Source organism: Nitrososphaera sp. (assembly GCA_039938515.1).
Lineage (GTDB): Archaea > Thermoproteota > Nitrososphaeria > Nitrososphaerales > Nitrososphaeraceae > Nitrososphaera.
In genome coordinates, this window is sequence record JBDUUL010000021.1 from 1 (window position 1) to 53079 (window position 53079).

The window sequence follows — 53079 nt, forward strand, 5'->3', positions numbered from 1 at the left end:
CGTAGCGATTGCCGAAGGCCTGAAAGGCACTTCAATTTTATCTACAAACTTGCCTGTCGACCCATCTATAACGGAAATGATGTTTGGTTTGCAAGTGCAGGCATAGGAAAAGTAGATCTTATTTGTATCAGAGTTTACGGCCAAGTAAGTAGGCGGGGAGTTTACCGCCAATGTTGAATTGGTATCAGTCCAAGTGATTGTTTGCTTGACCTTTTGTGTTTCATCGTCAATGGCAAGAATTGAGAATTGTTGAAAGTTTGCTACATACATGGTGTTCGTAACTGTATTAACAGCAATGCTCCTAGAAATTACTCCGGTCGTTACGGGCTGAGGCAGTCCGAATGCAAGGACGGGCATGGGAATGAAATAAAGGCCCCACAGAATTGTTGCAATCGATCCCATCACCTTAGTATAAGTGGATTTTTCTAGATTCAATTCTAGTTCAGATGCCCAAGCGCCTACGAATCATCATGTTGTTACCGATACGCTCATCTTAAACTAATCAGAGAAGGTACCATTGGCAAGCAAATATCGTTCTAATGATGCTTTACCTTCGGTTTCTGGAAGTAATTCAAACTCTCTTTCCACCACTTTTGTTAGCTTTGGATCGTATTTTCCGCTTTTGGCGTCTTCAATATTCTTCCGCGAGGTACTCACATTTTCAGGATAAAGATCTATTCCTGTAAAATTTCGTTGTATTATCGCGCACACAATTCCAGTGGTGCCTCGTCCCATAAAGGGATCAAGGATCCAATCCCCTTTTTCCGATGCAAAGTTTACTATCCGGGCCACAAGGTCCTCGGGGAAGATTGCAAAGTGCTCGTTTCCATAGTGTGCCTTTGTCGAGATCTCCCAGACGTTGCCGGGGTTCTTGCCCGCCGGATTGCAGACCGCAAATATCGGGTAGTGTTTGTGGTTTCCAATTCTCTTGCGAGTAGCATGCCGCTTAAATTTTCGGAAGCAGGTGGGACAGTACTTCTCTGGATCGTATCCAAACGCCAAGGATATCTCGCTCGTAGTCGGTAAGTCGTCAAACGGAGTCTCGCGGCTTGCATTATGGATTATCTCCTCCAACTCGGCAATCCTAACTTTACTTGCATTTATCGGTTCAAATTGCAAGAGGTGTTTTGGTGGGACCTTGTTTCTTCCTTCTCGGGCCTCATTTCCACTCGTTCTCAAAAGGTCAAGATTGGTAAAGGATTTAGAGTTCTTTGAAAGGAACAAGATATACTCGTATGCTTGCGAAAAGTTTTGCCTTGCGCTAGATGACATATTGTTTTTCTTATACCAAATTACATCTTCTCGAAAGGTATAGCCCTGTTCTACCAGCTTTAGTGCAAGCCTGTGAGGAACCATCAGCTTCTGATTGTTGCGCCTAGTATCGCCGATTACTATCCAAAGAGATCCGTCCTCGGTCAACAAAGGCTTACACAGACTGAATATTTGCGAAAGCTTGTCGATAAATTCCTGCTCGCCTTTTTCTCTGCCTACTTCATCAAGATTTTGACCATATCGCCTATGACCGAAGTATGGAGGAGATGTAATAATTAGACGGTACTTTGAAACTTCTCGAGGGTCATCGCCGAGATTCTTTAGTACCTTAAGCGAGTCGCCCTCATAAAGATCATAGCTAATCAATCTAATTGAGCTTCTCTGGCTTGTCAACTCTTGGCAAAGGATTTATTCTTTTTGTACGAGTTGTGAGAGGCTGCATAAAAGTACAGACAGTCGGCCAGAGCCTCGTCCTTTAAGACGCCGATTGCAGAGTTTGCATGAGTCTGGTAAAATGCGCTTTTCTTCAATAGATTGATACATACTTCAATGCTTTCGGTGTCCTCGGGATTCGAAGCAAGTATCTCATAATTCCTGACAAAATTCGAATCAGTCCCTTCCTCAAGGTATCTCCTTAACTCATTAATGATGCTGTTGCCAGTTCTCAAAAGCAGGGCTCTTTGGGAGATGGCAGATTCCAAGGCTAGCCAAACATCGTCCCACTTGCGTCGGAAAACCCTATCTAGCACACTTTGAAGCCCCAACCCCTGGCGAGTAAAATGCCTCGTGACTTCACTACCATACACCAAATCAATAACTACGGAAAGACCGTCCTTTTCGAAGCTTAGTCTCTGTGAGTGTGCATCATATTTCAGCTTGACAGAAAAACGATTGTTGTGGCGCTTAAAATAGTCCTCAAGCAATCGCTTGCTCTGAGTGTAAAATCCTTGTGACTTGTCATCTTCTATCGACGCCTCGCTGCCATTCACGTTAAACAAAAAACCTGCGTGCATTTCCAACTTCTTTATGCCAAGACTTAGAAAAGCTTGAGCAAAATCCATTTCCACATCGTCATGTACATAAACGGAAACGCTGTTTTGAATCAGCTCTGCCAATTTCAAATATTTTTTCGCCAATGCTTCTTCTCTTGCAGCAGTTCCACCGCTATCGACCCGGTTCTTTATTTCTAGAAATACTAGTCTGTCATCGATTATGTTCAAGAGATCAAATTTGAGCTTGGGGGCGGTACCTGTGGTCCTCCACTCAGAATCACTCGTTATATTCTTCACTTGTGAAATCAGCTTGGGTATATTTGACAAATTGATTCCGTTTGCGGCGGAGTCTCCTCCCGCAGACGCTAGGACCTTCTCCAACAGAGCTCCTCTGCCCCCCTTCGAGCCCCAAAAGTATGAGGTGACTTCCATGATAGCTCTATAGCTGTGGTTATTAGCAGCTGAATTAAGGCCCATGAAGTTTGCAGAAAAAGGGTCGAACTTATCGCCAGGAAGGCTTGCATATTCCATAAGATTGGAGACGATATTTGAGTAGGCCTTGCGCAGCCACGTTTCCTCACGACTTAGAAGAGATGGGTCCTGAAGCAATAGCATCCTGCGAGGGACGATACCCACGCTGCAACTGAAACAGGAGCAATGTTAAAGATTTTTCGCCTATAAGAAAAGTCACGATAATCGTCTCTCGCGCCGATACAATAGGCAGCAGCAAGTTATTCCGCCCGCCGCACTTTGATTTCTCGTTTTCGACAAAAACTTTCAATTCTCCATTTTGTTAAGAAAATGGCCTCTTTGTTAAATAAATCGACCTCTAAATCGCATTATTTAACAAAGCTGTCCCATTCGAGTAAGATGACCTAGACAGCAGGCAGTCTGATTATGGCCTCGTCCTGCAAGAGTGCAACGTATTCCCACCCTTGCATGATGTACTGTTTAACTTCTAGTATGGGTACGACCTTCTGCGTATTGCCGTTTAATCCGAGCGCCTTCTTTTGCTTGTCTTGAACGAGCTTACTGATGTCTGCAGGTGTAAGCTGCGATAGGTCGCCTAATGCGTCTGCTTCTTGCTCTGAAAAGCCTGCAATTAGTAAGAACTGGCGGTTGAACTGAGCCTTTACAGCATCAATGGCAGTGTCGCGCTTTGTGCTAGTGACCAAGTATTTGTCGCTGGCTTTGGCAAACGCTTCTCGCATCTTTTCGACTAGATCATCTGAAAGTTTACCCTTGTTCGTAGTATAGCGAGCCTCGATGTCGCCCTTGTGACCCATCCAGAAAACCCGCCAGTCTCTAATTATCAGGCCGTCGGCCTCAGCCATCATCATTCTAGTGTCAAAATAGGTCCGGAGGATATACGGACGCCAGTCAAAATTCGCCTTCCTTATTGCTTGCCGTATAGAATCACCAATGTTAGACGTTCTGATAAAGCCATAATGCTTGTTGAACCTGATTGAATTGACGATTGGAGTGTCAGCATTCAAAGTCTCTTTGCGGTCCTTGATTCGAAACTCAAGGAGAATCTTGATGTATTCGCAGCCTTCCGCAGGCATGAAGGTAAAATATCGATGTCCTGCCTTGCTGAGGTTTGAACGCACGGTCACAATGGCAGGCAACTTTTCGAAGGTGACAGTGGCCGTCGCGTTATCGACTCGCATTTCGGGTAAGTCGCCGACTTTGAGACCATCATTGCCAAGATAATTACCAACCACTTCAGGACGCACACCGGCAAAGGCAACGAGCGTCGACTCGACTTTTTGTTTGATGTCTGCAGCGTTCAGCAACCTTCTGACAAGATCGGGAGTAGGAGCCTGCTCAGTTGCAGCCTTTGTCGCAATGTGAGCTTTTGGCAGTTTGACCTTTTGTCTGATTTCGATTCCGTTATGCAGGAACCATGATTTCAAGGACTTTGTGTAATCCTGCATGTATGTGGGCTGCTTCTTTTCCTCGTGGAGCTTTGAAATTACATCCAGAATCAAATCCTGAGCTTGTTTTTGCTCTAGTTTGGCCATTTCCGCAGGCGTCGTCTTGAACTGTTTGCAAACGAACCCCAAGCGCTGGACGCACTTGTCTGCATTTGGCGGGCTGGACCTGGCAAGGTTGTCATACCACCTTTTGACGTTCGGATCTGCAAAAAGAACGGCTTTGTAACTGTCTTGCCTAAGCTTTCGACCAGCTTCCCGGGGCATCTGTTGGGATATCTAGCCCCACATTATTATACTTTTGAACCCATACGGGAGTGGACTGGGCGGGATTTGAACCCGCGACCTTTCGCTTGCGAAGCGAACATTACTACCCCTGAACTACCAGCCCAGCAGTCCACTTGCAAGTGATCCCCGAATATAAAATATCACGAACGGATTATTGGCAAACTCAAAACTGTGTGCGAGAAACTTCGCGCAGTTCCTCTGATAGGTCAACGATGGCATGAGGGTCGCGTAAGCGTATGCGCTCTTCATATTCAACAAGTAATACCGAGTTCTAATCGCGTGGTCTAGAACAGCCGGATTTCTAATATATTACGCCGTTTCAAAGTGATCATGGCCGACCCGACGCAGAGAGCCGAGGAAGCTTCGCAACAGCTCCCTCCGATTCTGAACACACAGGAAATTTCGTTCCAATTCAGCGAACGCTACTGCGTCTCGTACGTCGACATTGTAGATTCCACAAAAACTGCAATACAGATTAGGGAGCCGGGCAACGTCAGAGGGTTCTACTCGACCTACCTCAATACGCTGTCGCCGATTGTCAGACGTCATGCAGGCAGGGTGATAAAGAACTCTGGTGACTGTATCATTTACTATTTTCCATGCACCTCCGATGACCGGAGCGCCGCAAGCTTTAGGCAGGTGATAGAATGCGGGTTTGCAGTCCTAGAAGCCCGCTGCAGGCTCAACCAGGAACTAAGGAGTCTGGGCCTGCCTGCCCTCAGTTACAGGGTGAGCGCCGACTATGGCAGGCTTGAAGTGGGCACCCTCAGTAGCTCTACCGCAAGCGACCTGTTCGGCTCGACAATGAACATCTGTGCCAAGATTAACTCAATGGCGGACCCTAACACCATGGTGATTGGGGGCGATCTGCATCAGGTGCTTGCCGGACTATCAATAAAGGACTATGCCTTTCAGGACAAAGGCTCGTTCTCAGCCGGCGCAAGCTTTGACTATCCCGTATACACCGCGATAAGAAAGCATCATCCAGGTTCAGGTAGCGGCTCGGTTTCATTCAGCTGGTTTTCCCCCCAGACTGCGGATCCGCTGCTGTCAAACGAGATTGCAAAGCCTTCCCTGGGGCGCTTTGCGTCCAGACCAAAGCTGATGATAGTTGACGATGAGAGCGACATACTCACCACCTTCAAAATGTTCCTGGAGAGGGAAGGCTTTGAGGTGGAGACCTTCGATACTGCAAGGCACGCGCTCAGGAGGTTTGCTGAGTGCTGCGGCACAAAAGACAGCGGCGCGGATTCGCACCACGATATCGGCAATGTGGGGAGAAACCGCTCATTTGACCTGGTGATACTTGATATTCGAATGCCCCAGATAAACGGGCTCCAGCTCCACAAGTACTTCAAACAGCTTGACAAGAGCATCAAGACCATCTTCGTCTCGGCGCTCGATGCGGGTCAGGAGCTTGTAACCCTGCTACCGGAGCCGCAGGATATTGATGTCATAAGAAAGCCCGTGGCACGTGAGGTCTTTTCCCAAAGGGTAAAGACACTCTTGGGAGCGAGAAGAATCGCGCAGACCAACGGTCCATGAATTCTCGGTGACTCAGGTCATAATCCCGCTTAGACAAATATAGTCAGAGTCAACATCCAAAAGGTCAGTGCAAAGCCAGTGCAGAATTCATGTGACGTGCTGATAAAAAACGCGCAGGCAGTCATACCCAAGGTCGGCGTACTGGAATGCGACATCGCTGTAGAGGATGGAAGGATAAAGTCGCTAAAGGCTGGAGCCAACGCTGGCGCTTCAAAAGTTATCGACGCCGCGGGCAAGTTTGTGCTGCCGGGGCTGATTGACCCGCACGTGCACTACGGAGTTTACACGCCCGTAGACGAGGCGGCTGTTTCCGAAAGCCGGTCAGCGTCGGTCGGGGGAGTAACGACGATGATGAGGATGCTGAGACTGTATGATGACTCGTTTCAGACCCTAGACGACCAGCTCGCGGCAAGTGCAAAGTCACATTACATCGACTACTCGGTCCATGCATCGATACTCAAGCGTCAGCAGCTTGCGTTCTTACCGCTTCTGAGAGAAAGAGGAATCACCTCGTTGAAGGTGTACATGAACCTTGGCGCCGATCTCGACCGTATCTTTATGGACGTCCCCCCGGCGACTCACAGGATTTTGGAAGGCACGGTCAACATGACCGACGAGCTTTTGGCCCACATAGTCGAGCAGGGAACCCGCTTGGGTATGACAATACTTGTTCATGCAGAGGATCCCTTCCAGTGCTCGGCAGGAATTCGCCATGGAAGGGGAGCGGGGCTTGAGGGATTGAAGACCTGGTCTGACTGCAGGCCGGCACGCTCCGAGGCCGAAAGTGTTTCAAAGGTTGCAGCCCTTGCGCGAAAATTCGGCTCAAACATTTACTTTGTCCATATTGGCTCAAGTGCCGCTCTGGATGCTATTCTCGCAGAGCGCCAGAAGGGCAGTGCAAACTATTACATCGAGACCTGCCCCCAGTACCTCACGCACTCCTATGAAGACTACTCCAGCCTGAAGGGAAAGGTCGTTCCCCCTCTGCGCTCAAGGCACGACCTGCAGGCGATGTGGTTTGCGCTCCGTAACGGCATCGTTGACACGATAGGAACGGATCACGTTGCAAACAGGCTGGAAGTAAAGATGGGCGGGGGTGACACATGGACAGCTCTCGCGGGGTTTCCAGGCATCGCTACGATGCTGCCAGTTCTGCTCGACAGGGGCGTAAGAGCCGGCCTCATAGATCTCGTCCGGCTCGCAGAAGTCACCAGCTACAACACGGCACGGGTATTTGGCATGTACCCGAGGAAGGGGACGATAGAGGTAGGCGCAGACGCGGACCTTACCCTTGTTGACCTCGAAGCTACGCGCAAGGTGACGCCGGAAATGCTGCAGTCTTATTCGGATTACAGCATCTATGAGGGCTGGGAAATTACGGGATGGCCTGTGCTGACCATGGTGAGAGGCAGGGTCGTGATGGAAGACGGTGCAGTACACGCCGACGCTAGAGGTCACGGCAGATTTGTCGCGAGGCCTGTTGCCGGAAGCGGCTAGGCTTTCTTTGTCTTGTCTTCTACGCCAAAGATGGGGTATCTTGACAGCAACTTGTACATCAGGAATACTACAAAGGCGATGATGGCAAAGTCAATGATTTGCGAAATAAGGTCGCCATACGCGAAAGTCGAAGTGGCATGCGTCGCGGGGTTTGTCGCGTTGTATTTCATCGCGGCAAGGTCACCCGCGGGAAGGGCTAGCCCGACAATTGGATTGATAATGTCTGCGACAAAAGAGCTGACCAGCTTTGATGCAGCAGCACCGATTACGAATGCTATTGCAAGGCCGATAACACCAAACGTCTTTAGGAATACGATGAACTGCTCCATTAGGCTTGGAGGTCGCTCTTTGGTGCCGGGCGGGCTCTCAGTCATTGCCTTACTAGACAGGTGGCAGCCGTGACGTGCTATAAACCCTTTCAGACCAATTGTCAAGTTCGCCCGGCAGCAAAGTTTCTAGTGAGTTGAGATTACGTCAAGCTGGCCTGCCATGCCAAGCCTCAGGAGCAGGTCGGGCGTTCTGCTAAAGATCCCGACTTCAAGCACCCCGGGCAGCGATTTGGCTCGCTGCTCCAGATCAGAAGGCTCTTGGATCTCGCCAAATGATGTGTCGAACACAAAATTTCCGTTCTCCGTCACGAATGGATAGCCCTTTTCAAGGGCCCTCAGGCTCGGACTTGCATCCTTGAAGTGGCTTTTCAGTTCTACTGGAAAAAGAGACCGGGCAAACGGGTGCACCTCGATCGGAACCGCCCTTGAGAGTGTGTTTACGAACTTGGATTCGTCGGCAACTATCACGACCTTTTTTGCGGCAGATATGAGTATCTTCTCGCGCAGGAGAGCTCCTCCTCCCCCCTTTATCATGTTGAACCTTCGGTCTATCTGGTCCGCGCCGTCAAATACCACGTCAATTTCGGGTATGTGCGACTCGTCTGCGAGTTCCAAGCCGCTTTTTTCCGCCTCTATTTTGATTTGGGTCGAAGTGGGTATGCACTTCATCGAAGGCTTGTCTTTAATCCGGGCCATTTCCCTCACAATATGGGCCACAGTGCTGCCGCTGCCAAGACCCACCACCCTTGCACCCTTGAGGTGCTTTATCGCCTCGGAGGCCATTTTGGAAAATGCGGGTTGGCCTGAAGAGCTTGTACTCGACTGATTTGAGGAGGCAGGGTTCGCCACTGCTACCGAGTCTTGGTGGGATCAAATAAAACTATTTGGCGACATGATGGTAAAGAAAGCGTTGCAGGCAGGCTGCGTGTGGGGAGCGGGTGATGTTGGCGAGCCTGCAACACCTTTCTGGTCGTAAACAGTGACCAGCCGCAGGTTCCTAGCTTAAGGGTTTGCGGTGCAAAGTTCAAGAAGAAAAGGAGAGAAAAGACTACTGGAAGCCGCGTTTTCTTTTGAGATCGAATCCGCCACTCGGCTGCCCGAACTGCGGATTGAGATATCTGCTTGACAGGTACTTGGTGATGTCAAGTCCCATGGATATTCTGCTGCTGGCAGCATTGCGGTCAACCGCGGAGAGAGGGTCTACAAGGCCCGCGCCCTGCGCTTCGTCAGATCCCAGGATGCGGCACATCATGCTAGTTGGACTACACACCGCAGTAAGCATTCCCCCGCTCCCCTTTTTTGTCCACCTCAGGACGCCTATATTCGAGTCAATGGACTTCTCCCAGGTCGGGTCGTTCTCGACAAGCCAACGGGGGATCTGACTTTCCTTCATGCCCCGCAAGTAAATGCCAAGTCCATTTAATGCTTTTGGATGTTTCCAATTTGGTTAATATTATTAGGAACAAATTTCTAGAAGATGCCCTAGTTGACCTCCGAATCCGAACAAGGCGCGCCCAAGAGCTCCGAGCCGGCTCACGTTCTATCAAAAAAGGACAAGATTGCCATTCTTGCCGACGAACTGGTTTCGCTTGATGCAAAAAACGTGAGCCTGACTCTGGCGGAGCTCCTGAAAAGGCTGGGTGCGTCTGACAAGTCTGGCGTTTACTGGACATGCAAGAAATACCTGCAGGACGAATACGGGCTGCTAATCGCAGACTCGGGCCACGTGGGAATTTCAGACAGGTACATTCCTAACCTGATGTTCCCGGGAGACATTGTCGTTTATGCAGTGGTCGACATGCTCAAGACCGGGGACTATATCCAGTTCATTCAGCTGTCCGACACCAAGGACATCACAGTCGAGCACGCCAGGGTTGAAAAGGTAAGCATTGTTGACGGGGCCGTAAACGTGGAGGATCCTCTCTCCGGCAGCCTCTACTCGATACCAAAAACACACGTTATCGGCAAGGTGGTAAAGGTGACAACCGCGTTCTCAGAGGAATGGAAGCACACTTTTTACGAATTCAAGGACAACAAGTGGCTCCAAAAGACCCTGAAGAAGAACCTGGACCTTTACAAAAACGCGTCGTCCTCAAACCAAAGGCAGGTCGTGTCAGAAATAGAGCGGCGCCTCTCCAAGCTCAAGGAAGAACAGCTCACCTAGCGCAATCCAGCATAAACTTATAACACGTATCGCAAGTATTTTCAAAGAAAATGCCAAGACGAAGGGACATCACAAAGACTCACGCTTACAGCGCTCAGCGCTCTGGCAGCAAGAAATATGCCAAGGCAGAGAGGCGCAAGCGCCACAAACCCAGATAGGATTCTCGAAACTCGGGCTCGTGTCGCAAGCGCGTTCATTGGCTTTTCAAGCAGTTCTGACTTTTGTAATTAAGGTTGTCCAGTATTGCTAAATATTAGCCATGTATTTGCGTCCTTGCCTGCCATGATATACGCCTCGGATTTTGGTCTGCCGGTAGACGGAGAGAAGCTCCGCCGTGCTCTGGACGACGCGTTCATTGAAGGGCCGGTCCTATCCAAGATGCTCGAGAACATGGGCATCTCGTTTGGCGTTCCTCCGTCGCCGATGCACGAAATTCATTCCGCGATTAAGGTGCTTTTAGGCGAGACCGCAGGGTCGCTGATAATCGAGAACTTTAGGAAGCAACTCGAATCCGGCTAGAAAGATTCAGAATTCGTCGTCGCGGATAAAAGTTGTCGTTGAAAGTTTGTCGGCATCATAGTATGCCAGGAATCCCTCAAGCGAGTCCTCTATTGCTTCCTGTGGAGTGCTCTTTAGGTTAAGATTCCGAAATGGCTTTGCGTGACCCTCCGGTTTTATCAGGTGGCTTGCGACGCCCAGAAACATGCCGTCTGAGTATTTTATGACCTTTATCCGCAGAGGGTTGACGGGGCACTCGCTGATATTTACCTCCCAGATGCCGATTACCTGGTTTACCTCAAATACGCCGCGTGATTCGAATTTCTCGGACATGCGCTTCAGGTCCACTGAAAGGGCGTCAGACACGACGTGAGAAATGAAGCGGTGGCATTTAATGTTGATCACAGAGTTGCGTATCAGGCACACAAAAGAAACCGCAAAGAATCACCGCGTCGGCAAGAAAAGCAGGATTGGACTTGCCTGCATTGCGGAACCATCAGGAGGCCGGGCCGAACAGAATCAATTCTTGCGCAACGCGTCGGAGAGGTTGAGGATCTAAAGATTTAGGTACTAGATTTGGCATGTATTATTCACGCACGGCAGCGAAATTCTGCAACTGACACCGACGGCCTTTTCTGCCGGTCAGGACGAGTACGGCACGCTTGCATGGCTTGCCTTGGCGGTCATAGGCTCATCGGGCGCCCTTTTTGCGACCGCCCTTTTTTTCAGGCGACCGAGGCCAGCGTTACCTTCCATTCGCGCCCGGCTTGACTTTCGGATAATGACATTTGCTGCAATCGGCTTTGTAATCTTTGTTCTTCCGATCAGCTATTTTCACGAAATCGGCCACGCGTTGTCATGTACTTTTTCTGGCGGCAAGGCGAGGATCAGTTCGCCCACAATAACGGGCATAGACCTGGTCTGCCTTCATTCCTACTCAAACGTGGAGATTAATCGGGCGATGGGCGGTGTCTTTGGCGCCATAGGCTCCCTTGTCTCGCTTGCGTTCTATCCGCGCTTTAAGCAAAATCCCTTTTTCTTGGGCCTGCTTGCGGCCTGCCTAGCCCAGGCATGCGAGGAAGCACCTAAAGCGCTGATTGAACCGCTGAATTTTGCCTTTTACTCGACCCCTGATGCCGCGACGCTCTTTTCACTTGTCCAGCTTGGAAGCCTTGCAGTGTTTGCACTGCTGCTGGGAGGCAAGATGAGCGAGAAAATGGGATTCGGTGTGCGGCTGCAGCCTAGCTGAAAGCCCTCTTTGCGAAGGTCAATAAATGAGATCGACGCGCTCGGTCCGGATCAAAGACTAGGAAGATCAGTTACAACTTCTCAATGACGGCGATATAGGATCGTCGTGAGGCTAGAACGAATCCAGATAGTTAATGGGCAGCTCAATGGTTTGCTACCATTAGTCTTTAGGAGCTACGAGCGATAAAAGAGCAAGCTATCTGCAGACGGTCTGGAATAATTGTTGAAGTTCAGAATAATTCTGTCACAATGGCCCGTAACGCAGTTCGAGCTGTTTGAGCCTTATACGAGCTTAGGTGTGGCCGCCCTTTTCCTTTTCTAAATAGCAAACCTATTCATTGCATGAGTGCGAAGCCTCACAGAACATGCTCGACTTGTGCGACCTGTGTCAAATCAAGCCTGCGGTAATCTTCCAAGAAAATGGCAACTACTGTCCCGAGTGTTGGCAGGACAAAACAACGCCCTCAACTGCCGCATAGCCCCTTTTTCTGACATGAATTTTGAGACTCTAGTAATCTTTGGCAGAGCTCAGAAATAGCATGCAGGCGACAGGCTTTCTGACTCTCCCCAGTTACGATCCCTGCGGTTATCGGAGAATTTCGACATGACAAAAGGCGGTGCAGCGATTATAGTAAATCTTAGGGTACGAAATTGGCTCTTGATATTCTGGGAAAAGATGAGTCGGCCGCTGTCATTTTATCTTCATCCATAGTACGGACTAGTCCAACATTCTTCGCGTAATGTGTAATTCACGATGTCATTGTATATGTCGTTGGAATTCTTGCCATCGGGGCAGTTAAGGTACATTTCCTGAGGCCTTCCGTCGTTATCAGAAAATACTCGAAGGATAAGCCGCCTAGTAACATTTTGACTGCCAGTGAATTGCTTATGAACAGTATAATCCACCACAAGTCTGCCGCTTCTATCAACATAGGTGGTGGCGTTGGGATACATTGTCAGAAAGGTCTTTACTTCCTTCAAGTCCTTTTGGTTCTCCAGTATGAGTTTATCAGGCAGCTCTTTTTCGGATGGTATCTTTGGTGGCTCTTGATAAAGAATTACGGCGGTAACAATCGAAATAACGACTGCCGAAGTTATCCCGCCTATCAAATATAATCGGTACAATTGGATCTGTGTCTGTATCGTCCGAGGATAAGAACCGTCCCAGTAATGGCGGCTGTTGCAACCAAAACGCCAGGACCTGTGGGGAATTCAGGAACAGTTGGGATGCCATGCCCAATCTCTAAGAGCTCGTATTTCTGAAGAAATGTGATCTTTTTGCCTTCGATAGTTGATGATTTAGAAAATACTGAACTGACAGGATAGGGCAAGTCTCCAGAGATGCATGTGGAATTCCCCACAACTGTGCAGTTAAACGACCCAGCCGGAACCGTAATTTCACGAGTTCCGTTCAAGTAAAGGTGGTGTTCAGGGTCGATCGTCCAACTGTGAGAATTAAGTGGCTGACCAGGATAAGATGCTGCTGCAGATACTACCACAAAGAGTGCAGAGTAAATTTCTTCATTGATTGCAGAGCTGTTGCCTGAAAGAGCGATAGGCGCGTAAGGCTTGTTCAGAAAGAAGTTGATTGTGCCATTCATGACTGTGCTATTAGTTACAAAGTACGTGGGGACTACCCAATACTGTTGAGCGGGAACCGTGTCGTTAACAAACCGTTGAAAGTAAAGTACAAACTCAAAGGAACCACCGTTTCCTCTTGTGTAGCTGTACAATGGATTTTGCGGGTCGTTTTTAAAACCAAACTCAGTATAATTATCGAAAACTCTGTATCGCAGAAAGGTGTCGGGTTTAATTCCTTTCCCAATGTACCAAGTATCAGCATTTGACGACGGAAATTGTGCATGCGCAGCTTGTAGCAGATTTGCTATCGGTGGCGATAGAGCTAAAGTCGGCAATGTTGCAACAATGAAACATAATGCCACAACCAAACGCGTTTTTGCAGGGTAATTAATTGCGATTTTCAATACTACACTGCAATCCTAGTGAATCCACCGTACCTGTTATGTCAGTTTGCGTCTCCTTAAAGTTTGAGCTCTACAAAACCGGTGTCCCTGCTTGCATGAGTTAACGCGCTGAAGGATCATCAGGGTACTAGCCTAGTATTTCCAGGGTCGGTCAAACCTGCGCTTTATAACCTACTTTCGCATCGATTAGTTACGACCGCTAGACTAACCGTTGTAATGATGGCAATAGCCCTAGCAGCAATAGGTGCCAATTTTTTAACAAATGCAATGGGGTTTGCCTTCGGCGCGCTTATGCTTACAGGAGCAGTCGCGGCGCTTTGCGGAATCGTCAAGGCCGACTAATGCTCTATCTCTAGCCTTTTTTCGAGGTCAACTTAGGCAAAATAAACGATGGGCCCGATAGCCCATTACTATCCCGTACGATAGCCTTAATTACGACAAAACAAGCCCGATTGATTACATGAGATTTGTTGTAACATGCATCATTCCAACAGAAGCTGGAAATAAAGGACTGGCAGACCCGCAGGCATTTGTCTCTAACATCGAGAACTACATACGAGCAAACAAAGTTGAAAATACCTACTTTATGGAAGCCAACGGCGAGAGAACGGCACTATTCATCCTGGATTTGGCAGGTGCAGACAGGATACCTGCTGTAGCTGAGCCGTTGTTTAGGATGGGTGCAAAAGTGGAGTTCCATCCCGCCATGACACTAGAGGACTTGAAGAAGGGCGTTCAAAGCATTCCAAAGTAGGCCATAACTAAATCCGGGACCGAGACACAGGGCTTTTCTCCAGAGCTGACCGCGTTAAGCCCCAGAGGCATCGGCTAGAATACGCCTCTCCTCTTTTTTTGCTAACCAATAATGCGTCGAGTGTCCGGCCTATTACTATATTGCCTGCGGGTTTTGTTAACTCTGCGGCGCATGGATATGACATTTCATGGATGGAGGAGCCGCTAGCAGCACCCTCGAGTCTGTTGTCTTTTTGTTATTCGGCCTTTGGCTGATTGTGTTGCCATCCTGGCGGGGGCACTAATATGGTTGCTAATATAGTTTCCCGCAGGCATGTGCGCAGCAAATCGCGGGCTGTTTTGTTTGCTAACTGTTAGTCTAATACTGTTAGTCCTAACACTTGTTAGTCTTGCTAATACTGTTAGTCCTAACACTTGTTAGTCTTGCTAATACTAATGTATTAACGCTGTCAAAGGGTTAGAGACAGAGCACTTGAAAGTATTGCACTTTAGACGCATGCCTAGCTAACCAACCTGTTGCAGAAGCTGCCATTTGACAGATTGGTTAACTTAGCTGCTCTGATCAGTACCGAAACAATTGGTACAATGTTCAGATATACTACGGCCCAATCTGCCATTGGTGGCCTGACTATGTGAACGTGCAATTGCGACGAGCTGCTGGACCCCTAAGGCCCTAGTATACTGGCCGAGAATAGCTGCTAGATTGCCATGCCAGTTTTGCACACAACTTGCGGCCTTGACAGCCTGCCATGCGCCAAACCCATAGCACTATTACCCGTGGTCCTATCGAAAATACAGCGTGTTCTCTAGCAGAAGAGGGGGTCCGCCTGCCTGCTGTATGAGCACGGGGCGGAGGGTAATACGCCGCAAAGCCGCAGTTTGTGTGGAAAACCCTAGGTCTTGGGTGATAGCATCACCCTTTCAATCTCATTGTATGTATACTAGCCATTAAAATCAGGCGAGTCTTTGACCGCTAAGGCCTGTCTATAGGCTTGGCTGATACAATCACCTTTCTTTCTTTGTATACAACAGCCACGATGGCGGCTGAAAGTCCAAGGGAGGCCTAGGGCGTCAGCAGTCAGCAAAGTGCCACTTGGCACTTTCGCTTTGGGAGGCATAGGGCCATAGCCAAGTATTCAAGGCCTAGGCCTTATGGTACACTAGCAGGCCCTTCAGCTAACAGGCAAAGCGGAGCCACATTACAGGGCCAATAAAAGAGCCATAAGCCGGGGCAAAAGAATGTGTCTGCAGCCATTTCAAGCGGCCATAGAAATGCGGTGAGCTGTTAGTTATCGACATCTGGACTGTTAGAAATGAATTTGGCTAACACACTAACAAACAACGGCAAACTAGTACAATCTAACATGTTGGATTATGTTAGTCTGAAGTGTTAGTGTTTCTTGCTTACAGACTAAGCTGAACTATCATAAAATGGGTGCTGTAGACTTAGCGGCTCCTCCATCCATGAAATGTCATATCCATGCGCCGCAGAGTTAACAAAACCGCTATACGTCAAGGTAAGAGGCAACCCCAAGTACATGTATGCGCTGATGGATGACGAGACTCGCTTTTGGATTGCACAGCAGGTAGCAGACACCAAGTACACCCAAGACGTTAGACCTCTACTGAAAGAAGGCGCAGAGTTTGCAGGCAAGAAACCTGATTTGTTAATCAGTGATGGGGCGCGCAATTTCCAAGAAGCCTACAAGAAGGAATACTGGTCAAGAGTCGCGCCTAGGACTAGCCATGTCCGCCATATCCACATCGCAGGAGACCGCAATAATAACAAGATGGAAAGGCTCAACGGCGAAATGCGAGACCGCGAAAAGGTAGTGCGCGGACTAAAGAAGATGGAATCGCCACTTTTGAAAGGCAGCCAGATTTACCACAACTACGTCAGACCGCATGAAGGATTACACGGAAAGACACCGGCTGAAGCCGCGAATATCCACATAGAAGGCACTAACAAATGGCTGACAATAATCCAAAATGCTTCTCTAATATCTACGAAAGAAACTGCTAATTGATGGGAATAAGCGGAACCGTAGGAATAGGAAAGCCGCACGTTGAAACAAGGCTTACGGCTGAGGGCTTTACTATCTGCCTGCAAGTACCTGTTACTGAGAACTTGAAGATTGAGAGTTAGTTTCTTGCCGCTCCTTAATCTTTTGTTCAAGCAGCTCGATTATCTTCTCGAACGCAAGACGAGTAGTTACTGGCATCAAGTCAAGTAAGGATTTGATAGCCCTAACTACACAAGGAACGACCGAGACATCTCTAAAGTCGAGCTTTATCTGTCCGTCAGGCTGTGGCTCAATAGTAATGACCTTGCCCTCAATGTCATTACACATCATCCTCGCGGCTGCTTGCACTCTGCGAACCCACTCGGCAAAAATATCAGGTCGCAGTCCTGACCGCATTTCTTCGAACAAAGCTGTGACATTGTCGTCTATGTCGATTGTTGCATGTTCTTCCATTTCGCCAGCTCGCCACTTACTGGCAGTTATATCTTATCCCGCAGGAAGCTTGTGCGTTCTTGGTAGTATTTTCACACCATGTCCACACACTTAACAGCCAAACTTATGTCCAACAAATTGAACAGAACCCGCAAGCGGGCTCTGTAACGTTGGCGGGTGATATTCTGGCTGTAACAGCTCGGGTGGTGAATCATGGATTTTGCTTCTAGAACAAGTTTTCGCGCCGCTTATCTGGGATCATCTCTGCTTGTCGCCGATTGATTGGTCGTGGAGGAAGAAATTACAAAAGGTCAAAACAGGATCACAAAGTTTGCATGCGATTCTTGCCTCAGCATCTTTGACACACTGCAGCAATTTGTCGAGCATAAAGCGATGACAGGACATAGATCCTATCACGTTCACGAATTACGACAGAATTAACGTTATGGCACCACAAGCCTTATCTACCCTATGGTGCCATAGTCGGCAGCTTTGGTCAAGGGAAAAAAGGGGCGCGTCAAACTCCAAAAGCGCTTTGCCTACAAGTACAACGATGAAGACCACTTTAAGCACATTCTCACAATTCCTGAAGAACTCATTAACGAGCTTGGCTGGAAACACGGTCAGGAATTGGAGCCGTACGTCAAGGATGGCAAACTTGTTTTCGAGCAGCCAGAACCCGAAGGTAAGCGCAGGTAGTTATGGCACCATAAAGAATATATATTATGGCGCCATAAGAGTGTATGGTGCCATAAGTGGCGAGCAAAGAACTGCAACCAAGCCGTGAAGAAAACGGAATGACGATAGCTCATTTGGGAGGATACGTCAGACGCGTTGACGAGAACTCGTACGTTGTCAGGTCGCAATCTGGAAACGGGGAGTATCAGGTTATCTCTGGCGAGCTCGGCTGGTTGTGCTCTTGCCCCGACTTTATGTATCGAGTAAGCCGAAACTTGGGCGAAAAGTGCAAGCACATCTATGCGGTTCACTTTTCAAAGGAATTTAGAAAAACCGTAGCACAGCAAGTAACCATAAAGGAAATTCACGATACCGTGTCTTGCATCCGCTGCGGCGCTGACAAAAGCCAAGTAGTCAAGGACTCTATCCGCAAAAACAAGAACCACAGCATACAGAGATACAAGTGCAAGTCATGCGGAAAACGCTTCTCTTACAACATCGGCTTTGAGAGCATGAGAGCAAGCCCGCAAATGATAACGACAGCAATGCAACTATACTTTACCGGCGAATCAACGAGGAACGTTCAGAAATTCCTGCAGCTTCAAGGAGTGAACCTGTCGCACATGGCGGTATATCGCTGGATAGGTCGCTACGTGAAATTGATGGATGAGTACCTTTCCAAGATGCAGCCAAGCGTGTCAGGAATATGGAGAACCGACGAACTCTATCTGAAAATGAAGGGCAACCCGAAATATCTCTATGCAATGATGGATGACGATACAAGGTTCTGGCTCGCTTCGCAGGTATCGCCGTACAAGAACACTGAAGACGTAAGACCACTGTTCAAGCAGGCCCGCGAAACGGCAGGCAAAAAGCCGGACATGCTGATTAGCGACGGAGCTCGCAACTTTTCAGAAGCATATCAAAAGGAATATTGGAGCAGGATTGAGCCTCGCACCTCTCATATCCGACACATTCACCTAAAGAATGACCACAATAACAACAAGATGGAACGCCTTAACGGTGAGCTTCGAGACAGGGAAAAGGTCATGCGCTCACTCAAGCGGATTGACTCACCGATTATCAAGGGCATGCAGCACAATCACAACTTTATGCGCGGGCACATGGGCTTGGGCGGCAGAACACCGGCTGAAGTTGCAGGAATCAAAGTCGAAGGTCAGAACAAATGGCTGACAGTAATTCAGAACGCAGCCAAAGAGCGTTACAAGAACTAGAAAAACAATTTGAGTGCCTATGATAAGGGTCGCCAAGGTGGGATATTCCTTTGCTTCTTAGTAGGTCTCCTACTGCTGGCACTCTTTCGGAACGCGGGATATTACCCCGATCCGGTGAGTACACCCTTACTCGTGATTGGAATAGTCTTGCTGATAATGTCAACTTGGTTCGGTTTGTCTCGTAGTGGCCGTCAGAATAAACGAAATTCCGTATTTTGACGGGGTTCGGGTCTAAATATAGTGACGAGCGCAATTGCTCCAGCTATAACGCCAATTATGATGGACATCTTGAACAGGCGAAATCCGTTGGTGTCTGATGTTGGAGCGATATGGATCACATTATCAGTTGTCGTGGTGGAGTAATTTGCAGACCTCAGTGATGTTGCCAATCGTATCTTATAATCGCCCTCATGACTATAGGTTACAGGATAGTAGTTACCTATGTACAGGTTATCCTTGTAACGCAATATTGGCTTTATGCAGGTTCCATGTGGCAGGATGAACGAACCACAGTCTGATCCATCAAAGATGAGCCAAAACCTTTGGGGTTCGTTTTCGCTCGCGTTGAGATGATGATTTTGTCTATATGAGTAATTCATGTTCAGAGTGACTTGGATTGACGATGGCGTGTTAGCTGCGAGCGTGGTAGAAGTTTGCGTGACTGTAACATACAACTGCTCGTTTCTATCTTCGGGATTTGGCATGCTGCCATACACAAGGTCAGAGTATGACAACCAAGGGTCAAACGCACCTACCCAGAATCCTGCTACTAGTCCTATTGCTGTACCTGAAATAACTGCAATACTGTGTTCCTTGAAAAAAATTGCAGACCTATTCAGGAACCGCGAATATTGCTGTCTATGCGAACTAATCAATAACCAGACAATGACTGAAGAAAGGATCAAGGTCATGTCTGCGGCGGTGTACAGGACGCTTGGGCCAAAACCAGCAATGCTGACCAAGATGGAGATAATCAAGAGCGACTGGAAAATGAGATTGACAAACCAAATCTTCCGAACATTAAAGAATGTCAATACTGCGAGCACCACGCCTCCAATGCTCCCCGCGACCGAATAGTAACCGTCAACTATCTGGATGTACCAATCGAATGGTTGACGCGGGTCGGAGTAAGTGTAAGAAGTGAACGCAGGTAATGCAGCGGCGGTAAACATCGACTCCAAAATCATAAGAAAGCTTATCAGTCCGTTAATTTTGACCAATTTTTGCGAGCTTCAGCTATAATGGTGCCATAAAAGGTTGACGCATCACCCGAGCTGTTACAGCCAGAATATCACCCGCCAACGTTACAGAGCCCGCAAGCGCTATGTTTATATATTAGAATAAAATATTTATATGAGTCGGCTGAAAGCCGAAATTTTGGTGCAAAAAATTGGTAAAAGACATTTCAATGTTTGGCGACCGTTGCCCCCGCTGCGGCAAGGGTTCCATGGTTACCGACAACTCTAGCGGCGAGATGTTCTGCGGAACATGCGGCTTTGTAGTAAGCGAAAGAATTGAGGAATTGGGCCCCGAGTGGCGTGCTTTTTCAAAGGAAGAGCACGAGGACAGGAGCAGGGCAGGCATCCCTACGTCACTTGCCATGCACGACATGGGCCTTGCCACCATCATTGGGCCGGTAGACAAGGATGCATCGGGCAAGCCGCTCTCCGCATCTATGAAGAGTACAATTGAAAGGCTCAGGACGTGGGACAGCAGAAGCCAGGTCCACGAGCCGGTTGATAGGAACTTTAGGCAGGCATTTAGCGAGCTTGACAGGCTGAAGGACAAGCTTGCAGTCGGCGATGCCGTAATTGAAAAGGCCGCATACGTTTACAGAAAGGCCCTTGAAAAAGGATTGGTGCGCGGCCGCTCCATTTCCGCACTCGTAGCCGCGGCCCTTTACGCTGCGTGCAGGGACACAGAGACTCCGAGGACACTCAAGGACATTGCAAATGCAAGCAACATCAAGAAGAAAGACGTAGCCAGGTGCTACAGGCTCTTAATCCGCGAGCTGGATTTGAAGATGCCAGTCGTCGACCCGGTGAAATGTGTTGCAAGGATCGCAAGCAAGGCCGGCCTGTCTGAAAAGACGAAGCGCAGGGCACTTGAAATCCTCAAGAAAGCAGAAGAGGGCAAGATTTCTGCAGGCAAGGATCCCATGGGACTTGCGGCGGCGGCCCTCTATGTCGCGTGCGTCATGAACGGAGAAAACAAGACGCAAAAAGACGTCGCCGAGGCTGCCGGCGTAACCGAAGTGACGATCAGAAACCGCTACAAGGGCCTAAAGACCCATCTCAGGCTTTAAGGCTCTGGACTAGCTCTTTTCTTTCTTTTAGAATTTCCTGCAGGTTTGCTACCGATCCGTTAATGTCAGATCTGCCCCTTGCCTGGGACTCGATAAGAGAGAGGCTTGTTGTGATGTCGGCGTCTATTGCCAGCAACCGGTCAAGCTGATCGCTCTCAAACTTTCCGTTAGGCGTAAGGACATCTGTGTATCCTTCAGCGACCTGGGCAGGGATCGATGAGAGAAAGTCAGCGATGCCTGATTGATCACCCGGCATAACGGAAAGAATCGTCTGGACTCGGCTCTTTACGTTGTGCCTGTTAAGCCTCGCCAGCGCCCGCATTTCGACGTAATTTGATCTCCCGGTCATAATGCCTTTTTGCAAAAGCGACGCGATCCTTACAGTTTCACCCAGACGGGTCGCGGATCTTTTTTTTCGACTTTGCTTTTTTACGTTGTTATTCCGGCGCTGCATAACCAAAATTTACCCGGCCGGCTTAAATGCGTTCGTCTGAAATCTTGGATATCTCAACTATCCTCTAGAGGCTTCTTACTGGACTTCAATAGCGGCTTCGTTAAAGCCCATCTTGACAAGGTAACCCTTCACATCGTCGCGGTGGTCTCCCTGGAGCATGATAAATCCGTCCTTAGCGGTACCTCCGCATGCAAATGTGCTTTTCAATTCCTTGACAATTCGCTGCATGTCACTTATCTTGGGGTTGATTCCCTCAATTAGCGTCGTAGTCTTTGAAAAGCGTCTTGTTTCAAGGCGGACAACAATGCGAGCTTCTTCCTTGTCGAGCTCTCCGCAAGCGCAGAGATCATCGGGCAGGCCGCATTTTTTGCAAATAACCGCCATCAGGCATCTCAAATTTTCCCAACTCCGCTTAATAAGTCTTCTAGGCGCGATACCCATTATCGTACAGTCGGGAGCTGAATCGTGCTCTCCCTACTGATGTCAATGCCAGGTTCAGCGGACTCTTCTCTCACTTTTTGGCAATCAAGGCAAGTTATATCGCTTTTCTTGCAGTCGCTCATGGCGACGCTCTTTGAACTTTGTGCCATCGATTCGTGTCAGGGCGGCTGTCCTTCGCAAGCCGGCTTGCTTTGCGACTCGCGTAGAGCGGGGACTTACGCATCAGGGAAGAGTTGTTAAATAATGCCTAGGATTTCAAGTGTTGATGATAAAGGACTCTGATGTCACGGTCATGGTTTCTGACATGAAGAGGGCTATCAGATTCTATGTCGAGGGTCTAGGATTCAAGCTTGTCGCAAACTATGGAGATCACTACGCCCAGATAATTGCTCCCGGAATAAAGATCGGGCTTCATCCCACTGAAAACGGAAATCGCTCACAACCCGGGGCGCAGGGCATATCCATTGGATTTATGGTCGACGATCTTAATGTCGCACTGGCCAGGGTAAGTGAGATCGGAGTGAGCTCCGTTAGGATCGTTAATGATGGTCCTGTCACCCTCGCGCACTTTGCAGATCCCGATGGCAATCCGCTTTACTTCGCTGAGGAAAGAAAACGATAGCTAGGTCAAAGACGCTCGCGCCTGTCTACCTGGCCTGTTAGCCGAGCGCGCCATGCAGCACTATTTGGGATGTGGCTCTAGGTTTCGCGGACTGGTTAAAGAATGAATGTTGATTGTTGGGGCGAGCTAGTGCGCCATCCGCTTGCGTTTCCTGCGAGCCTCAAGCTCCCACTTTGTCACGATCACTATTCCAAAGATGGGAAAAAATGCAATGAAGGCGTACGGAAACACTGCCAGAAATATCGAGGGGCCTATCATTCAGGGATAGTCTAGCATCCGAAACAAGAGATTATCAATGTTTTTATTTTTGGCAATGAGGCGGGGGGATCTTGCCGTGTTTAAAAGCCAGACCAAATTCTCCTGCCTCACCTAGATCTTAAATATTCATTGGGCGAAGATAGCGCATGGCAATCGACGCCTCAACAATCGGCATTGCAATAATCATTCTCATAATCGCCATATTTTTCGCAAGGGGAATTCGGGTTATCCGGCCCACCCAAAAGGCTGCGATAGAGAGGCTGGGCAGGTTCCAGAGGATCAAGGATTCGGGCATAACGTGGATTGTCCCCTTCATTGACCGGAGCTACATCGTAAACATCACCGAGCAGCTGACCGAGGCCGAACGTCAGGAGATCATTACCAAGGATAACCTCAACGCCACGGTTTCGGCCCAGGTGTACTTTCGCGTCAGAGGCGATGATCAATCTGTCAAGGACGCACTGTACAAGGTAAACGACTATCGCGCGCAGATAGTTGCGCTTGCAAGAACCACCATGCGAAACGTGATAGGCGACAAGGATTTTGCGACCGTCAACAGCAGGAGGGGCGAGCTGAACGCGGACATAATGGGGCAGATCCAGCAGCAGGTGCGAAACTGGGGCATAGACATCGTCAGGGTTGAGGTAAAGGAAATCGATCCTCCCAAGGAAGTCCAGGAGACCATGAATGCCGTGATTCAGGCGAACAACAAAAAAGTCGCCGCAAAAGACCTTGCAGAGGCAGCGGCGACCACGGCGGACGGAGAAAGGCAGGCAGCAATAAAAAAGGCTGAAGGGCAAAAGCAGTCCGAGATACTCGAGGCAGAAGGCAGGGCCTCGGCCACAAAGACAATCGCGGAAGCCGAGGCATCAAAGATTCGGACGATTGCGTCTGCCGAGGCGGAGAAGATCAAGGTGATAAACGAGGCGGCAAGGGACTACTTTAGGGACAATGCGATTGAGCTCAAGAGGCTTGAAACCATGCAGGAGGCAATGAAGAATAACTCCAAGTACGTGATAGTCGAGAAGGGGACAAACCCGACGCTTGTTCTTGAGGGCAGTAACGGCGCGGAGCCCATCGTTCCCATGAAACCTACCGCAAAGGTTATCACGTAAAATTACAGGCTCGGATTAAAGACACTTAAGTCGCACTCGGATATGCAGAGCTGATAAGGTTGGCAACCGAGGCCGATCAGATCCGAATACTCGTCAGAAAAGCCACTCTTGATGATTCTGTCCCGCTCCAGACGCTGGCAGTTGACGCTCTCGCCAGCTACGGCAAGGCTGCAATCCCGGCTCTTTTTGAGGTGCTGGAAGCCGCGGTCGAGAGTTCCGTCAAAGAGCATGTGCTTGAGACAATCACGAGGCTCAGAACCCAGTATTATTCCACGGAAGTAAAGGACGATCAGGCGCCCAGTGGGGAGCACAATGCCTGAAAGCATGTGCACAAGGTAGAAATCGCAGCTTGTGCCAATGGTTGACGTGAGTTCTCCTGCCAAGGATCCCTCGTCCATGAAAAAGGCGGCCGCCTATTTGCTGCGCGGTGGAACCCTGACCAGCGAGCAGTGCGACTCCTGCGGAGGGCCGCTCGTAAAGTTTGAGGAAAAGATGCTTTGTGCAAACTGCGGATTGCAGCGCGATGTAATGTCAGCGGCACCGCAGGCGCAGAAGAGCCCAAAGGCCTCTGGCGCGGTCAATCCAGCTCAGACAGAACGGCCCCGGCAGCCGATGCAGGGGCTAGACGAGGCAATCAGCTCAGTGGCGCAAAAAATACGTGAACTGGCCGCCGAGGCAGCCGGCGAGCGCGACTCGGCTGTCCTGAGGGAAAAGGGCGAACTTATCAGGCTGTACCTCGAGATCCTCGCAAAGATGCGAGATGTTGCCGGCCAGTGACAAGCGGAATGTATTTAAACAAAGCAGTCCCAGTACCGGTGACTAATGAGTAGCAGCAAGAAGAAGAACGCTCCTTTGCCTGCCTCCAGCGCCGGCCTCCTTCGGTTCTTCGAGGACGAGACCAGAGGTGTCAAGATAAAGCCCGAGATAGTGCTCGGAATTACTGGCGCTGTTATTGCGGCATCAATATTGATCCGCATAATATTCCCAGTCGGTTGATGGAATGTACGCTGGCCAGCAGAGGGACGACGTTTCTAACATACATAGGCGCTGGTCGCTAACACGCTTTAACCCCTCTTCCTTCTCAAATTCGCTTGCAATATCCGTTGGCTGCGTAACAGCAATAACTGTTCTTTCCCTTCTTGTCCACCTGCAGGCGGGCCTGCACTCGCTCGCGATACACCTTCCACTTGCCCTGGCGGCGGTTGGCGTCGGGCACCTGCTTGACTTTGTGGCTCTCCGCGGCACCCCAATAAACAAGCTGTCCAAGGTTTCGCATGTGGCCGCCTTTTCGAACATTCTTTGGCTGCTGACGGTTTCACTTGGAATCGCGGCAGACATTGTCTTTGGCCGGCCGTTTGGCTCTGCAAACTATATCGTCGCAGGCATGTTCCTGGCAGTGGGTTTGCGCATAGGCATTTTTACCTCGGTATTTGGCGCCGGCACCATGAGGGCAATAGGTGTCTCGTTCATACAGCCAGTGCTGGTGCTGTTTGCGATGTTTCCAGTCGCGTACTATCCCGCGCTGGAGTCTGCTTACGTCGGCGCCGCATTTGGAGCAACCATTGTCGGTCTTGGAATAGGCTGGACTTTTGTTGCTGACAGGGCAGGGCGTCCGTCCGTCACGAGCACTTTTCGACTGCTCCAGGCGTTTCTGTCTGCCTGGTCTGACAAAAAGGTTGACAAGATAGAAGAGTTTACGGAGTCCCGCGCCCACGAGGAAAAAGTTACAACCACGGTCATTCGCTTTAGCGGCAAGCAAAGCGAGGAGTCCTTCATGATACTTCCGGACGTTCATCCTGGACCTTTTGGCGCGGTAGGCGGGAGCAACCTCCCCTACGTTCTCTTTGAATCGTTCGGCAGGAGGGCCCTTGTGATGCACAGTGTGTCTGACCACTCGCTCAATATCCCGTCGCAGAAAGAGGTTGCAAAGTACGTGCAGAGCCTTGGCAAACTTTCACCGACGGTATCCGGCGTCAAATGCGCCATGCCCGTCCAGATAAAAGAGGGCGCCGCAACTGCGACAGGCCTTGCGTTTGGAGACGTTGCTGTCCTGTTCCTTTCGCTCGCACCGTCTGGCATGGACGACATACCCGACCCCATCAGAAAGGAGCTCGACAGCTTTGCCGCTGGTCTGAAAATCAGCAAGCTGCTGGTCGTTGACTGTCACAATGCCATGGGCGACGAATTGACCGCGGAAGAAACAGGCAACCTGATAAAGGCAGGCAAGAGCTGTCTTCAGAGTCTCGCTGCACAGGACCAGTCAGAATTTTCCATCGGCTTTTCAAGATCGTCGACGCCAGAGGGGCTGCACGACGAGATGGGCCAGGCGGGCGTCGGCGTGATGGTCATAGGAACACAGGGCAGATACTTTGGCATCGGATGGACCGACGCAAACAACATGCAGAATTCGCTCCGGGACAAGATAATTTCAGCACTCAGTTCAAGCGAGATCAGCATGCTTGAAGTGTGTACTTCAGATACCCACGCGACGGCAGGCAAGAGGACCAAGGAGGGTTACTACGAGCTTGGCAGCAGGACAGACCACGCAGCGATCGTGAACCTTTTCGGCGAGGCACTTGTAGAGGCCAAGGCGCGTCTATCTGATTCGTCTTTTGAACTTTCAGTTGCAGAAACCAGGATACGTGTAATGGGCGTCAGGCAGTTTGAGGACTACTCGCGGGCACTTGACGGCTCGATAAAGGTAACCAAGGCATTTCTCATGGTGACTGCCGCGACTTTTGTTGCCATGCTGGTATTCTCGTACTAGACGATAAATCTCAGCTCGCCGGCAAACGAGTCGAGGTCCCGCACAAATGCTGCAAACTGGGTGACTGGAACGACTGGTATTCCGTCTGAAAATCGAAATGGCAGAGGGTACAGCGTAAGGACGACCGGGAGGACGCGGCTGATGCTTCGGGCATTGGCACCACTGTTTTCCAAGAGCCGGCTGCAGCGGGCTGCCTGCTTGCTGGCAGCAGCTCGCACAGCGGAACTGTTCCTGCGGTTCCAGTGCTTGCAGTCCACTGCGACCGCGAGGCCGTTCATGCGCCCGACAACGTCGATCTCCACTCTAGGCCTTCGGAACCGCATATTCTTGCTTGTCGTGTAACCGGTCAGTTCCAGCACTCGGGCCGCAAGGGCCTCAAAGTCCTTCCAGTCCAGGATTGCCGACACTCGCTCAATGTCACACCCGTTCTGAATCGCGAGAAGCGACGCCGAAAGGCGGTCTGATTCTGAGAAGACTATTGTACGGCGCGTCTTCTGAAGGGACAGCTGCGCGGTTCCGATCCCGTTCTCGGCGAGGAGGTCGAGGAGGCGTAAAACCAGGGTACGGTCGGTTATTCCGGCCAGCTTCTGAAACTCGCGGTGGGATATCGTACCTGGCTGGATTCCTTGTAGCGCCTGAATCAATAGAGAATTGTTCAAAAAATCCAAGACTGCAGAGCAGGAGGCGGCTCTATAACTCATTCCCAGAAGCTGCACCGCGTGCGGATCTTGCACGGTCGGCAGTAAAGCAGAAAAGGGGACTGCAGGATATCCAAGAGGTCTATCAGCGTGGATGTAGCAGCGACTAGCGCAGGATGGGTTGAGGTTGCGGTGATCCTGTGCTCGGCAATGGTGATCATCGGGGCGGGAGCGCTTCTTGAAGCCTCCAAGTCCTTTTCAATTGTCCAGGGCAGGGTGGTTGCCAAGGAGCTTGCATCCGTTGGCAGCGGCTCAGACGAGTATCTCGTCCAGACTATATCCGTGGTGCTCGAAAGCGAAGACAGGGTGTATAGCTACAAGCAGGGGAGCGTTGCCAAGTACCCCGTCTCGTCGGAAGATTCGCGGATCATAAGCGTAGGCTCTGAAGTCAGGATCCTTGTCACGGCTCACCCAATGCAGGCGAAGTTGCTGGATTTTTCTCCCGGCGTAATATAGTTCCAAGGAAATCAAGCACAGGATTAGGCGGTGCGCCCTGCCGGAGAACTTCTGCGATATCCTCGGGCGTATCGATGTCAAGAGCCGTAGCGGGACACGAGAGGACATGAATGGCGATGCCTTTGTCGCGTGCAGCCGCCACGTGGTTCCTGTAGCTATTGTCGTCGTACCTTGTGGCAATTGCGTCCGGAGGGGCGCGAAGCAGGATGTTTGTCCCGTCTAGTCTTTGCGAGGGGCAGATTACAACGGAAATGCTATTGCGTGGCTCGCTGGGGGGATGACGAGCCTGGAGTACTATCTCTGAAATTTCCGCTTGCGATAGCAGTGGCAGGTCCTGTGGCACTACAAGTGTGGCCTCTGCGCCCATGCTCGTGCAAATCGTATTGGCTAGAGCCACAGCAGAGTTGACGCCCTCGTCACGTTCTTGCAGGATAAAATCAGTGCGCGCGGATTTTTCAGACAAGAGCCCCGCCCGCGCGTCGCTCGACACTACTACCGTACGCTCGACTTCGTGCGAAGTCGTAAGGACATGGAGCGTCTGGCGGAGCATCAGCGACGAAAGCTGGACCCGTTCGCTGTCCGTAAGCAGGCCGGACAACCTGCTTTTTGACCGGTCAAAGTTCTTTGCAGGGACTATTGCAAAAACTCTCAAGCAAGCAGCACTCCAAGCAGGTCGCGGATGCTCATGGATCAGGTTGCAACCTGTCCTCGCGCTCTTAAAAGTGTGAGCGCGAGCTGCTTTTCTTTTGCGGAATTGCTCATGTAAATGTCAGCAAGAACGGGCTCCACGTCCATTTCCTTAATCTGCGGAGCCAGCGACCTGTCTTTGCTTGAAATTGCGATGGTGCCGGCAAAGTCGGAATAGTATTTTGCGACGCCGGGCGGAGACGGGTCCAAGCCTGACGCCCTCATGTATTTTGCCGCCGGACCGCTGAAAGGACTTGAGCCCACGAACGGAGAAACGCCGATGACGTCGGCCCTGCGCTTTTGAAGCGCAGAGCGCAGTTGCCTGATTGCAACTATCGGTCCTATACTGGACACGGGATTGCCCGGGGCCACAACTATGGTGTGGGCACTTTCAATAGCGTCGATCGCATTATCGGATGGTTTTGCATCCGAAACTCCCTTGAACTCGACCGAGCGCACCGTGGGCTTGCCACGGTATTTGACCCAGAATTCCTGAAGGTGCATCGTCTTGTCGGGGGTATGAATCAGGGTTGGAACGTCGTCCTCGGTAGCAGGAATGATACTCGCCTTGATGGAAAGCTTTCTTCTCATAAAGTCTGTGACGCTTGTCAGCGTGTGACCTTTTTGCAGTAGCTCAGTCCTAGTAACGTGAGTCGCCAGATCCTTGTCGCCAAGGGCAAACCAGGAAGGCATGCCCAAGGCCTTCATGCTTTCAAGCCAGCTGAAAGTGTCGGACTTGATTCCCCATCCGCGCTCCGTATCGAGCATCGAAGCAAGCCCGTACATCACCGTATCAATGTCAGGGCACACATAGAGGCCATGAAGCCAGATGTTGTCGCCTACGTTAGAGATTACCGTCAGGTCTAGTCCGGGAATCTTTGACAAGCCCCTCACGAGCTTGACAGAGCCGGTTCCACCGGCAAGGACTAGAATATTGCGCTTCAACTAATCAAATCAGCCAAAAAAAGTTTGTAATATACCTATTGATCAATCCAAAAAGCAAGAAAAAAAATACGGACTTGAAGCCACCAAGGAAGGATTATAAACACGTCAGATGATTTTCCGGTACGTGAAGGCAAAAATTGCGGGCCTTGCCGCGATAATTTCTTGTCTTATCTTCGCCATTGTGCCTCTCCAGAAATCATATGCCAACGACATGTCCACTATTCTCGTTGCTGAAAAGAATTCGGCACTCGGCAACTTTAACGGCCAAATGAACATTGAGATCAAGTATCCTCCCGATAGCTCTATCGCAAAGAAACTAAATGGAGTTAATGACCGGCTTATCTTGAATACGTCGGGCGCTGCGGGCTCAAGTCCGGACGTTGACAGCGTTCTAACGGCCTTCAACAGAGGCTTTATTGAGGCCAACAGTCCGGTTCAGGCATTCAACCTTACGTCATTTACTTATTCAGCAAAAATTGAAGGCGGCCCAGACACTGCGATTATTTCGTACAATATCCATGCCAAACCAGTTCTTGAGAAATTTGTGCTGACCGCCGATAACAAGACCCAGAGTTCGGTGCTGGACTTAGAATGGAGAAAGGTAAACCTGAAACTGCCGATTTACCTCACAGACCCGACCTTGGGCAAGATAGATGTCAATCACCCCTTGGGTTTCCTAAAGGCCAAGTACCCCGACATCGCGTCGCAACTGTCAAACACCGCCGCCAACCAGACATTGAACACTAACCTGATGGATTTCTCGGGCTTTAACATTGGAATGGATAGGTGGCACTTTTTGTTTGACCCGACCGGCAATCTCGTCGAGTCGTCGTCCTACCTGAGGGGTAACGCAATCTCCAAGATAGTATCTGTATACTCGCTTGGCGAGAGCAGCTTCAGAGAAGGCACATTCGTATCCACCGTAAAGGACGTCGGTGCCACGATCGATGGAGCAAATGTCAATGTTCACTCCGAAGTTCCTCCCCCCAGCGGGCAGATTTCGATCACGGGTTACTCACAGGTATCGAACCCCGGACAGGGCTGGATAGCGCAGGTGTCGCAGGACGCCCCGAGCGGCGGAACCTCGTCCGGAGACTTTCCGTTCCAAGTGCTCTTGGTGTTCGGAGGCATGATGGGCGCCATCGCGGTCTTTATACTCTTCAAGGCAAGAAAGTAACAAGGACCCGCTCTGGCCGCGACAATAGCTGCGCGGCCGGCCACGTAATTTTATTTTACAACTCTGTGCATATGTTCCAGATAACAAGGTCTATTATCCTACCATGAAAGAAAGGTGTGAATGAGAACCGAAGAAGAGGCAAAGTACGACCTTAATGAAAGGATCTTTGAACTCTACGACAGCGGTCTGAGTGTTGACAATATCGCACAAAGACTGGGTTCAACAAATGAGTATATTCATTCTCTACTAGCTGCAGTTCAGGTCGAGTCCGCGTAAGTGCCAGATTGGGCCTACCGCAGGCCTTCAGCTGTCCTCGTCGCGGAGGTACTGCCCCACGTCAATGGTTGTCGTGATCGTAGCCATCTGCGACCTGCGGAGCATATCTCCGGCATATCGCGTAATCCCTATCGCCACTGCTTCATGTCTTGAGTTTATCAGAATGACGATCTCGTTTTCCTTAAGCTCGGTTGATGCACGGACTACGGACGTCCCGAACACGTCCCTGCCATAAGTTGCCAGTTTTTCCGCTTCATAGTTTATCTCTACATAGTACTTGCCCCGGGCCTCGGAAAGCCTGCAGAAGAGATCGGCACCGGCCATGGTTGGGAAGAACTTTTTTCTGCTCAATTCGCCGACCACCAGGCCGGCTAGATACGGCTTTACGCCCCCGATATTGTCCGCAAGTTCCTGGGAGGCAAGCGAGACGGCGCGCCTCGAGCTTCCATTGATGTCGGCTACAAGGACGACGTACCTGTTTGTCCTGCCAAAGACGTTCCACCTGTCAAAGGAGCGATTGACAAGGGTGAGCTCCTCGCGTGAGGGTCGTCGATAGCATGAAACATCCGGAACGTCAATCGGGCTTGTCAAATTGCTAGCTCCCGGTATGCCTCAAGCGCGCAATAAAAAAGCCGGTCGTATCGTCAATATGAGGATAGAACCTCCTGGTACCTTGGAGTGATTTGCTGAACTTGTGCCCACCAAATTCCAGCAACCCTTCGCTTCCCAGCTCGAACGGCTCTACCTTCAGGAAATCACACGAATCAATCGCGTGCTGGACTACTGCTTCGTTTTCTTCTGGGGCAAACGAACAAGTCGAATAGACCAAAAGGCCTCCTGGCTTGACTGCAGAAACCGCCGATTCTATCAGTTTTTGCTGGAGAGCAGAGCAGTAATCCACGTCCCCGGGTGTATGGCTGGTCTTTCTTGATGGGTCCTTTGCTATCACTCCCTCGCAGCTACATGGTGCGTCAAGCAGTACGCGGTCGAACACGCGCCCCAGCTTTCCGGCGGCAAGCCCGTCAAGCAGGGTCACGCAAGTGTTGGCGACACCCAGCCGGGCAAGGTTAAACGCCATCGAGCGGGCGCGGCGGCTGTTAGGTTCCAGCGCAATGATGTAGCCGGAATTGTTCATTTTCTGTGCGATATAGGAAGTCTTGCCCCCGGGTGCGGCCGCGATATCAAGCGCTGCCTTGCATGATTCTTTTGAGACGTCCAACGCCTCTACTGCGATGCACGAGCTGAGATCCTGCAGATAGTAAAGGCCAAGCATATATTCGGTGGTTGCGCCCGGGCTGATAGAGCCCGCCTGGACAGAGAACACATCTGCGAGCGCGGTCCTGCCCAGTTTGAATCCCTTGTCAGTCAGACGGCGTTCAAGCGCTTCGGAAGAGGTCTTTAGCGTGTTTACCCGCAGGTACCTGGAATGCGCTGAATCCATTTTCTTCAAAAAATCCACGGGGCGCGGAACATAGTGAAGAAATCGCTCGACTAGCCACGGATCGTACCCGAACTCGGCGGCTAGCATTTCGCCATCGTGCGTTTCAGGAAAAAGTACGGTTTTCAGAAACTTTTCACCTGCCAGACCCTGGCAGGCCAAATGTCTTCATTGGGGATCGGTAATCCTGGACGGCATCTACCCCCTCGTTTGTCGTAACCTTCACCTTGTCCACGACGGTGTCGGGCTTGGGATAAAAGAAATAATCTTCGCCTGGCTGCAGTGTCGGCTTATTCTGAACGTCGCCTGGACCGAGCTCTACGACGATGCCGGTCAGCTCTTGGGTGCCAACGTTTGTCACCCTGACCCGATACATGGTGCCGGACATATCGGTCGTGTCCTTGGTCGCGTCAATGGCGACATCATATGGTTTTCTGTTCTCCTGCTGGTAAGCGAGGATGCCAATTACGCCGCCAAGGATTGCTACAGAACATGCAAACGTGAGCAGCTTCCACCTGTGCATCATCTGCCGAGAACCTGAGAGCTAACGGAGATTTTAAACCAGCGGCGGGTCATCGGACCGAAGCCCCCTGCTCTTGATATAACGTAGCAGCGAGTCGAGTTCGTATCTGCTCCCGCCAATACGGTAGTACCGCATCATGTTTTCAATAGTCTGATCGTCATAGGCGGGCGACCTAGGCTTCTTCCTGTTCTGCTGGCTAGCTACCTCTGCCACCGATTAGAAAATCTACTTGCCACCTGATAAACTTTTTTCAGGCGCGTCTGCGGCAATACTTAATCTGCCCAGCCTGCCCGGATAAATTGATGGTCCTTGACTCAGTAATCAAGAGGTTGATGCTAACGGCGATAAACTATGCCATTGGTGAGGCCAAGGAAAGGGCCAAACTTTCAGGCATGGTCGAGTTGAAGAAATCGCTAGGAATATCAGACTCGGATGATTTCAGAGCGGGCATGATATGCGGAGAGGCGTACGCGCGTGCCGCGCTCATGATAAGGATGTACATGGGCAGAGAAGCGACCTTGGAAGAGGCAAACGGCCTTCTCGCCTTGCTGGCTAACAGAGATGGCGAAATTTCGGGTGCTCTCTTCAAGCGTCCATAATCTTCAGTAACATATTGCCACTCAGTCGCCCCAGTTCACTAATTAGAAGTCTGTTGATTGGCTCGTCATTACATTAGATTATCGACTAATTGACTACTGTTAAATTGTTTGATACTCAGGATAAGCCGGGGACAAGAATGCACCCGGACGACCTTCGAGTTGTATGGAGATGCCACGACTGCGGCAGAAGCTTCGTTTTCAACTCGGATGCGGACGACCACGTCAGGGAGTTTGGCCACAAAATGGAAACGCTAGAGATCACCTCAAAAAAATCAGGCCGTCTGGAAGCATTCACGGACAGCGAAGCGTCCATGGTCTTCAAGATTGATGACAGACGGGTAGCCATGAAGGTCAGGTACAGGTACTATCCCAGGACTGGGGCAATTTCCTATGCGGACGTTATCTATTCAGAAGTCGGACTGCGCGAACGCGTTGAAAATGACGACGGCATGATGCGCATGATAGACGACTATCTTCGCTCACTTGTTGAAAAGACTGGCGCGCATTCAGGCCAGGATCAAGGCATACGGCATTGACATCCTGACGCCACCTTTCAGTACACTAACGGGGAGGCCCACTCAGAACGATTATTAGGAAAAGCAAATTTTCCATTTCTATTGCCCGGCGGCAGAACCTCCATGAACCGCATGGGACGTTCGGGCGCGTCCGCGTTCCTTTCACCAGTCGCGGGTCGGTCGTTTTTGAAGTGGGCGGGCGGCAAGAGGCAGTTGCTTTCAGACATCCTGCCGATGGTTCCGGATTTCCAAAACTATGTTGAGCCTTTCCTCGGGGGAGGCGCTGTATTCTTTGCCCTGTCGTCCGCGCGGCCGGGTTTTCGAGCAATTCTAGGCGATTCCAATGCCCCATTGATCCAAACCTACAGAGTCGTTATGGACAACCCAGCGGCACTTGTCGACCTGCTTTTCAAGCACGAGCTTGAGTATAACGCGGATCCTGAAGGATTTTATTATTCGCTGCGCGACCAAAAACCTTCGGACAGCCTGTCGACCGCGGCCAGATTCATTGCTCTCAACAGGACTTGTTACAACGGCCTTTACCGGGTAAATAGCAAGGGAGAATTCAACGTGCCTATGGGTCGTTATCGAAATCCCAAGATCTGCAACCGCGATGTTCTGGTTCAGTCAAGCGCTGCCCTTCGAGGTTGCCGCGCTCTCCTGCTCAACGAAGACTATGAAAGGGTTGCCTCGCTTGCCAGCAAGGGAGACTTTGTCTACCTGGATCCCCCATTCGCCCCGGAAAGCCGGACGGCAAATTTCGTCGGGTATACCAGTTCAGGTTTTGGCGAGCGTGAACAGCAGAGGCTAGCCAAGGTTTTCCACATGCTTGATGGCAAGGGTTGCAATGTACTGCTGAGCAATTCTGATACACCCGTCGTACGGGACTTGTATTCTGGGTTTTCAAGCACGACTGCAAGAGTTCCGGCGCTTCGTTCTATCAACTCAGTTGGAGCGAGGAGGACAAGCCACAGCGAGCTTCTTATCCGAAACTACCGGGTCAATTGGTAAGAGTCTTTACGCGACGCAGGAAGAATTTTCTCAAGTGTTTAAAGGGCATATTTTGCGATAATGACCATGTCAAACCCGCAGGGACCATCTATATTTTGGACCGAACTTAAGGGGAAAAAGGTCGTCGGAAGCGACGGCAAAGAAATAGGAGAGATAAAGGACGTATCACAGCACTACCTCCGCGTAGAAAAGGGGCTTGTGGGCAAGGACAAATTCTGGCTGCCGAAATTTACAGTAGATGCGTTCGACGGCAAGCACTTGTGGCTGCTAGTCGGAGGCGAGGAAGCGCTCAACAGGTATGCTTACGGCGTCGAACCCCAGTCAGAGGAATTCCGCAGAGATTTTGAAACTTTCAGGGCGTCACCTTACGGGGAGAAGGCGATATTCGCCCCGGGCATGGACGAAACGATAAGAATGATTGAAGAGCGGAACTTTGACGAATACAGGAATATTCGCGAGCCAGAAAGGTAGCGGGCCGGATTTCCGCTCCTGATTTCAGCCAAACGTGCGTTGACGGTAGTCAAAATAGGTTTTTAAGTCAAAAACGATGCGGATACCGCGAATGAGTGACCAACCGAGAATTATGGTAGTTGAGGATGACCAGGATATTCTTACACTAGTGATTAGGCATTTACTTGCGAATCACTTCGATGCGGTGGGGTTCAGCGATCCGCTGAAGGCGCTTGCTGATTTCAAATCCGACCCGGCAAAGTACGACGTACTTCTCACAGACATTCGGATGCCGGGGATGAATGGAATAGAGCTGGCGGCCCACGTCACAAGGTTAAACCCAATGACAAAAATAATGATAATGACCGCACACGAACTCTTTCCGGAGGACCTCCGCCTGCGGCTGCCGATAATTAGCCACCGGGACATTCTTCGAAAGCCATTCCAGTTGGCGGAAGTTTGCAACCGACTAAGAAAGCTCGTCGATGCCAACTGAAAGTCCGCAGATCAGCCCTAGCGGTTTGCTGGGCTCGAAAATTCTAAGCAGAACATTCATGCCTCTAGGTCGCTCTTGAACGAGCGATGGAACGGGTGCTGCCTGATGTCAAGCAAAACCAGTACTGCCATGATCAGCGCGATGACCAGAATTGTGTACAGTGGAAGTAGTTCAGGAGTGACAGCCGCAAACAAGACGATAATTCCTGCAGCCACAATCGAGTATGTTGCCTGCCTCTTTTCTACCGTGTTTTTGTGATTTTCTTGAGTTGCCGGCCTTGAGATTACCGAGGATAGCCGGATTATTGCAAGGGAGAGAAGGCAAATCGCCATCGAACCGCACATCAGCCACTTGTCACTTACAGCAAGAGGTACGTCGGGCCTGCTCAGTACAATGTGTTCTATGCTCACCCCAAAGCCCACGATTCCTATCAGTAGCGGAAAGTGCGCGTAGAGCCATGCAAAGTATCCGCGTATCTTTCTCTGGCTACGGAAAGCTCTGATTGCCGAACCGTCAATGCTGTCAAAATAAATCCACCAGATGCAAAAGTCTACGCCAAGGCTTAGCGCCGCCGAGAGAACCGACGCGGCTGTCCAGTCATGTGTTGCAATATTGTCAACAAATGCGAGAATCGAAACTCCAAGTACAATTATCGTAAACGCGCCAAAGCGGTCAGGCAGGTGATAAATGTGTGGAGCAAACCTGTTTGAAGTCCTCAGCGTAAGAATGATAGGAATTGCGATGTCTACTACGAGGCCAATGAACCAGAGGTAGAAACGGTAAGGAGGCGGAATGAATGCTGATACAAACCAGAGAATCGTTGTCGCCATAAAGCCTCGTGAGTAGAGGCGGGTCAGCGGGCGGGCAGAGCGGACGTGCTTGCCAGTAAGAAGATACTCGATCACCAGTATAGTTCTGACTGTGGCATAAGACAACGCAAAGCTCTGAGAGTTGTTTCCCAAGCCGCCGATTACGCTTACGGCCATAAATGCGGCCGCAGCCATTTGCAAGAGCGTGAGCAGTCTATGCTGGAGGCTGTCGGTTTCAAACCTTGTGTTGTAGAAAGTAACCCCTAGCCATGACCAGAAGACCGGTACAAACAGGAATACGAATCCAAGGTAACCCGCGGCAGAAATATTTTCATTAAGGCCTATTGCAAGCTGTGCGACAACGATGGCGAAAATGAGATCATAAAAGTTTTCAAGCCAGCTTGAATGGCGTTCCTTGTCCTCATCGCCCAGCAGCGCAACCACGCCTCTTCCAAGGAGAGTTCATTATTTCAGGTTATTCGGCCGGCCGTGGTGCTAAGGCAACATCGAACAAAGCAGAGAGTTGCCCGACTGCACATAGGGGGAAAGATCCTTCACCGACAGCGGATGCGCCCTTCGCGAATGGAACTTGCAGTCGGCCGTGAAACCCAGGCAGGAAAACGGGCGCGTGCCAGCAGTAACCCCGGGTAAATTCGGGTGGGTTTCTACCCTTTATTTTTAGTAGTTAGTTAGTTTTACGCACTGCTTGTTGCAATACAAACGACTGTTTATTTGAAACCATGTGTAATTTTACTTGCCTGCAAGTGGCTGTTACCGTGGTTCGTCATTTTCAACCCGTCGGCTTTGGCCGGCGGGCTTTAACTTTCGAAACGCCGCTGCTACAGGTTGCAAAGTTGTGTACGATTGAAGCGCGGCTTTTAGCTATGTCTCGGCTGGCTACTTTACAGCAACTTTTTATCGCTGCTTAAACAATTAACCAATAAGTGCGATTTACAATTGTCAATTGCCATACGGCTGCTAGTTGTTGAAGACGAACCAGACATACTTTACCTAGTACAAAAGCACTTGCGCAATAACGGCTTTGAACCTACCGGCTTTAGCGACCCATTAAAGGCGCTAGACGATTTCAAAGCCGACCCGACAAAGTATTCGCTGGTACTTACCGATATTCGAATGCCGGGCATGAACGGCGTTGACTTGGCACACGAGTTACTAAACATAAACCCAAGTGTAAGGGTCATTCTAATTACAGCATACGACGTTATTTCAGACGACTTGCGTGCAAAGCTACCCGTGGTTTCAATAGACGATATTATTCGCAAACCCTTCAGGCTTGTCGAGATTTGCAATAGGGTAAAGCAACTTACAAGCGCAAACTAGTTTTCAAAACCATGCACCTAACTAAGTTCGCCGGTTAAGGCCGGCGGGCTTAATCACTAATAATTGCAAATTCGTCGTGACCCGTTTCTATGCAATGTACGTTAAAGTGAACAATTGTATCGAATGATAGTTTACACTCGGCGCAGACGAATTTAATCGGCATAAAACCGGCACTTGGCTTATTCTGCGCATACTTAAGCAATACGTAACTGTGTGACGTATGTCATGCATAATTCGACAGTTGCAGCCTAGCGCTTTTCGAAATGCGTTTGAATATGCATAGCAAGTTCGCTTGGCGCAACTGGTTTTCTAATAAAGCAATGGCTTGGCAGGTGTGGCAGCGTCTTTCTTACTTCGTCGATGCCAATATCGTAAGCAGAAAAAAAGCAAATTTGCAGGTTATTGCTTTTCTGCCATAGCATACGGGCAAGTTCAAAGCCAGACATTCTTGGCATACGAATGTCAAGTAAGGCAACGTCGTAATTGGTCGGGTCGCATTTGGCTGCTAGCAACGGGTCGTTGAATGCATCTACTTTGTAACCTTTTATTGTCAAGCCCCTTGATACTGTAGCTGTGATATCGCGGTCGTCGTCTACAATTAGCAGTCTATTTTTGGTTACCATTTAACAAGCCTGCCGCAAGAACGTTATTGTTTTTTAATGCTGCCGATATTTAATGCAAATTAATTCAGTCGATTAAATGAAGTTGCTTTGGTCAAATGTTCTAGAACTTATTTGCGCTGTGCTTTAATACGCAAGTCGTCAGCTAACGCACGCTTGTATCGTGACTGTTAACCTTGAAGACCTAAGCATTTCCGAACTTTTCAAATACCTTGAAGAAATGGGCGTAAATTGCTCGCAGCTACGCAAGGCACAGTGTATCATGAAAAGTGAAAATGTTCGCCAATGCCTTTACCAACTGCTTGAAAACCACATAAAACACAAAGCCTACAAAGACGCAATGCGCTGAATTACGACAATTGTAAGCTGGTAGTAGTCAAGACATGTGTACTTTTTAATTGCAATGCGATATTTCGGTAATTAAGCCGAACGATACCTTACGCATGCGCCAAGTTTCAGCAGGTAATCGGCAGAAGGTCAGTGCTTCGATTACTTCTGCCCTTACCTGTTTTTGTACCTAAATGGGCGAGTAATTTTTGCCGCTGCCTGCACCTACATTTGAAAGTAAAGAATAAGCGCAAATGCAGTAAGCGCTATTGCCGCAATTATGATTACCTTGTGTTGCACGGCGATGTTTTGCGCAATGTGAAGTTAAGCCTTGACTAACCTTGTTAACGGGCGACTAACATTTGTCTAGAAGACTTTTACTTAGACATGAATTTGCCCTTGTAACAAACTGCCAGCCCGGTAAATTTCGGTCGCGTTTTCAAAAGGTGGGGGGTGGGTTTGTTCGCAAACCAGCCGCGCCGAAGGGTGGGTTACAGTAGTACGTTTTTGCTACTAGTAAACATAACTGACCGAAACGAGCGACGGCTCACTGCGCTATGCTTCGTTCGCCGAACGACAAAAGACGATATGTAGACGCTTGGCAAAAGCTTGTTACAGTCGTTCGGCTTTGTACGGTAAACCGCGGGTATGCTGACAAAATGACAATACTAGTTTCGTGCGTAAATTCGCATTTTGACAAAATGGTGTTGTCAAAATACGCATATTCGTGCTTGGCAAGCGTTTTGTCATTTTGTCACGGCAGGTAGGGTAGGCAGTAAACCCACGGTTGCCCACCGTGGTTAACTTTGCAGTCGACCATAACACGGCGACCTGTTTGCTTAAGTCGGCTTAGGTCGCACGTGTTTGTTAACACTGCTACAGCCTTGCTAAAGTCGGCGTAAGCCGAACCTACCTTTTTTTATTTCAGGTCAATTTGACCTGCAACAATTACTAAATGCGACTGGCACAAAATTGGTGTTGCTTATGCCAAAACAGCAAAGCGACGATAACAAGCCAAGGCTTTTTGCCAATAATGCCAACATACTTTTACAACATTCGACTTACGCCGAACCACGACAACGACGAAAAACAGCACAAAACTACCAAGTTCGAACACCTAAAAGCGAAATTCGCAATGCCCTTGTCGAAAATTGTAGCAAAAATGCACCAACTAGCAAAAGTAAACCACTGAAACCCACCCTAAAAACGGGCGCGTGCCAGCAGTAACCCTCCTTCTGTTTTAGGCGGGATTCCGCTGAGCAGCCTACCTGAGCAGGTGCAGGTCCCTCTGGCTCTGTTTGGCCTTGCTCCGCCCGGGACGTCAGTTTCATTCCCGTGTCAGGAAATCTCAGGCTTGTCGCCATCATTGTAACCAGAAGGCCTAACCGGATCTCTTTTCTGTTACGTTGCCAGCCGTCTCCGGCTAACTATCGCTAGTTCGGGCGCCTGCTATGAGGGAGGAGTTTCCTCTCGTTTGAGTCACCCGCCCGCTGGCTCGCGCAGGTAGGCATACAGGCAATCTCGTTATTATCGTTGTTCCTTTAGCCAGAGGGTTTTGGGAAATACTGGAGTTCGAGCGATTCAATTTCTGACCTTGAAGCCTGCGAGTATTCGGCAAGAGGCTCGGCGTTTAATTCAAGGAACGTATGTCCCCACTTGAACTTGTTCATAATAGCTGCGGCCTGGTCCCTGTCGCCAAGGATGTAAACCGCGCCGGCTAGTGCCTCCGCGCTCGACAGTTTGTTCAGCTTTGCATAATTTACAGGGTTTGCAGCCAGCAGGGCGGGAAGCCGCCTTCCCAGTCCCTGCGATGCAAGTCTGAAAAGCCGCTTGGTTTCGCCTATTCTCTCCCAAGAACAGTCTATGGCACAAACCGAGTCTGCGGCGCTATTGTCTTCGCGTGAAAGTGTGATATCGGAGAAAGGGTCGAGCACTATGCTGGACCTTGAGCAGCGCCGTACCTGCTCAGCTAGGCCAAACTTGGCGAGTTTTGCCGCCGTGCACTTTGCAGGGTCGTCTTGGCGGAGCATCAGGACCTGGGCCTTCAACAAAATTGTATAAGTCCAAATCAATATTTAATGCAATGACGAACAGGTCGCCGGTCAAGGTTTTTATCCGTTCTTGAATCATGACGGAAGCAACTGAAATGCCGGCGATCCTTGGCCTACGGTTTCCATTTGATTTGAAAAAGGATCAGATCGAAGCAGTGGACGCATGGGTCCAGAACGGGTGCAGAGGGTCGGTGATTTTTAGCACTGGGACAGGCAAGACAGAGATCGCATTCGAGTGTGCACGAAGAGCTGCCCAGGCGCTGTCGCCCCCGGAGGAGAGGCTTTTGGAAGGAACCTCGCGCCAGTTCCGCGTACTTTTCCTAGTCCCGCGGATAGTCCTGATTGAGCAGAACCTAAGGCGGCTGCGGAATTACGGCATCGCAGACGACTGCCTCGGTGTATATTATGGCGAAAAAAAGAACGCATCTGAAATAACTATCAGCACCTATCAGAGTGCGATAAACAACAGGGAACTGATTTCCGACGCGCACATGGTCGTGCTTGACGAGGTTCATTTGATAAGCGAAACGGCATCCGAGTTTGACAAGATCTTTGACGTTCTCGTCGAGGACCCAAGGAAGGCAATACTGGGACTAACTGCGACTATAGACGAGAGAGACCCAAAGTATCAGACAATCCTTACGGTGCTTCCCCCGGTGAAGAAATACCACATCAAGGACGCTGTCGATGACGGCAGGCTAGCCAAGCCGGTTCTAAAGCCAATCGAGGTCAGGTTTAACCCTGAAGAGCAGGAAAAGTACGACCAGCTTACAGCCAATATCAAGGAAATCTCGCGCAAACTTCAGGCTTATGATCCTATTCGGATGACTCGCATCCTCGGGAGGGGCGGCCCGCGGGCTACGCTTGCCAAGGCCTGGTTTGCAAGCGTCCGTGAAAGGAAGAACCTGCTCAGCTCGACTGAATTGAAGCTCCGCAAGGCGGTCGAGGTTGTAAAGAGCCACCCCGGCGAGCGGATTATGATATTTAGCGAAACAATTGACTCCATCGAGCTCTTGAGGACAATACTTGAGCAGGAGGGAATCCGGGCGCGGAGCATACACAACGGCATCAAGCCGAGGGAGCGGCATGAAATACTCGCAAGCTGGGGGGAGGACTATTTCCCCCTGCTCTCTGTGCACACGCTTGAAATCGGCTATGACGTTCCGCAGGCTGGAATCGCGATAATTATTGCAAGCACATCGAACATGAACCAGGTGGCGCAGCGAATCGGACGTGTCGTCAGGATATCTGAAGGCAAGAACCACGCGCTGGTCTATGTCATATACGTGGCCGGCTCTAAAGACACCAACGTGCTCAAGGTGATGTCTGCGGCGATAGAGAAGCGAGACCTCACGGCACCCTCTGCAGGAGTGAAGGCTGACAAGCCCGCGGCTAAGCCTAGGCCTGTCCGGGGGCAGAAAACGCTAACCAAGTTCTCATGAGCCGGCCTGACCGCGGTACACCGAGCTCAGCATGGAGCTCGTGCTCTCGAGGTAGGTGTCGATGTCCATCTCGACTACCTTGCCTTCATCAATGTTAATGATGTAAACGAGCTGGAGCCTTGCGTTTAGAATGTCCTGCTCCGAGACAGGTGGAGACTTGTAATACCTGTCACAGAGCGCCTTTACCTCCGCCACCTCCTCTGCCTTTCTGTCCCTTGGCGGCCTCCGAAAGAGAGGAGGGATCGGCAGGATGCTCACGGGAGGCGTTGCAAGTACAAACTGGTTCGCATAGGCGCTGTACCTTGCGACCTTGCTTGCAATTCTTGCAAAATAGTAAGAGAGCGGGTCAAGTGCGTGCTCCGGCGGGATAAATCCGGTCTCTATTTCGACGATGGTGTTTCCGTCTCCTTTGGTTGCAAAAACGTCGCACACAAGGATGTCGCTGAGCTGCTTTTCGACGTCGACCTCGTAGCCATATCGCACAAGATGCTTGGCGCAAACAAGCTCCATCGCAGAGTGGTTTATCTTGACAAGATTCCTTTGGTAAAGCGAGATCAGCCTGTTTCGCACAAACAGCATCCTCTCGGTCATTTCGGCCGACTCGCCCGATGCCATTCGTTCGGAAAGTGCGGTGACATCGGCGATAAACTGCTCTAAGTCCAATGGCTCTTGAACCTTTAATCCGCGTGTGGTTTAAAGATATAGGAGTCTGCCATCGCCTCGCTGCGGCAGAAACATTAAAAGTTCACCTAGCCTCACCGTTCGCCCGTAATACGAATGTCTTCTATTAGAAAGGTGGCAGTCCTCGGGTCAGGCATTATGGGACACGGCATAGCGCAGGTGTCCGCGATGGCAGGCTACGACGTTTCACTTCGGGATATCGAAATGTCGTTCCTAGAAAAGGCAATGGAGAAAATAAAGTGGTCCCTCGGCAAAATGGTCGAAAAGCAAAGACTCAGCGCTGCTGACTCTGAGAAAATACTTTCCAGGATAAAGCCCACCGTCGATCTCCGGACCGCGCTCAAGGACGCTGACTTGCTAGTTGAGGCAGTGCCCGAGGATATGAGCCTGAAGAAGAAAGTGTACGCAGAGGTCGAGAGCGTTGCGGAGGAAAAGACACTTTTCGCATCAAACACCAGCACACTTCCGATTACCGAGATGGCCGCGCTTACCCTAAGGCCCGAGAGATTCATCGGTGTTCACTTTTTCAATCCGCCTCAGCTCATGCCGCTTGTGGAGGTGATACCGGGAAGGTCGACAGGGGAAGTGGTAATAAATGCCGCCATGCAGTTTGTAAAGAGCGTCGGCAAGCAGTCGGTTCTGTGCAAGAAGGACGTCGCGGGTTTTATCGTCAACCGGATTTTCATCCCGCTTGTCCACGAAGGAGTTTACTGCATGGACAGGGACGGAGTCACAAAGCAGGAGCTGGACTCGGCCGTAAAGTTCAAGATGGCATTTCCGATGGGGATTCTGGAGCTGGCCGACTACACCGGTCTTGACGTCATTTACAAGGCCACAACCGAGATGCATTCCAGGGACTCTAAGGTAATTAACCCGCACCCGCTCATCAAGAAACTTTATGACGAGAAGAATTACGGCCAGAAAACGGGCAAGGGCTTTTACGACTACAAGGGAGACCAGTATGAGCGGATTAACCTGACAGAAGAACTTGCAGCCAAGTACGACCCTCTAACCCTCGTAGCCGTAGCCGCGAATAACGCCGCATGGCTAATTTCCAACGAGGTATGCGACAAGGCAGACCTGGAAAAGGCGCTAAAACTGGGGATGGGGCTTAAAACAGAGCTGTTTGCAACTGCCGAAAAATTTGGCATCAAACGGATTGTGGAGAGGCTCGAATCCCTCAGTGCAAAGTATGGCCAGTTCTATGCCCCCGACAGATACCTCGCAAACTATCCGAGGGCTGCTTGAGATGCATGCCGGAAATCCTTAAATGCTTGAAAGACGTATAGAGATCTGCCGACTGGCGAAACAGAAAGAATCGCCCGACACCCAGAATCTGCGCTTTGGGTAATGACTCAGAGCGTCCCCGGAGGTGCCGGTTGAGTTCGGTGGCATTGGGCGGCCGAAGGAAGAAAGAGACCATCGCCCCCATTGCTGCCGTCTCATGATTGGCGAAGAGGAACTGGCTCAAAAGGCTTGTTTCAAGGCGCCATGCGACTTTGATGTCGTCAGTTCGGCATTCTGTTATAATTTGTTCTTCGCACTTTCCATAATCCGCCCCACTGCGCCTCGAGCATCATTTGCCACCTGTATTAGCACCCTGTTCCTCTCGTCGAGGTATTTTCCGCCGTAGATGTCCGCGACCCCGCCGCTGCCGGATAACGCGACTACGGTCTTTTTCGTCATGTATCCCACACCCATTTCAATGAGCGTTCCTATGCCCCCTCCCACGGCAATAATTCCATCGCCGGATGAAGCCACTATAAAGTCCCGGGCATAGCCTATACCTGTACAGATTACGACATCACAGTAGGGGTTTGCATGTGAGAATTCTTCCTGTGGTATTATCCCAACGGTTGTGCCGCCGGCCTCCTTTGCGCCCTTGCACGCCGCCTCCATTACTCCTCCCAATCCGCCGCATACAAGAACCGCCCCTGCGGAAGCGACCTCTTTGCCGACTTCGTATGCCATTTTCCAGGCAACTTCGCTGCAGCGGTCTTTATTGTATCCAATCACCGCAATCTGAATTCTTCGCATCTGGCTTACTACGATGCTATGGAAATGTCGGCGCTCTTTAGGTATTTCTCAAAGACTTAAAAAAGGCATGTTTCAAGCACTTCACACGTGAGGTTCCGCGACCGGGGCGAGGCAGGAGACGTTCTGGCGGACAGGCTGCAAAAGGCGGGCCTCGATTCCCAGAATACAGTCGTGATAGGGATCCCGCGTGGAGGGATTATCCTTGCAGACATTGTCGCAGGCCGGCTCGGAGCGGCGTTTGATATTGTAATTCCCCGAAAGCTATCCGCCCCGGGCAGCGAGGAGCTTGCAATCGGCGCGGTAATGGCTGACGGAACCTCGTATGTTAACGACTATGTCGTGGACGCACTAAAGATATCGGCCGAGTACATCGAGTCAGAAAAGGCCAAACAGGCCGCCGAGATATCCAGAAGAATGGCCCTTTACAGAAGGAAGGAGCTTGGTTATGATATTAGCGGACGAGACGTTGTGCTGGTCGATGACGGTGCGGCAACCGGCTCGACAATGACTGCAGCGGCACGCTGGATAGCAAAACAGTCTCCAAAGAGCCTCACCGTTGCTGTCCCCGTTGCCCCCAAGGCCACCGTGGAAATGCTCGCGCTTGAAGCCGATTCTGTCATAGTCGCGGCGACGCCCAGGGATTTTTCTTCTGTCGGCCAGTTCTATGACGAGTTTGACCAGATCACAGACGAGCAGGTTATTCAGATAGCCAAGTCTCGAAAGTTGGTCTAGCAGATTAAAGCAATATATCACTCAAAGGGGAGAGGGCATTTCATGACTGATTATCGCGTGAAGGATATCGGGCTTGCAAACGCGGGAAAATCTCGCATCGACTGGGCAGAGGCGCACATGCCTGTAATGGTTGCCCTGGGAAACAAATACGAGTCTTCAAAGCCGTTGAAGGGCGTCAGGGTCGCCGGCTGCCTGCATGTGACAAAGGAAACAGGGGTTTTGGTGAGGACTCTGAAGGCTGCCGGCGCGGATCTTTCCTGGTGCGGGTGCAATCCCTTGAGCACGCAGGACGACGTCGCGGCATCGCTTGCCAAGCATGAGGGAGTGGCAGTGTTTGCAAGCCGGGGCGTTAACTCGAAGGAATATTATGACGACATCCGCTCATCGATAAAGTCAGATCCCCATGTCAGCATAGACGATGGCGCCGACATGACAGTCGAAATGCACAAGGACAGGCCCCGCTCTATGAAAGGCGGCACCGAAGAGACCACTACCGGGGTAATCCGGCTTCGGGCGCTCTACAAGGCTGGCAAACTGATGTTTCCTGTCATTGCGGTAAATGACGCCGAGACCAAGCACGACTTTGACAATGTGTACGGAACCGGCCAGTCTGCACTTGATGGCATTATCAGGGCTACAAACGTCCTGCTTGCAGGCAAAAACGTCGTGGTTTCTGGATACGGCCACGTTGGAAGGGGTATCGCGCGACGAGCGGCAGGCCTTGGGGCAAATGTAACTGTCACCGAAATCGACCCAATCTGTGCACTTCGGGCAAAGATGGACGGGTACGATGTCAGGCCGATGGGCGAGGCGGCTGCTCAGGGCGACATCTTTATCACCGCCACCGGCTGCAAGGACGTCATTGTACATGAACACATTATGAAAATGAAGGACGGGGCCATCCTTGCGAACGCGGGCCACTTTAATGTCGAGATTTCGATACCTGCACTTGAAAAGAACATGAGCGATTCCAGGAAGGTGAACGAGCACACGATGCAATACACGATTTCTAACGGCAACAGGCTCTATCTTCTGGGCGAAGGCAGGCTCGTCAATCTTGCTGCAGCAGAGGGCCATCCGTCGGAGGTGATGGACATGAGCTTTGCAAACCAGTTCCTTTCTGTCCTAAAGCTCGCCAGAGAAGGCGACAGCATGAAGCCAATGGTATACCAGATCGACAGGATGCAGGACCAGGAAATAGCGGCGGCAAAACTTGGCTCGATGGGAGTCAATATAGACAGGCTTTCGAGCGAGCAACGGAGCTACCTCGAGGGTTTCGGCGAAGGCACGTAGTTGGACATAAATTAAAGTCGCATTCATAGAACTTGAAACGGTTGGATGGGTAGTCTAGCCTGGTTAGGATACCTGTCTCACACACAGGTGGTCGAGTGTTCAAATCACTCCCCATCCACTGTTTTCTATGTACGAAAAGCCTTTTGCACTTCGTCGTAAACATTCCGCGGCTCCGTTCCGTCAGGCCAGGGTCAATGCCGCGTCCAAGTTCCTGGTTGTACCTATCACAATTTTCAACTAGGCCTTCATTATCGTGTTTGTCCAGCAAGTTACCTGATTCAGTGACATAGTTTCAGCACTTTGCACCTGCGGCCAGAGAACTGCCGCTTTACCATTTCATTGACTCGCAAAGTGCATCTGGATGTGAGCTGCCAGCGCGGCTGGAGTAATAGGCTTTTTCAAAAAGCAGTAACTCTTGAGGCTTGGCAGTGTCCTTCTCGCTTCCGCTTCATAAATTTCAAAAGCCGACAAAAAGCATACGCGCAAGTTTGTGTTCTGTTGCCATAATTTGCGGGCTAGCTGAAAGCCATTCATTTCAGGCATTCGGATGTCCAGTATCGCGATGTCAAACGCATTTGCGCCGTGCTTTAGTGCGTCAGCAGGCCGGTTAAACGCGGTTACCGAGTAGCCGCTGATTTCAAGGCCGCGCGTTAAAATCAGGGTGATGTCTGATTCGTCGTCTACTATTAGGACTTTCACTAATAGACCATTCTCAGCTAAGATTGTTACATAGGGGTCGTATTTACTCCTTTGTGCATTACACGGAAAATCCATGTTAGTATCGCATTCTGCATCATTTCCAGGGCGTGTTTGGACGAGGTCTGTCGGCCGCAATCAGAGATTGGCCGTCCCGGTGGCAAAATAGGGAGCCTGCACCACTATATTTTAGCCTCAATCCATAGCCGCCTCTTTACAGAGGTTTACAGCAATTTCATGGCCATTAAAGTCCAGTCTGTCGGAATGAAAAATCCGCAAGCCATTCAAGTACTGACAAAACCCATACTGCCCGAGTTAAACTATAACGCGAATTTTATTCTGGGAACTGCCAGACTAACTTGCCTGACTAACGCAGGGTACTTGGATGACAGGAAGATGAGCGCGGAAATGACCTGTTCTCGATACCCGGCGAGGTATCTTCAGTTATGAAATCCATTCTCTTCGCTATGGCTCTGGCAGGAGCAAACTGCTACCTGGTTGTTAAACCACTCGATTCTGCAGCCGCACGGTAATACCTTGTTATCTTCGGTGTGGTCTGTCATTGGCCGTCCGGTTTTTTGCAGAAAAAGTATAATATCGTTTGCACTCATTGCCTGCGTGAGTGATGCCTGCCATCACTCATTGTCCTGCCACTGCCACACAATCCCGTCACCCTTGATCCTTTTGAAGCGTTCTGAGCGGCAGCGGACGCAATCAGCATGTTGCGCAGGGCAGGACCCTGCGGATCGACTGATACCTCCATAGAACTTGTTGAAACGGGGCTGGTTGTTTTTTGCAACTGAGCTATCTAGAGTATCTTGTTCCAGTATCAATGGAGCTCTGGCTGGTGCGACCGCGCGTCCTAGATAAGATCGGTGATGGCATCAGGGTGTCCGCCATTGCCATCTCAGCCGCTTTGGAACGTCACTTGTATTCAGAAATATCCTATAGCTAATTGTGCCAATATACTTTAAATCGGGAAAAATCAATGCAAGAACAGTTTGAAATACAGAAGCAGAACAGAAATCGTAGCGATGATCCTAGATGCGGCTAATGGCGGGGCGACCAAGACGAAGATAATGTACAGGGCCTTCCTCAGTTATGCGCAGCTCAGGGAGTATCTCTCGGTTCTAATCGAAAACGACCTGCTCGAGTATGTCGAAGGAACACAGACTTACAAGACAACCGAAAAAGGCCTGACGTTCCAAAAGATGCATAACGAGATAGGCGAACTGCTCCAGACTACGGTCAAGAGCCGCTGATCTCGCATCGCATATTTTTTACGTAAAAAGGAAAAAGTAGAGTCGGTGAAAGAAGCCGACCTATTGCTTTTGGATGACCTGGTTAAGCCAGCTTGACTCGGTAGTTGTTGTCTGCTCGGCTGCAGGTGCTTCGGCCTCGGGCGTCGTAACCGCGGTTACTATTGGGATGCTTTCGGTGTGGCCCTCGGCAGTCACAGCCGCTGCAACTGGAGCTTGTGACTCGGCAGTATTTGCGGGCTGCGCAGTCACATCAGCAGTAGGGGTCGATTCCGCGGATGACCCGGATATGTTCTCGATTGTTTGAGCGGCCAGCTTTGCCCTGACGTTGGAAATTTCCGTCTTTTCGTTTGTGATGTGCTCTAGCAGCTCGTCTGTCTGTATCTTGATTTGCTGATAGGTTTCTTCTCTCATCTCGTTGCTTCTAAACTGAAGCTTTGCATCAAAGAGCACGCCCTTGACGTTCTTGCTCTCGGAGTCAAGCTCGCCGATTCGCGCATCGAGCTTGGCATCGATGGACTTTTGTTGCTCTTCAAGCTCGTGCAGTTTCCGGTCGTATTTCAGGTAAACCAGCTCTGCGTCTTCCTTCATGGAGTCGTTCTCTGAGACGATTTCCTGCAGAGCCTTTATTCTCTTTAAAGTCAGCGACTTTTGGCGCAACAGCTTCTGCGCCTCAAGCCTCCACCTTGGAATAAAGAACACGTAGTCGCCTTGGATAACCAGTTGCTCGTATGGTAGTTGCTTCAGACCACCAGAGCCACAGTCGACGCTGGCGGTTTCTATCTCGCCATCGATCTCCGTGATTAGTCCGACGACGCGTCCGATGTAAGTACCATAGATGTCCTTGACCTGCTTGCCTACAAATCCGAGCTTTTCTTCGCTCATGAATTTGGATTGGTAGGAGGCTATAATGACAACGGTGTCAAAAATGTTGCATAACTTTGTGCACACTAGTTCTCTGACCCGCGCGGGCTGCATTTATTAGTACACCAACCGTAACCGGCGTGTTTGTCCGCCGACTCGGGCTCGGAATATTTTACCGACGAAGAAAAGTCGGTTCTCACCGGACACTTTTCAAATAGCGACAGGCCCGTGTTTGCCATAATAACGCCAAGGCAGGTCGACAGGGGAGCCCTGATGTCGAGGTACTCGCGCTCGGACAAGAACATGAGGAGAGTGTTTCTTGACGAGTTTGCTCAAAACCCTGACAGGGGCGAGGAGTTTTACCGCAAGGTTTTGATGGAGTACGGCGACGACTCGGTGGCCGAGCTGGGCGAGGCCCAGGTCGCAATTGAGGGGATCTCTAACGTCGCGGCAAAGAAGATCGAGGACAGGCGAATCGGGCTATCCTACCTTGAAAAATCCTCACGGTATGTAGCTTTTGACAAAAAGGTTCGCGGACAGTTCAAGTACCATCGGGAAAAGGCAATCATGGAATCGAGGTTTGCCGACTCTTATCTGAGCGCTTGTGATCTTTCATTTGAAACCTACAGTAGGGCTATTGAGCCGATGCAGCGGTTTCTCACAGATCGGTTTCCCATCGAGGGTCTCACATTCCTTGACTCTCGCACCCAGGCCGAAGTGGCATTTGACAAGCTTGTGCTAGACCAAGATGTCAAGGCTGCGCAGAGGGTTTATGCCTCCACAATCCGCGCCCGGGCACTTGACGACCTCCGGGGGCTGCTTCCTGCGTCCACGCTTACGAATGTGGGCATCTCGGGAAATGGCAGGGCTTTCGAGTACCTGCTTTCAATGCTTTACGGCTCACCGCTTGAGGAGATGAAGACTCTGGCAAGCTCCCTTAACGAAGAGCTCGCCCGGGTCATACCAGCCTTTGTACGGAGGGCCAACGACCGCCACGGCAAATCTCTTCAGGGGTACATGTCGCTCACGTCAGGTGATATGCAGAGCCTGGCGGCAAAGTATCGCACTGTGGATTCGGAGCCGGTCCTGCCATCCCCGCGACTGCTAGATTACGATCCGGCCGAAAAGGCGTATGCGAGCGTCGCAGCCGCCGCACTTTTCGAGTTCGCGGGAAGCTCGCTATCAAGCCTGTCCGAGACGGTCAGCAGGCTCCCGCCAGACAGGATTGTGGAGATAATCCGGGCCTACACCGCGCACAGGGTCAGCCGCCGCCACCGGCCGGGCAGGGCATTTGAAATGACCTACTATACTTTCGAGTTCTGTTCTAATTTCGGCATGTTCCGTGACCTGCATAGGCACAGGATACTGACGCTGGAAAGGCAGCTTCTCTCCACTAGACACGGATTTGAAATGCCTGCAGAGGTTGAGGACGCGGGCCTTGCAAAAGAGTTTTCCGAGTGCATGGACACTTCAAGAGGCGTCTACGAAGAGATGGCAGGCACCATGCCGGAGCAAGCGCAATATGTCGTGAACTTTGCCTACAGGTACAATTTCTTTATCAGGCTGAACCTGCGTGAAGCCTGCCACATAATAGAGCTTCGTACGACTCCCCAAGGCCACCCCGACTACAGGCAGGCCTGCCAGCAAATGTTCCTCGAGATAAAACGGGTCCATCCTCACCTTGCGGAGGGAATCAGGTTCGTCAATCTTGAAGGCCAGCAGCTCGAGCGCATGGCGTCTGAAAAATCGCTAGAGAGGAAAAGACGCCGGGGATAGGGCATACCTCGGTGTCAAATGGTAATAAACACCATTTGCTACCAATGTTTTTATACTACCATTGACTACCATTATACGGTAAGTAAAATGGTAGACAAGCCAATAAAGGACGAATCGGTAAAGACCACCGAGAACCGAGACGTTTACGACACAATGAGGGACAACCTCATACGAACAGTTGACGAAATCGCCAAGGCGCAGCCACAGTATTCACAATCAATCTCCAATCTCCAGCTTGATTACATCCAGACGACAAAGAACATGATACAGACTGCATTCTCTGTCCAGAAGCAGGTTGCTGGCTCCATGAACCTCCCGCAGACAGTCCCGTATGCAGACCTCTTTTCAAGACAGTCAAACGAGGTCACCAACAATGCAATCAGGTCGGTCGGAATCAACAACCAGCTGACAATAAACGCGCTGGACGCCGCAAGGGAGAACCTGAAAATCTACAACAGGACAATCGACGCAGTTACGGATTTCAACGCCAACGTAACAAAGGCGTGGACGTCGTTCTTCGCACAGCAGCAAGCACAATTCACGAGGCCATAAGGCCCCCTTTTTTCTTGTTTTTCGCTCAGGCCAGTTAAACGCCCCTTAGGATTCGACCCTACAATTAATAAATGTGAATTAACAGATATTCAGCGTTGGCTTCAGCAGCAGTAAACGAGTTTATCTGCGAAGACTGTGGCACACTTCTAGTTCACACTAATCCAAATACCCTTGAAAGCATGAAAGACGTTCACAACCAGCTTTGCTTCGTCAAGCGGCAAAAGAACAGAGCGGCAGAGGCTGCCAAGGCTGCAGCGGCAAGGCCGGCGGCCGGCGCAAGGCCCGCTGCGCCATCGGTTTCTGGCCCTCAGCCATCGATGCCTGGCCCGAGTGCTCCCCCTGCGCCAACTATGGGTGGCGGTGCAACGACCGTCTCACTCACCGGCTCCGGCTCTGGCTATTCCAAGGTGGACGGCCCGATTGACGTCAAGTTCAAGGACAAGCGCCAGTCGGCAGGCACGTTCCAGGGAATAAAGGTGTGGGGCCCGGTTG

Annotated in this window: 63 protein-coding genes, 2 tRNA genes and 1 other RNA gene; 34 read left to right on the forward strand and 32 right to left on the reverse strand. The window is 50.4% G+C overall.

Features of this window, described 5'->3' with window-relative positions:
* The 5 genes from ABI361_12080 to ABI361_12100 form a co-directional block, all read right to left on the reverse strand.
* Window positions 1-435: hypothetical protein (locus tag ABI361_12080; GenBank protein ID MEO9321399.1), on the reverse strand; the 435-nt coding region annotated here is incomplete at its 3' end.
* 63 nt (window positions 436-498) lie between these two features.
* Window positions 499-1638, reverse strand: a complete 1140-nt coding sequence (locus tag ABI361_12085) for a site-specific DNA-methyltransferase (protein ID MEO9321400.1) — start codon at window positions 1636-1638, stop codon at window positions 499-501.
* A gap of 23 nt (window positions 1639-1661) precedes the next feature.
* Entirely contained in the window at window positions 1662-2900 is a 1239-nt protein-coding gene (locus ABI361_12090; protein MEO9321401.1) for a hypothetical protein, read from the reverse strand.
* A 239-nt stretch (window positions 2901-3139) separates the two neighbouring features.
* Window positions 3140-4465 (reverse strand): site-specific integrase, encoded by a 1326-nt coding sequence (locus ABI361_12095; protein MEO9321402.1) that lies wholly within the window; start codon window positions 4463-4465, stop codon window positions 3140-3142.
* A 51-nt stretch (window positions 4466-4516) separates the two neighbouring features.
* Window positions 4517-4589: transfer RNA gene (locus ABI361_12100), tRNA-Ala, on the reverse strand.
* A gap of 227 nt (window positions 4590-4816) precedes the next feature.
* On the opposite strand from ABI361_12100, the gene ABI361_12105 reads away from it, so the two are divergent.
* Together ABI361_12105 and ABI361_12110 are read left to right on the forward strand one after the other, a co-directional pair.
* Window positions 4817-6031 (forward strand): response regulator, encoded by a 1215-nt coding sequence (locus ABI361_12105; protein ID MEO9321403.1) that lies wholly within the window; start codon window positions 4817-4819, stop codon window positions 6029-6031.
* Between the two features lie 78 nt (window positions 6032-6109).
* Complete coding sequence (locus ABI361_12110; GenBank protein MEO9321404.1) at window positions 6110-7528, forward strand: amidohydrolase family protein; 1419 nt, start codon at window positions 6110-6112, stop codon at window positions 7526-7528.
* Here the strand turns inward: ABI361_12110 and ABI361_12115 are convergent.
* The 3 genes from ABI361_12115 to ABI361_12125 form a co-directional block, all read right to left on the reverse strand.
* On the reverse strand, window positions 7525-7902 hold the full coding sequence (locus ABI361_12115) for an MscL family protein (GenBank protein MEO9321405.1): 378 nt from the start codon (window positions 7900-7902) through the stop codon (window positions 7525-7527). The genes ABI361_12110 and ABI361_12115 overlap by 4 nt on opposite strands.
* Before the next feature lie 81 nt (window positions 7903-7983).
* A complete protein-coding gene (gene rpiA / locus ABI361_12120) occupies window positions 7984-8706 on the reverse strand; it encodes a ribose 5-phosphate isomerase A (protein ID MEO9321406.1) in 723 nt (240 codons plus the stop codon).
* 199 nt (window positions 8707-8905) lie between these two features.
* Window positions 8906-9250 carry a hypothetical protein gene (locus ABI361_12125; protein ID MEO9321407.1) on the reverse strand — a complete coding sequence of 115 codons (345 nt, stop codon included), beginning with the start codon at window positions 9248-9250 and terminating at the stop codon, window positions 8906-8908.
* A gap of 93 nt (window positions 9251-9343) precedes the next feature.
* Between ABI361_12125 and ABI361_12130 the strand changes: the two genes are divergently transcribed.
* Window positions 9344-10021, forward strand: a complete 678-nt coding sequence (locus ABI361_12130; GenBank protein MEO9321408.1) for a hypothetical protein — start codon at window positions 9344-9346, stop codon at window positions 10019-10021.
* Window positions 10022-10303: 282 nt separating this feature from the next.
* Complete coding sequence (locus ABI361_12135; GenBank protein ID MEO9321409.1) at window positions 10304-10540, forward strand: hypothetical protein; 237 nt, start codon at window positions 10304-10306, stop codon at window positions 10538-10540.
* A gap of 6 nt (window positions 10541-10546) precedes the next feature.
* Here ABI361_12135 and ABI361_12140 read toward each other — a convergent pair whose 3' ends face one another.
* Window positions 10547-10885, reverse strand: a complete 339-nt coding sequence (locus tag ABI361_12140; GenBank protein ID MEO9321410.1) for a hypothetical protein — start codon at window positions 10883-10885, stop codon at window positions 10547-10549.
* A gap of 310 nt (window positions 10886-11195) precedes the next feature.
* On the opposite strand from ABI361_12140, the gene ABI361_12145 reads away from it, so the two are divergent.
* Window positions 11196-11768: a hypothetical protein gene (locus ABI361_12145; protein ID MEO9321411.1), complete on the forward strand. Its 573-nt coding sequence runs from the start codon at window positions 11196-11198 to the stop codon at window positions 11766-11768.
* A gap of 701 nt (window positions 11769-12469) precedes the next feature.
* Here the strand turns inward: ABI361_12145 and ABI361_12150 are convergent.
* Window positions 12470-12892, reverse strand: a complete 423-nt coding sequence (locus ABI361_12150) for a hypothetical protein (protein MEO9321412.1) — start codon at window positions 12890-12892, stop codon at window positions 12470-12472.
* Window positions 12874-13752 (reverse strand): hypothetical protein, encoded by an 879-nt coding sequence (locus ABI361_12155; protein ID MEO9321413.1) that lies wholly within the window; start codon window positions 13750-13752, stop codon window positions 12874-12876. The genes ABI361_12150 and ABI361_12155 overlap by 19 nt, the downstream gene beginning before the upstream one ends.
* A gap of 460 nt (window positions 13753-14212) precedes the next feature.
* On the opposite strand from ABI361_12155, the gene ABI361_12160 reads away from it, so the two are divergent.
* The gene (locus ABI361_12160) at window positions 14213-14506 is read left to right on the forward strand and encodes a panthothenate synthetase (protein MEO9321414.1); all 294 of its coding nucleotides are present in this window, start codon (window positions 14213-14215) and stop codon (window positions 14504-14506) included.
* A gap of 1468 nt (window positions 14507-15974) precedes the next feature.
* Entirely contained in the window at window positions 15975-16532 is a 558-nt protein-coding gene (locus ABI361_12165) for a DDE-type integrase/transposase/recombinase (GenBank protein MEO9321415.1), read from the forward strand.
* Between the two features lie 90 nt (window positions 16533-16622).
* On the opposite strand, the gene ABI361_12170 is transcribed toward ABI361_12165, so the two are convergent.
* On the reverse strand, window positions 16623-16982 hold the full coding sequence (locus tag ABI361_12170; GenBank protein MEO9321416.1) for a hypothetical protein: 360 nt from the start codon (window positions 16980-16982) through the stop codon (window positions 16623-16625).
* 471 nt (window positions 16983-17453) lie between these two features.
* On the opposite strand from ABI361_12170, the gene ABI361_12175 reads away from it, so the two are divergent.
* Together ABI361_12175 and ABI361_12180 are read left to right on the forward strand one after the other, a co-directional pair.
* On the forward strand, window positions 17454-17660 hold the full coding sequence (locus ABI361_12175) for a hypothetical protein (GenBank protein MEO9321417.1): 207 nt from the start codon (window positions 17454-17456) through the stop codon (window positions 17658-17660).
* A 56-nt stretch (window positions 17661-17716) separates the two neighbouring features.
* The gene (locus ABI361_12180) at window positions 17717-18874 is read left to right on the forward strand and encodes a DDE-type integrase/transposase/recombinase (protein ID MEO9321418.1); all 1158 of its coding nucleotides are present in this window, start codon (window positions 17717-17719) and stop codon (window positions 18872-18874) included.
* Between the two features lie 191 nt (window positions 18875-19065).
* On the opposite strand, the gene ABI361_12185 is transcribed toward ABI361_12180, so the two are convergent.
* On the reverse strand, window positions 19066-20094 hold the full coding sequence (locus tag ABI361_12185) for a hypothetical protein (protein MEO9321419.1): 1029 nt from the start codon (window positions 20092-20094) through the stop codon (window positions 19066-19068).
* A gap of 188 nt (window positions 20095-20282) precedes the next feature.
* Between ABI361_12185 and ABI361_12190 the strand changes: the two genes are divergently transcribed.
* The gene (locus tag ABI361_12190; protein MEO9321420.1) at window positions 20283-21179 is read left to right on the forward strand and encodes a transcription initiation factor IIB; all 897 of its coding nucleotides are present in this window, start codon (window positions 20283-20285) and stop codon (window positions 21177-21179) included.
* Here the strand turns inward: ABI361_12190 and ABI361_12195 are convergent.
* Window positions 21169-21633, reverse strand: a complete 465-nt coding sequence (locus tag ABI361_12195) for a hypothetical protein (protein MEO9321421.1) — start codon at window positions 21631-21633, stop codon at window positions 21169-21171. The genes ABI361_12190 and ABI361_12195 overlap by 11 nt on opposite strands.
* Before the next feature lie 75 nt (window positions 21634-21708).
* Window positions 21709-22017, reverse strand: a complete 309-nt coding sequence (locus ABI361_12200) for a translation initiation factor (GenBank protein ID MEO9321422.1) — start codon at window positions 22015-22017, stop codon at window positions 21709-21711.
* 322 nt (window positions 22018-22339) lie between these two features.
* On the opposite strand from ABI361_12200, the gene ABI361_12205 reads away from it, so the two are divergent.
* Window positions 22340-22696, forward strand: coding sequence for a VOC family protein (locus ABI361_12205; protein MEO9321423.1), 357 nt, complete (start codon window positions 22340-22342; stop codon window positions 22694-22696).
* A 126-nt stretch (window positions 22697-22822) separates the two neighbouring features.
* On the opposite strand, the gene ABI361_12210 is transcribed toward ABI361_12205, so the two are convergent.
* On the reverse strand, window positions 22823-22954 hold the full coding sequence (locus tag ABI361_12210) for a hypothetical protein (protein ID MEO9321424.1): 132 nt from the start codon (window positions 22952-22954) through the stop codon (window positions 22823-22825).
* Window positions 22955-23100: 146 nt separating this feature from the next.
* On the opposite strand from ABI361_12210, the gene ABI361_12215 reads away from it, so the two are divergent.
* From ABI361_12215 to ABI361_12235, 5 genes are read left to right on the forward strand one after another with little or no spacing between them, the layout of a single operon-like run.
* A complete protein-coding gene (locus tag ABI361_12215) occupies window positions 23101-24069 on the forward strand; it encodes an SPFH domain-containing protein (protein ID MEO9321425.1) in 969 nt (322 codons plus the stop codon).
* Window positions 24070-24128: 59 nt separating this feature from the next.
* Entirely contained in the window at window positions 24129-24389 is a 261-nt protein-coding gene (locus tag ABI361_12220) for a hypothetical protein (protein ID MEO9321426.1), read from the forward strand.
* A gap of 37 nt (window positions 24390-24426) precedes the next feature.
* Entirely contained in the window at window positions 24427-24846 is a 420-nt protein-coding gene (locus tag ABI361_12225) for an Sjogren's syndrome/scleroderma autoantigen 1 family protein (protein MEO9321427.1), read from the forward strand.
* A 45-nt stretch (window positions 24847-24891) separates the two neighbouring features.
* On the forward strand, window positions 24892-25065 hold the full coding sequence (locus tag ABI361_12230; GenBank protein ID MEO9321428.1) for a preprotein translocase subunit Sec61beta: 174 nt from the start codon (window positions 24892-24894) through the stop codon (window positions 25063-25065).
* A 4-nt stretch (window positions 25066-25069) separates the two neighbouring features.
* Window positions 25070-26836, forward strand: coding sequence for a DUF2070 family protein (locus ABI361_12235; GenBank protein ID MEO9321429.1), 1767 nt, complete (start codon window positions 25070-25072; stop codon window positions 26834-26836).
* Here the strand turns inward: ABI361_12235 and ABI361_12240 are convergent.
* Entirely contained in the window at window positions 26833-27495 is a 663-nt protein-coding gene (locus ABI361_12240; GenBank protein MEO9321430.1) for a restriction endonuclease, read from the reverse strand. The two genes, ABI361_12235 and ABI361_12240, sit on opposite strands and share 4 nt — an antisense overlap.
* 129 nt (window positions 27496-27624) lie before the next feature.
* Between ABI361_12240 and ABI361_12245 the strand changes: the two genes are divergently transcribed.
* Window positions 27625-27990 carry a hypothetical protein gene (locus ABI361_12245; protein ID MEO9321431.1) on the forward strand — a complete coding sequence of 122 codons (366 nt, stop codon included), beginning with the start codon at window positions 27625-27627 and terminating at the stop codon, window positions 27988-27990.
* Here ABI361_12245 and cofC read toward each other — a convergent pair.
* Window positions 27935-28642: a 2-phospho-L-lactate guanylyltransferase gene (gene cofC / locus ABI361_12250; GenBank protein ID MEO9321432.1), complete on the reverse strand. Its 708-nt coding sequence runs from the start codon at window positions 28640-28642 to the stop codon at window positions 27935-27937. The two genes, ABI361_12245 and cofC, sit on opposite strands and share 56 nt — an antisense overlap.
* Window positions 28643-28680: 38 nt before the next feature.
* Window positions 28681-29622 carry a 2-phospho-L-lactate transferase gene (cofD, locus tag ABI361_12255; GenBank protein MEO9321433.1) on the reverse strand — a complete coding sequence of 314 codons (942 nt, stop codon included), beginning with the start codon at window positions 29620-29622 and terminating at the stop codon, window positions 28681-28683.
* Window positions 29623-29746: 124 nt separating this feature from the next.
* Between cofD and ABI361_12260 the strand changes: the two genes are divergently transcribed.
* On the forward strand, window positions 29747-30799 hold the full coding sequence (locus ABI361_12260) for a hypothetical protein (protein ID MEO9321434.1): 1053 nt from the start codon (window positions 29747-29749) through the stop codon (window positions 30797-30799).
* A 120-nt stretch (window positions 30800-30919) separates the two neighbouring features.
* Window positions 30920-31075, forward strand: a complete 156-nt coding sequence (locus ABI361_12265; GenBank protein ID MEO9321435.1) for a hypothetical protein — start codon at window positions 30920-30922, stop codon at window positions 31073-31075.
* A 27-nt stretch (window positions 31076-31102) separates the two neighbouring features.
* On the opposite strand, the gene ABI361_12270 is transcribed toward ABI361_12265, so the two are convergent.
* The 4 genes from ABI361_12270 to ABI361_12285 are packed head-to-tail and all read right to left on the reverse strand — an operon-like array spanning window position 31103 to window position 33249.
* A complete protein-coding gene (locus tag ABI361_12270) occupies window positions 31103-31666 on the reverse strand; it encodes a PUA domain-containing protein (GenBank protein ID MEO9321436.1) in 564 nt (187 codons plus the stop codon).
* Between the two features lie 4 nt (window positions 31667-31670).
* Window positions 31671-32675, reverse strand: coding sequence for an RsmB/NOP family class I SAM-dependent RNA methyltransferase (locus ABI361_12275; GenBank protein ID MEO9321437.1), 1005 nt, complete (start codon window positions 32673-32675; stop codon window positions 31671-31673).
* Window positions 32650-33039: a hypothetical protein gene (locus ABI361_12280; GenBank protein ID MEO9321438.1), complete on the reverse strand. Its 390-nt coding sequence runs from the start codon at window positions 33037-33039 to the stop codon at window positions 32650-32652. The genes ABI361_12275 and ABI361_12280 overlap by 26 nt, the downstream gene beginning before the upstream one ends.
* 30 nt (window positions 33040-33069) lie before the next feature.
* On the reverse strand, window positions 33070-33249 hold the full coding sequence (locus tag ABI361_12285) for a hypothetical protein (protein ID MEO9321439.1): 180 nt from the start codon (window positions 33247-33249) through the stop codon (window positions 33070-33072).
* Window positions 33250-33338: 89 nt separating this feature from the next.
* On the opposite strand from ABI361_12285, the gene ABI361_12290 reads away from it, so the two are divergent.
* The 5 genes from ABI361_12290 (at window position 33339) to ABI361_12310 (ending at window position 36107) form a co-directional block, all read left to right on the forward strand.
* Window positions 33339-33635: a hypothetical protein gene (locus tag ABI361_12290; GenBank protein ID MEO9321440.1), complete on the forward strand. Its 297-nt coding sequence runs from the start codon at window positions 33339-33341 to the stop codon at window positions 33633-33635.
* Between the two features lie 104 nt (window positions 33636-33739).
* Window positions 33740-34171, forward strand: coding sequence for a hypothetical protein (locus ABI361_12295; protein ID MEO9321441.1), 432 nt, complete (start codon window positions 33740-33742; stop codon window positions 34169-34171).
* An 81-nt stretch (window positions 34172-34252) separates the two neighbouring features.
* Window positions 34253-35161, forward strand: coding sequence for a DNA adenine methylase (locus tag ABI361_12300; GenBank protein MEO9321442.1), 909 nt, complete (start codon window positions 34253-34255; stop codon window positions 35159-35161).
* Window positions 35162-35227: 66 nt separating this feature from the next.
* Entirely contained in the window at window positions 35228-35632 is a 405-nt protein-coding gene (locus tag ABI361_12305; GenBank protein MEO9321443.1) for a PRC-barrel domain-containing protein, read from the forward strand.
* A 91-nt stretch (window positions 35633-35723) separates the two neighbouring features.
* Window positions 35724-36107: a response regulator gene (locus tag ABI361_12310; protein ID MEO9321444.1), complete on the forward strand. Its 384-nt coding sequence runs from the start codon at window positions 35724-35726 to the stop codon at window positions 36105-36107.
* A 56-nt stretch (window positions 36108-36163) separates the two neighbouring features.
* Here the strand turns inward: ABI361_12310 and ABI361_12315 are convergent, their stop codons facing one another.
* The gene (locus ABI361_12315; protein MEO9321445.1) at window positions 36164-37360 is read right to left on the reverse strand and encodes a low temperature requirement protein A; all 1197 of its coding nucleotides are present in this window, start codon (window positions 37358-37360) and stop codon (window positions 36164-36166) included.
* A gap of 513 nt (window positions 37361-37873) precedes the next feature.
* Between ABI361_12315 and ABI361_12320 the strand changes: the two genes are divergently transcribed.
* Window positions 37874-38257: a response regulator gene (locus ABI361_12320; protein ID MEO9321446.1), complete on the forward strand. Its 384-nt coding sequence runs from the start codon at window positions 37874-37876 to the stop codon at window positions 38255-38257.
* 248 nt (window positions 38258-38505) lie between these two features.
* Here ABI361_12320 and ABI361_12325 read toward each other — a convergent pair whose 3' ends face one another.
* The 3 genes from ABI361_12325 to ABI361_12335 form a co-directional block, all read right to left on the reverse strand.
* A complete protein-coding gene (locus ABI361_12325) occupies window positions 38506-38880 on the reverse strand; it encodes a response regulator (GenBank protein MEO9321447.1) in 375 nt (124 codons plus the stop codon).
* 1536 nt (window positions 38881-40416) lie between these two features.
* Window positions 40417-40703, reverse strand: an RNA gene (gene rnpB, locus ABI361_12330) — RNase P RNA component.
* A gap of 42 nt (window positions 40704-40745) precedes the next feature.
* Window positions 40746-41252, reverse strand: coding sequence for a DUF367 family protein (locus ABI361_12335; GenBank protein MEO9321448.1), 507 nt, complete (start codon window positions 41250-41252; stop codon window positions 40746-40748).
* Window positions 41253-41386: 134 nt separating this feature from the next.
* Between ABI361_12335 and ABI361_12340 the strand changes: the two genes are divergently transcribed.
* Window positions 41387-42697, forward strand: a complete 1311-nt coding sequence (locus ABI361_12340; protein ID MEO9321449.1) for a DEAD/DEAH box helicase — start codon at window positions 41387-41389, stop codon at window positions 42695-42697.
* On the opposite strand, the gene ABI361_12345 is transcribed toward ABI361_12340, so the two are convergent.
* Complete coding sequence (locus tag ABI361_12345) at window positions 42692-43360, reverse strand: hypothetical protein (GenBank protein ID MEO9321450.1); 669 nt, start codon at window positions 43358-43360, stop codon at window positions 42692-42694. The genes ABI361_12340 and ABI361_12345 overlap by 6 nt on opposite strands.
* Before the next feature lie 114 nt (window positions 43361-43474).
* Here ABI361_12345 and ABI361_12350 point away from each other — a divergent pair, with 114 nt between their 5' ends.
* Window positions 43475-44626: a 3-hydroxyacyl-CoA dehydrogenase family protein gene (locus tag ABI361_12350; protein MEO9321451.1), complete on the forward strand. Its 1152-nt coding sequence runs from the start codon at window positions 43475-43477 to the stop codon at window positions 44624-44626.
* Window positions 44627-44902: 276 nt separating this feature from the next.
* Here the strand turns inward: ABI361_12350 and ABI361_12355 are convergent, their stop codons facing one another.
* On the reverse strand, window positions 44903-45415 hold the full coding sequence (locus ABI361_12355; GenBank protein ID MEO9321452.1) for a TIGR00725 family protein: 513 nt from the start codon (window positions 45413-45415) through the stop codon (window positions 44903-44905).
* Window positions 45416-45502: 87 nt separating this feature from the next.
* Between ABI361_12355 and ABI361_12360 the strand changes: the two genes are divergently transcribed.
* The 3 genes from ABI361_12360 (at window position 45503) to ABI361_12370 (ending at window position 47558) form a co-directional block, all read left to right on the forward strand.
* A complete protein-coding gene (locus ABI361_12360; GenBank protein ID MEO9321453.1) occupies window positions 45503-46147 on the forward strand; it encodes a phosphoribosyltransferase family protein in 645 nt (214 codons plus the stop codon).
* Window positions 46148-46189: 42 nt separating this feature from the next.
* Window positions 46190-47440, forward strand: coding sequence for an adenosylhomocysteinase (locus ABI361_12365; GenBank protein ID MEO9321454.1), 1251 nt, complete (start codon window positions 46190-46192; stop codon window positions 47438-47440).
* A 43-nt stretch (window positions 47441-47483) separates the two neighbouring features.
* A tRNA-Val gene (locus ABI361_12370) sits at window positions 47484-47558 on the forward strand.
* A gap of 218 nt (window positions 47559-47776) precedes the next feature.
* Here the strand turns inward: ABI361_12370 and ABI361_12375 are convergent.
* Together ABI361_12375 and ABI361_12380 are read right to left on the reverse strand one after the other, a co-directional pair.
* Complete coding sequence (locus tag ABI361_12375) at window positions 47777-48139, reverse strand: response regulator (GenBank protein MEO9321455.1); 363 nt, start codon at window positions 48137-48139, stop codon at window positions 47777-47779.
* 604 nt (window positions 48140-48743) lie between these two features.
* The gene (locus tag ABI361_12380) at window positions 48744-48899 is read right to left on the reverse strand and encodes a hypothetical protein (protein MEO9321456.1); all 156 of its coding nucleotides are present in this window, start codon (window positions 48897-48899) and stop codon (window positions 48744-48746) included.
* 238 nt (window positions 48900-49137) lie between these two features.
* Here ABI361_12380 and ABI361_12385 point away from each other — a divergent pair, with 238 nt between their 5' ends.
* Window positions 49138-49398 carry a winged helix-turn-helix domain-containing protein gene (locus ABI361_12385; protein ID MEO9321457.1) on the forward strand — a complete coding sequence of 87 codons (261 nt, stop codon included), beginning with the start codon at window positions 49138-49140 and terminating at the stop codon, window positions 49396-49398.
* Window positions 49399-49458: 60 nt separating this feature from the next.
* Here the strand turns inward: ABI361_12385 and ABI361_12390 are convergent, their stop codons facing one another.
* Complete coding sequence (locus ABI361_12390) at window positions 49459-50280, reverse strand: CdvA-like protein (GenBank protein ID MEO9321458.1); 822 nt, start codon at window positions 50278-50280, stop codon at window positions 49459-49461.
* A 123-nt stretch (window positions 50281-50403) separates the two neighbouring features.
* Between ABI361_12390 and ABI361_12395 the strand changes: the two genes are divergently transcribed.
* From ABI361_12395 to ABI361_12405, 3 genes are all read left to right on the forward strand, one after another.
* Window positions 50404-52035 (forward strand): FAD-dependent thymidylate synthase, encoded by a 1632-nt coding sequence (locus tag ABI361_12395; protein MEO9321459.1) that lies wholly within the window; start codon window positions 50404-50406, stop codon window positions 52033-52035.
* An 87-nt stretch (window positions 52036-52122) separates the two neighbouring features.
* Window positions 52123-52587 (forward strand): hypothetical protein, encoded by a 465-nt coding sequence (locus ABI361_12400; protein ID MEO9321460.1) that lies wholly within the window; start codon window positions 52123-52125, stop codon window positions 52585-52587.
* A gap of 95 nt (window positions 52588-52682) precedes the next feature.
* A partial coding sequence (locus ABI361_12405; protein ID MEO9321461.1) for a hypothetical protein occupies window positions 52683-53079 on the forward strand: 397 nt, incomplete at its 3' end.

Excerpts from the sequence above, each read along its gene's own strand:
- ABI361_12350 (MEO9321451.1), top strand. The coding sequence starts at position 43,475 with ATGTCTTCTATTAGAAAGGTGGCAGTCCTCGGGTCAGGCATTATGGGA.
- ABI361_12305 (MEO9321443.1), top strand. The coding sequence starts at position 35,228 with ATGTCAAACCCGCAGGGACCATCTATATTTTGGACCGAACTTAAGGGG.
- ABI361_12170 (MEO9321416.1), bottom strand. The coding sequence starts at position 16,982 with ATGGAAGAACATGCAACAATCGACATAGACGACAATGTCACAGCTTTG.
- ABI361_12265 (MEO9321435.1), top strand. The coding sequence starts at position 30,920 with ATGAGAACCGAAGAAGAGGCAAAGTACGACCTTAATGAAAGGATCTTT.
- ABI361_12400 (MEO9321460.1), top strand. The coding sequence starts at position 52,123 with ATGGTAGACAAGCCAATAAAGGACGAATCGGTAAAGACCACCGAGAAC.
- ABI361_12225 (MEO9321427.1), top strand. The coding sequence starts at position 24,427 with ATGGTTGACGTGAGTTCTCCTGCCAAGGATCCCTCGTCCATGAAAAAG.
- ABI361_12215 (MEO9321425.1), top strand. The coding sequence starts at position 23,101 with ATGGCAATCGACGCCTCAACAATCGGCATTGCAATAATCATTCTCATA.
- ABI361_12380 (MEO9321456.1), bottom strand. The coding sequence starts at position 48,899 with ATGGAGGTATCAGTCGATCCGCAGGGTCCTGCCCTGCGCAACATGCTG.
- ABI361_12105 (MEO9321403.1), top strand. The coding sequence starts at position 4,817 with ATGGCCGACCCGACGCAGAGAGCCGAGGAAGCTTCGCAACAGCTCCCT.
- ABI361_12365 (MEO9321454.1), top strand. The coding sequence starts at position 46,190 with ATGACTGATTATCGCGTGAAGGATATCGGGCTTGCAAACGCGGGAAAA.
- ABI361_12390 (MEO9321458.1), bottom strand. The coding sequence starts at position 50,280 with ATGAGCGAAGAAAAGCTCGGATTTGTAGGCAAGCAGGTCAAGGACATC.
- ABI361_12230 (MEO9321428.1), top strand. The coding sequence starts at position 24,892 with ATGAGTAGCAGCAAGAAGAAGAACGCTCCTTTGCCTGCCTCCAGCGCC.
- ABI361_12125 (MEO9321407.1), bottom strand. The coding sequence starts at position 9,250 with ATGAAGGAAAGTCAGATCCCCCGTTGGCTTGTCGAGAACGACCCGACC.
- ABI361_12310 (MEO9321444.1), top strand. The coding sequence starts at position 35,724 with ATGAGTGACCAACCGAGAATTATGGTAGTTGAGGATGACCAGGATATT.
- ABI361_12115 (MEO9321405.1), bottom strand. The coding sequence starts at position 7,902 with ATGACTGAGAGCCCGCCCGGCACCAAAGAGCGACCTCCAAGCCTAATG.
- ABI361_12235 (MEO9321429.1), top strand. The coding sequence starts at position 25,070 with ATGTACGCTGGCCAGCAGAGGGACGACGTTTCTAACATACATAGGCGC.
- ABI361_12135 (MEO9321409.1), top strand. The coding sequence starts at position 10,304 with ATGATATACGCCTCGGATTTTGGTCTGCCGGTAGACGGAGAGAAGCTC.
- ABI361_12200 (MEO9321422.1), bottom strand. The coding sequence starts at position 22,017 with ATGGCGGTTATTTGCAAAAAATGCGGCCTGCCCGATGATCTCTGCGCT.
- ABI361_12165 (MEO9321415.1), top strand. The coding sequence starts at position 15,975 with ATGTCATATCCATGCGCCGCAGAGTTAACAAAACCGCTATACGTCAAG.
- ABI361_12280 (MEO9321438.1), bottom strand. The coding sequence starts at position 33,039 with ATGATGCACAGGTGGAAGCTGCTCACGTTTGCATGTTCTGTAGCAATC.
- ABI361_12290 (MEO9321440.1), top strand. The coding sequence starts at position 33,339 with ATGGTCCTTGACTCAGTAATCAAGAGGTTGATGCTAACGGCGATAAAC.
- ABI361_12095 (MEO9321402.1), bottom strand. The coding sequence starts at position 4,465 with ATGCCCCGGGAAGCTGGTCGAAAGCTTAGGCAAGACAGTTACAAAGCC.
- ABI361_12210 (MEO9321424.1), bottom strand. The coding sequence starts at position 22,954 with ATGATAGGCCCCTCGATATTTCTGGCAGTGTTTCCGTACGCCTTCATT.
- ABI361_12325 (MEO9321447.1), bottom strand. The coding sequence starts at position 38,880 with ATGGTAACCAAAAATAGACTGCTAATTGTAGACGACGACCGCGATATC.
- ABI361_12160 (MEO9321414.1), top strand. The coding sequence starts at position 14,213 with ATGAGATTTGTTGTAACATGCATCATTCCAACAGAAGCTGGAAATAAA.
- ABI361_12355 (MEO9321452.1), bottom strand. The coding sequence starts at position 45,415 with ATGCGAAGAATTCAGATTGCGGTGATTGGATACAATAAAGACCGCTGC.
- ABI361_12195 (MEO9321421.1), bottom strand. The coding sequence starts at position 21,633 with ATGCAGCGCCGGAATAACAACGTAAAAAAGCAAAGTCGAAAAAAAAGA.
- ABI361_12205 (MEO9321423.1), top strand. The coding sequence starts at position 22,340 with ATGATAAAGGACTCTGATGTCACGGTCATGGTTTCTGACATGAAGAGG.
- ABI361_12190 (MEO9321420.1), top strand. The coding sequence starts at position 20,283 with ATGTTTGGCGACCGTTGCCCCCGCTGCGGCAAGGGTTCCATGGTTACC.